Annotated in this window: 56 protein-coding genes (1 of these 56 only partly in view); 38 read left to right on the top strand and 18 right to left on the bottom strand. The window is 65.4% G+C overall.

Translation table 11 applies throughout. The features are described 5' to 3' along the window. Positions 1–107: 107 nt before the first annotated feature. Positions 108–353, bottom strand: a complete 246-nt coding sequence (locus tag H3H36_RS10710) for an accessory factor UbiK family protein (protein ID WP_182217184.1) — start codon at positions 351–353, stop codon at positions 108–110. 266 nt (positions 354–619) lie between these two features. Here H3H36_RS10710 and H3H36_RS10705 point away from each other — a divergent pair, with 266 nt between their 5' ends. From H3H36_RS10705 to H3H36_RS10645, 13 genes are all read left to right on the top strand, one after another. Continuing rightward, positions 620–1378 carry a TorF family putative porin gene (locus H3H36_RS10705; protein ID WP_182217182.1) on the top strand — a complete coding sequence of 253 codons (759 nt, stop codon included), beginning with the start codon at positions 620–622 and terminating at the stop codon, positions 1376–1378. A gap of 11 nt (positions 1379–1389) precedes the next feature. Continuing rightward, the gene (locus H3H36_RS10700) at positions 1390–1728 is read left to right on the top strand and encodes a P-II family nitrogen regulator (RefSeq protein ID WP_182217180.1); all 339 of its coding nucleotides are present in this window, start codon (positions 1390–1392) and stop codon (positions 1726–1728) included. Positions 1729–1739: 11 nt separating this feature from the next. Then, positions 1740–3290 carry an ammonium transporter gene (locus H3H36_RS10695; protein ID WP_182217178.1) on the top strand — a complete coding sequence of 517 codons (1551 nt, stop codon included), beginning with the start codon at positions 1740–1742 and terminating at the stop codon, positions 3288–3290. A 185-nt stretch (positions 3291–3475) separates the two neighbouring features. After that, a complete protein-coding gene (gshA, locus tag H3H36_RS10690) occupies positions 3476–4777 on the top strand; it encodes a glutamate--cysteine ligase (protein WP_182217175.1) in 1302 nt (433 codons plus the stop codon). Positions 4778–4856: 79 nt separating this feature from the next. After that, on the top strand, positions 4857–5804 hold the full coding sequence (gene gshB / locus H3H36_RS10685; protein ID WP_182217173.1) for a glutathione synthase: 948 nt from the start codon (positions 4857–4859) through the stop codon (positions 5802–5804). Between the two features lie 69 nt (positions 5805–5873). Further along, positions 5874–6281, top strand: a complete 408-nt coding sequence (locus tag H3H36_RS10680; RefSeq protein WP_182217171.1) for a PTS sugar transporter subunit IIA — start codon at positions 5874–5876, stop codon at positions 6279–6281. Positions 6282–6365: 84 nt separating this feature from the next. After that, a complete protein-coding gene (locus tag H3H36_RS10675) occupies positions 6366–6635 on the top strand; it encodes an HPr family phosphocarrier protein (protein WP_182217168.1) in 270 nt (89 codons plus the stop codon). A gap of 44 nt (positions 6636–6679) precedes the next feature. Further along, positions 6680–8419, top strand: a complete 1740-nt coding sequence (ptsP, locus tag H3H36_RS10670; RefSeq protein WP_182217165.1) for a phosphoenolpyruvate--protein phosphotransferase — start codon at positions 6680–6682, stop codon at positions 8417–8419. Between the two features lie 110 nt (positions 8420–8529). Next, positions 8530–9720, top strand: coding sequence for a homoserine O-succinyltransferase MetX (gene metX / locus H3H36_RS10665; protein ID WP_182217163.1), 1191 nt, complete (start codon positions 8530–8532; stop codon positions 9718–9720). Next, positions 9717–10328, top strand: coding sequence for a methionine biosynthesis protein MetW (gene metW, locus H3H36_RS10660; RefSeq protein ID WP_182217161.1), 612 nt, complete (start codon positions 9717–9719; stop codon positions 10326–10328). The genes metX and metW overlap by 4 nt, the downstream gene beginning before the upstream one ends. Then, complete coding sequence (locus H3H36_RS10655) at positions 10328–11614, top strand: AmpG family muropeptide MFS transporter (RefSeq protein ID WP_182217158.1); 1287 nt, start codon at positions 10328–10330, stop codon at positions 11612–11614. The genes metW and H3H36_RS10655 overlap by 1 nt, the downstream gene beginning before the upstream one ends. Beyond that, the gene (locus tag H3H36_RS10650) at positions 11595–12482 is read left to right on the top strand and encodes a M48 family metallopeptidase (protein ID WP_182217155.1); all 888 of its coding nucleotides are present in this window, start codon (positions 11595–11597) and stop codon (positions 12480–12482) included. The genes H3H36_RS10655 and H3H36_RS10650 overlap by 20 nt, the downstream gene beginning before the upstream one ends. Before the next feature lies 1 nt (position 12483). Further along, on the top strand, positions 12484–13392 hold the full coding sequence (locus H3H36_RS10645) for a pseudouridine synthase (RefSeq protein WP_229219851.1): 909 nt from the start codon (positions 12484–12486) through the stop codon (positions 13390–13392). 57 nt (positions 13393–13449) lie between these two features. Here the strand turns inward: H3H36_RS10645 and H3H36_RS10640 are convergent, their stop codons facing one another. Then, entirely contained in the window at positions 13450–14220 is a 771-nt protein-coding gene (locus H3H36_RS10640) for an exodeoxyribonuclease III (protein ID WP_182217153.1), read from the bottom strand. Positions 14221–14480: 260 nt separating this feature from the next. Between H3H36_RS10640 and pyrE the strand changes: the two genes are divergently transcribed. The 6 genes from pyrE to H3H36_RS10610 all read left to right on the top strand — a co-directional run bounded on the left by pyrE (position 14481) and on the right by H3H36_RS10610 (position 19837). Beyond that, positions 14481–15167 (top strand): orotate phosphoribosyltransferase, encoded by a 687-nt coding sequence (gene pyrE / locus H3H36_RS10635; protein ID WP_182217151.1) that lies wholly within the window; start codon positions 14481–14483, stop codon positions 15165–15167. A gap of 107 nt (positions 15168–15274) precedes the next feature. After that, a complete protein-coding gene (locus H3H36_RS10630; protein WP_229219850.1) occupies positions 15275–15655 on the top strand; it encodes a DUF4279 domain-containing protein in 381 nt (126 codons plus the stop codon). A gap of 75 nt (positions 15656–15730) precedes the next feature. Continuing rightward, positions 15731–16591, top strand: a complete 861-nt coding sequence (locus tag H3H36_RS10625; protein ID WP_182217148.1) for an alpha/beta fold hydrolase — start codon at positions 15731–15733, stop codon at positions 16589–16591. Positions 16592–16728: 137 nt separating this feature from the next. After that, positions 16729–18750: an NADPH-dependent 2,4-dienoyl-CoA reductase gene (locus H3H36_RS10620; protein WP_182217146.1), complete on the top strand. Its 2022-nt coding sequence runs from the start codon at positions 16729–16731 to the stop codon at positions 18748–18750. Positions 18751–18791: 41 nt separating this feature from the next. Further along, the gene (locus H3H36_RS10615) at positions 18792–19226 is read left to right on the top strand and encodes a nuclear transport factor 2 family protein (RefSeq protein ID WP_182217144.1); all 435 of its coding nucleotides are present in this window, start codon (positions 18792–18794) and stop codon (positions 19224–19226) included. 71 nt (positions 19227–19297) lie between these two features. Next, positions 19298–19837 carry a PadR family transcriptional regulator gene (locus H3H36_RS10610; RefSeq protein WP_182217141.1) on the top strand — a complete coding sequence of 180 codons (540 nt, stop codon included), beginning with the start codon at positions 19298–19300 and terminating at the stop codon, positions 19835–19837. 21 nt (positions 19838–19858) lie between these two features. Here the strand turns inward: H3H36_RS10610 and H3H36_RS10605 are convergent, their stop codons facing one another. The 4 genes from H3H36_RS10605 to gatC form a co-directional block, all read right to left on the bottom strand. Further along, a complete protein-coding gene (locus tag H3H36_RS10605) occupies positions 19859–20212 on the bottom strand; it encodes a hypothetical protein (protein ID WP_182217139.1) in 354 nt (117 codons plus the stop codon). Positions 20213–20808: 596 nt separating this feature from the next. Beyond that, positions 20809–22287, bottom strand: coding sequence for an Asp-tRNA(Asn)/Glu-tRNA(Gln) amidotransferase subunit GatB (gatB, locus tag H3H36_RS10600; RefSeq protein ID WP_311196622.1), 1479 nt, complete (start codon positions 22285–22287; stop codon positions 20809–20811). Positions 22288–22305: 18 nt separating this feature from the next. Then, positions 22306–23790 (bottom strand): Asp-tRNA(Asn)/Glu-tRNA(Gln) amidotransferase subunit GatA, encoded by a 1485-nt coding sequence (gene gatA, locus H3H36_RS10595; protein ID WP_182217133.1) that lies wholly within the window; start codon positions 23788–23790, stop codon positions 22306–22308. A 107-nt stretch (positions 23791–23897) separates the two neighbouring features. After that, positions 23898–24200, bottom strand: a complete 303-nt coding sequence (gene gatC, locus H3H36_RS10590; protein ID WP_182217130.1) for an Asp-tRNA(Asn)/Glu-tRNA(Gln) amidotransferase subunit GatC — start codon at positions 24198–24200, stop codon at positions 23898–23900. Between the two features lie 303 nt (positions 24201–24503). On the opposite strand from gatC, the gene H3H36_RS10585 reads away from it, so the two are divergent. From H3H36_RS10585 to H3H36_RS10560, 6 genes are all read left to right on the top strand, one after another. Beyond that, a complete protein-coding gene (locus H3H36_RS10585; protein ID WP_008445008.1) occupies positions 24504–25547 on the top strand; it encodes a rod shape-determining protein in 1044 nt (347 codons plus the stop codon). A gap of 92 nt (positions 25548–25639) precedes the next feature. Next, positions 25640–26731, top strand: a complete 1092-nt coding sequence (gene mreC / locus H3H36_RS10580) for a rod shape-determining protein MreC (RefSeq protein ID WP_182217128.1) — start codon at positions 25640–25642, stop codon at positions 26729–26731. Beyond that, positions 26728–27240 (top strand): rod shape-determining protein MreD, encoded by a 513-nt coding sequence (gene mreD, locus H3H36_RS10575; RefSeq protein ID WP_182154413.1) that lies wholly within the window; start codon positions 26728–26730, stop codon positions 27238–27240. The genes mreC and mreD overlap by 4 nt, the downstream gene beginning before the upstream one ends. Before the next feature lie 29 nt (positions 27241–27269). After that, positions 27270–29252, top strand: a complete 1983-nt coding sequence (gene mrdA, locus H3H36_RS10570) for a penicillin-binding protein 2 (RefSeq protein WP_182217125.1) — start codon at positions 27270–27272, stop codon at positions 29250–29252. Between the two features lie 10 nt (positions 29253–29262). After that, positions 29263–30375, top strand: coding sequence for a rod shape-determining protein RodA (rodA, locus tag H3H36_RS10565; RefSeq protein ID WP_182160353.1), 1113 nt, complete (start codon positions 29263–29265; stop codon positions 30373–30375). Positions 30376–30526: 151 nt separating this feature from the next. Further along, on the top strand, positions 30527–31588 hold the full coding sequence (locus tag H3H36_RS10560) for a septal ring lytic transglycosylase RlpA family protein (RefSeq protein WP_229219849.1): 1062 nt from the start codon (positions 30527–30529) through the stop codon (positions 31586–31588). A gap of 62 nt (positions 31589–31650) precedes the next feature. Here H3H36_RS10560 and H3H36_RS10555 read toward each other — a convergent pair whose 3' ends face one another. From H3H36_RS10555 to argS, 7 genes are read right to left on the bottom strand one after another with little or no spacing between them, the layout of a single operon-like run. Next, on the bottom strand, positions 31651–32346 hold the full coding sequence (locus H3H36_RS10555; protein WP_182217123.1) for an SPOR domain-containing protein: 696 nt from the start codon (positions 32344–32346) through the stop codon (positions 31651–31653). Further along, the gene (locus H3H36_RS10550) at positions 32340–33110 is read right to left on the bottom strand and encodes a type III pantothenate kinase (protein ID WP_182217121.1); all 771 of its coding nucleotides are present in this window, start codon (positions 33108–33110) and stop codon (positions 32340–32342) included. Before H3H36_RS10550 ends, H3H36_RS10555 begins: the two co-directional genes overlap by 7 nt. Beyond that, a complete protein-coding gene (locus H3H36_RS10545) occupies positions 33107–33907 on the bottom strand; it encodes a biotin--[acetyl-CoA-carboxylase] ligase (protein ID WP_182217118.1) in 801 nt (266 codons plus the stop codon). Before H3H36_RS10545 ends, H3H36_RS10550 begins: the two co-directional genes overlap by 4 nt. A gap of 4 nt (positions 33908–33911) precedes the next feature. Then, positions 33912–34697 (bottom strand): SDR family oxidoreductase, encoded by a 786-nt coding sequence (locus H3H36_RS10540; RefSeq protein ID WP_182217226.1) that lies wholly within the window; start codon positions 34695–34697, stop codon positions 33912–33914. Positions 34698–34737: 40 nt separating this feature from the next. After that, positions 34738–35412: a thiol:disulfide interchange protein DsbA/DsbL gene (locus H3H36_RS10535; RefSeq protein ID WP_182217115.1), complete on the bottom strand. Its 675-nt coding sequence runs from the start codon at positions 35410–35412 to the stop codon at positions 34738–34740. A 15-nt stretch (positions 35413–35427) separates the two neighbouring features. Beyond that, positions 35428–36126: an SPOR domain-containing protein gene (locus H3H36_RS10530; protein ID WP_182217112.1), complete on the bottom strand. Its 699-nt coding sequence runs from the start codon at positions 36124–36126 to the stop codon at positions 35428–35430. Positions 36127–36147: 21 nt separating this feature from the next. Beyond that, entirely contained in the window at positions 36148–37857 is a 1710-nt protein-coding gene (argS, locus tag H3H36_RS10525; protein ID WP_182217110.1) for an arginine--tRNA ligase, read from the bottom strand. Between the two features lie 302 nt (positions 37858–38159). On the opposite strand from argS, the gene rsmB reads away from it, so the two are divergent. The 8 genes from rsmB to H3H36_RS10485 all read left to right on the top strand — a co-directional run bounded on the left by rsmB (position 38160) and on the right by H3H36_RS10485 (position 46357). Continuing rightward, entirely contained in the window at positions 38160–39560 is a 1401-nt protein-coding gene (rsmB, locus tag H3H36_RS10520; protein WP_182217108.1) for a 16S rRNA (cytosine(967)-C(5))-methyltransferase RsmB, read from the top strand. Continuing rightward, the gene (locus H3H36_RS10515; RefSeq protein ID WP_182217105.1) at positions 39553–40182 is read left to right on the top strand and encodes a DUF4390 domain-containing protein; all 630 of its coding nucleotides are present in this window, start codon (positions 39553–39555) and stop codon (positions 40180–40182) included. Before rsmB ends, H3H36_RS10515 begins: the two co-directional genes overlap by 8 nt. Before the next feature lie 4 nt (positions 40183–40186). Further along, on the top strand, positions 40187–42484 hold the full coding sequence (locus H3H36_RS10510; protein WP_182217104.1) for a sensor histidine kinase: 2298 nt from the start codon (positions 40187–40189) through the stop codon (positions 42482–42484). 64 nt (positions 42485–42548) lie between these two features. After that, the gene (locus H3H36_RS10505) at positions 42549–43259 is read left to right on the top strand and encodes a response regulator (protein WP_182217102.1); all 711 of its coding nucleotides are present in this window, start codon (positions 42549–42551) and stop codon (positions 43257–43259) included. Then, positions 43256–43669, top strand: coding sequence for a GTPase (locus H3H36_RS10500; protein ID WP_182217100.1), 414 nt, complete (start codon positions 43256–43258; stop codon positions 43667–43669). Before H3H36_RS10505 ends, H3H36_RS10500 begins: the two co-directional genes overlap by 4 nt. A gap of 111 nt (positions 43670–43780) precedes the next feature. Beyond that, positions 43781–44038: a BTH_I0359 family protein gene (locus tag H3H36_RS10495; protein WP_182217098.1), complete on the top strand. Its 258-nt coding sequence runs from the start codon at positions 43781–43783 to the stop codon at positions 44036–44038. A 103-nt stretch (positions 44039–44141) separates the two neighbouring features. Further along, positions 44142–44930 carry a class II glutamine amidotransferase gene (locus H3H36_RS10490; protein WP_182217096.1) on the top strand — a complete coding sequence of 263 codons (789 nt, stop codon included), beginning with the start codon at positions 44142–44144 and terminating at the stop codon, positions 44928–44930. 146 nt (positions 44931–45076) lie between these two features. Next, positions 45077–46357 carry an EAL and HDOD domain-containing protein gene (locus H3H36_RS10485; protein ID WP_182217093.1) on the top strand — a complete coding sequence of 427 codons (1281 nt, stop codon included), beginning with the start codon at positions 45077–45079 and terminating at the stop codon, positions 46355–46357. 92 nt (positions 46358–46449) lie between these two features. Here H3H36_RS10485 and H3H36_RS10480 read toward each other — a convergent pair whose 3' ends face one another. Next, positions 46450–46842: an SPW repeat protein gene (locus H3H36_RS10480; protein ID WP_182160370.1), complete on the bottom strand. Its 393-nt coding sequence runs from the start codon at positions 46840–46842 to the stop codon at positions 46450–46452. A 243-nt stretch (positions 46843–47085) separates the two neighbouring features. Between H3H36_RS10480 and H3H36_RS10475 the strand changes: the two genes are divergently transcribed. Further along, the gene (locus H3H36_RS10475; protein ID WP_182217091.1) at positions 47086–47742 is read left to right on the top strand and encodes a hypothetical protein; all 657 of its coding nucleotides are present in this window, start codon (positions 47086–47088) and stop codon (positions 47740–47742) included. On the opposite strand, the gene metH is transcribed toward H3H36_RS10475, so the two are convergent. Then, on the bottom strand, positions 47696–51481 hold the full coding sequence (gene metH, locus H3H36_RS10470) for a methionine synthase (protein WP_229219848.1): 3786 nt from the start codon (positions 51479–51481) through the stop codon (positions 47696–47698). The two genes, H3H36_RS10475 and metH, sit on opposite strands and share 47 nt — an antisense overlap. Positions 51482–51710: 229 nt before the next feature. Here metH and H3H36_RS10465 point away from each other — a divergent pair, with 229 nt between their 5' ends. The 3 genes from H3H36_RS10465 to H3H36_RS10455 are packed head-to-tail and all read left to right on the top strand — an operon-like array spanning position 51711 to position 52938. Further along, positions 51711–52331 carry a cysteine hydrolase family protein gene (locus H3H36_RS10465; RefSeq protein WP_182217089.1) on the top strand — a complete coding sequence of 207 codons (621 nt, stop codon included), beginning with the start codon at positions 51711–51713 and terminating at the stop codon, positions 52329–52331. A gap of 36 nt (positions 52332–52367) precedes the next feature. Continuing rightward, positions 52368–52700 (top strand): BrnT family toxin, encoded by a 333-nt coding sequence (locus tag H3H36_RS10460; protein ID WP_229219847.1) that lies wholly within the window; start codon positions 52368–52370, stop codon positions 52698–52700. Further along, positions 52684–52938 carry a BrnA antitoxin family protein gene (locus H3H36_RS10455; RefSeq protein ID WP_182217086.1) on the top strand — a complete coding sequence of 85 codons (255 nt, stop codon included), beginning with the start codon at positions 52684–52686 and terminating at the stop codon, positions 52936–52938. Before H3H36_RS10460 ends, H3H36_RS10455 begins: the two co-directional genes overlap by 17 nt. On the opposite strand, the gene H3H36_RS10450 is transcribed toward H3H36_RS10455, so the two are convergent. The 3 genes from H3H36_RS10450 to def are packed head-to-tail and all read right to left on the bottom strand — an operon-like array spanning position 52935 to position 55419. Beyond that, a complete protein-coding gene (locus H3H36_RS10450) occupies positions 52935–53837 on the bottom strand; it encodes a LysR family transcriptional regulator (protein ID WP_182217084.1) in 903 nt (300 codons plus the stop codon). The genes H3H36_RS10455 and H3H36_RS10450 overlap by 4 nt on opposite strands. 34 nt (positions 53838–53871) lie before the next feature. After that, the gene (gene fmt / locus H3H36_RS10445) at positions 53872–54828 is read right to left on the bottom strand and encodes a methionyl-tRNA formyltransferase (protein WP_182217081.1); all 957 of its coding nucleotides are present in this window, start codon (positions 54826–54828) and stop codon (positions 53872–53874) included. A 48-nt stretch (positions 54829–54876) separates the two neighbouring features. Then, complete coding sequence (def, locus tag H3H36_RS10440; RefSeq protein ID WP_182217079.1) at positions 54877–55419, bottom strand: peptide deformylase; 543 nt, start codon at positions 55417–55419, stop codon at positions 54877–54879. A 307-nt stretch (positions 55420–55726) separates the two neighbouring features. Here def and H3H36_RS10435 point away from each other — a divergent pair, with 307 nt between their 5' ends. Beyond that, positions 55727–55841, top strand: the start of a protein-coding gene (locus H3H36_RS10435; protein ID WP_182217077.1) for a LysM peptidoglycan-binding domain-containing protein. 983 nt of this gene lie beyond the right edge of the window; the window shows 115 of its 1098 coding nt (coding positions 1–115); it begins with the start codon at positions 55727–55729; the stop codon falls past the right edge of the window.

Genomic DNA, 55841 nt, shown 5'->3' with positions numbered 1-55841 from the left:
CGTGTGATGGGGGCGCGGAAGCCGTTGGGGCCAGGCGGCCGGATGTGCCGATGGCGGGGGGCCGGTGCCCGATGGGGGCCGGCGTGAACAGCCGGCCGGTGGGGGAATTATTTTTCGGCCGTCAAGCGCGCTTCCAGTTCGGCAATGCGCGCCTCCAGTGCTTCGAGCTTGGCGCGCGTCTTGGCCAGTACCTGGGCCTGGATGTCGAATTCCTCGCGCGTCACCAGGTCCAGCCGGGCGAAACCCTGGGTCATCATCGATTTGACGTTCTTTTCGATATCTTTGGCCGGCGAATTCTCGATCGCCTGATTGATCTTGCTTTGCAAGTCATTAAAAAAAGTATTCATGTCCATGATAGTCCTTGATGTTGCCGGCGATGCATCGCACCATTGCAGTGCACCCCGGCTTTAAGATGGTGCGAATTCTGTGAGAGTTTCCCTGGCCCGCGCGCGGATTCCGTCCGCCGCCCCGGCAAGCGGCACACACTTGCCTCTTTCATAGCGTACTTTGATCCAACGCAAGCTGGCACGCATTCTGCTAAAGACAGGGAGAACGTTTGTTTTTCAGCCTGAATTGTAAACCGCAACCGCTATCCAAGTTCAACCTAAAGGAAATCGTTATGAAATGCCTTACCAAGAAGCTCACTCTTGCCGCTGCGTTGACTGTAGCATTCGCCTCCCTGGGCGCCGGCGTGGCGCGCGCGGAAGATGCGAAACCTGAGGCCAAGCCGGACAACGAAATCAGCTACAACGTCGGCCTGGCCAGCGATTACCGTTACCGCGGCATTTCGCAGTCGCGCCTGAATCCTGCGCTGCAGGGCGGTGCGGATTATACCCACAACCCGACCGGATTCTACGCCGGCACCTGGTTGTCGACGATCAAATGGACCAAGGACGCCGGCGGCAGCGGCGATGTCGAGTGGGACATCTACGGCGGCAAGCGCGGCGAAGTGACCAAGGATATTTCCTACGATGTCGGTGGCCTGTATTACTTCTATCCATCGAACGGCCTGCACCCGAACGCCAACACCTTCGAACTGTATGGCCAGCTCAGTGCCGGCCCGTTCTCGCTCAAGTATTCGCACTCGACCACCAACCTGTTCGGCTTCACCGACAGCAAGAACAGCGGCTACCTGGACGCGGCCTTCAACTATGAGGTGTATGACGGCTACAACCTGAACCTGCACGTGGGCCACCAGAACGTGAAGAACAATGGCGCCTCCAGCTACAGCGACTACAAGATTGGCGTGACCAAGGACTTCGGTTTCGCCTCCGTCTCGCTAGCCGCCATCTACGCCGACACGGAAGCGTATATCGCTCCCAACGGCAAGAACCTGGCCAAGACCGGCGCGGTCCTGACCATCACGAAAACCTTCTAAGCGAGGCTGTCATGAAACTGATTACCGCCATCATCAAGCCGTTCAAGCTGGACGAGGTCCGCGAGGCCTTGTCGGCGATTAACGTGCAAGGCATCACCGTCACGGAAGTGAAAGGCTTCGGCCGCCAGAAAGGCCACACGGAACTCTACCGTGGCGCCGAATACGTGGTCGATTTCCTGCCCAAGACCAAGATCGAAGCGGCCGTCGATGACGCTGTCGTCGACCAGGCGATCGAGGCCATCGAAGGCGCCGCCCGCACCGGCAAGATCGGTGACGGCAAGATTTTTGTGTACAACCTGGAACAGGTGATCCGTATCCGTACCGGCGAAACCGGTAACGACGCTCTCTAAGGGGAAGATGAATGAAAAAAACGATAACAACGTGGCTGGCCGGGTTGACCGTGCTGTTCGCCCTGGGCGCCGCACTGCCGGCCGTGGCCGCTGACGAGACGCAAGCATCGGCCGCGGCCTCGGCGCCTGCCGCCAGCGCCCCGGCCGCTTCCGCGCCCGCCGCCAGCGCCCCGGCCGCCGCCCCGGCGCCGGAGGCCGCAGCCGCCCCCGCTGCCGCGGCAGCGCCAGCACCCACTCCCAACAAGGGCGACACGGCCTGGATGATGACGTCCACTTTGCTGGTGATCATGATGAGCATCCCCGGCCTGGCCCTGTTCTACGGCGGCCTGGTGCGCACCAAGAACATGCTGTCCATCCTGCTGCAAGTGTTCACGATCTTCTCGCTGATCATTGTGCTGTGGTGCGTGTTCGGCTACTCGCTGGCCTTCACGGAAGGCAACGCCTTCTACGGCAAGTTCGACCGTCTGTTCCTGAATGGTATCTGGGACCCCGTCAAAGCCACGTTCTCGACGGCCGCCACCTTCAGCAAGGGTGTGGTTCTGAATGAATTCGTGTATGTCGCCTTCCAGGGCACCTTCGCCGCCATCACCTGCGGCCTGATCATTGGCGCCTTCGCCGAGCGCGCCAAGTTCAAGGCTGTGCTGGCCTTCGTCGTGCTGTGGTTCGTGTTCGCCTACCTGCCGGTGGCCCACATGGTCTGGTTCTGGACCGGTCCGGACGCGATCAAGGATGCCGCCACCCTGGCCACCGAAACGGCCAAGGCTGGCTGGCTGTGGCAGAAGGGCGCGCTGGACTTCGCCGGCGGCACCGTGGTGCACATCAACGCCGCCGTCGCTGGCCTGGTTGGTGCCATCATGATCGGCAAGCGCGTCGGCTACGGCCGCGAATCGATGGCGCCGCACTCGCTGACCATGACCATGATCGGCGCTTCGCTGCTGTGGGTGGGCTGGTTCGGTTTCAATGCCGGTTCCGCGCTGGAATCGGGCGATGTGGCCGCGCTGGCCTTCATCAACACCCTGCTGGCCACCGCCGCCGCCGCCATGTCCTGGCTGTTCGGTGAATGGATCCACAAGGGTAAGCCTTCCATGCTGGGCGCCGCCTCCGGCGCCGTGGCCGGCCTGGTGGCCATCACCCCGGCCTGCGGTTACGTCGGTCCGATGGGCGCGCTGATCATGGGCCTGCTGGCCGGTGTGGTCTGCCTGTGGGGCGTGAACGGCCTCAAGCGCCTGATCGGCGCCGACGACTCGCTGGACGTGTTTGGCGTGCACGGCGTGGGCGGCATCATGGGCGCCCTGCTGACCGGCGTGTTCGCTGCACCTTCGCTGGGCGGCCAGGGCATCTTCGACTATGTCACCAACAAGATGTCGACCGATGCTTACTCCATCGTCGGTCAGGTGACCACCCAGGCCACGGCCGTCGGCACCACCGTCATCTGGTCGGCCGTGGTGTCCGTCATCGCCTACAAGCTGGTCGATATCGTCATCGGTCTGCGTGTGCCGGAAGAAGAGGAACGCGAAGGCCTGGACATCACCAGCCACGGCGAATCGGCTTACCACAGCTGATCCGCAGCATCGCATCCGGCCCGCCGCTGGCGGGCCACAACAAGGCGCCTTCGCAAGAGGCGCCTTTTTTTGTTATTGGGGGTTTAAAAAGGCAATATTGCCCCGATTTGGTATAGTTGCACGGTAATATAGGCGGTTCAGCATGTCTGGAGGGTCGTCCTCCCGCATCAATTAAGGAAGTGATCATGGTTCCCCATCTTGTTACGGCCCTGACCGGACCGCTGCTCGATCTCGAAGAAAAAATCCTGGCCGCCACGCCCGCCATCGAGCGCTGGTTCCGTCTCGAATGGCAGGAGCATACGCCGCCGTTCTATTGCTCGGTGGACTTGCGCAACGCCGGCTACAAGCTGGCCCCCGTCGACACCAACCTGTTCCCCGGCGGCTTCAACAACCTGGCCACCGAGATGCTGCCCCTGTCCGTGCAGGCCGCCATGGCCGCCATCGACAAATACTGCCCGGATGCCCGCAACCTGCTGTTGATCCCGGAAGTGAAGGCGCGCAGCCCCCACTATTGGCAGAACGTGGCGCGCCTGATGCAGATCTTCCGCCAGACCGGCCTGCATGTGCGGCTCGGTTCCTTGTCGCCGGACGTGACCCAGCCCACGCCGCTGGCTCTGCCTGACGGCAATATGCTGGTGGTCGAGCCGCTGGTGCGCTCGCCCAACGGCCGCCGCCTGGGCCTGAAGGATTTCGACCCGTGCACCATCCTGCTCAATAACGACCTGTCGGCCGGCATCCCCGACATTTTGCAGAACATCCACGAGCAAAGCCTGTTGCCGCCGCTGCACGCGGGCTGGGCCCTGCGCCGCAAGAGCAACCACTTCGACGCCTACGACGAAGTGGCCAAGAAATTCGGCAAGCTGATCGGCGTCGATCCCTGGATGCTCAATCCCTTCCACGCCAAGTGCGGCCAGGTGAACTTCCAGACGGGCGAGGGCGAAGATTGCCTGATCGCCAACATCGACACGCTGCTGGCCAAGATCAAGAAGAAGTACAAGGAATACGGCATGAAGGAGCAGAAGCCGTTCGTGATCGTCAAGCCCGACGCGGGCACTTACGGCACCGGCATCCTGACCATCAAGGACTCGGCCGAGATCAAGCAGCTCACGCCCCAGCAGCGCGAACGGCTGTCCGTCGTCAAGGACGGCAAGGCCGTCACCGACGTCATCATCCAGGAGGGCGTGCCCACCTTCGAGAGCATCAAGGATGCCGTGGCCGAGCCGGTGGTCTACATGATAGACCGCTACGTGGTGGGCGGCTTCTACCGTGTGCACGCCGAAAAGGGCGTGGACCAGAACCTGAACGCGCCCGGCTCGGAATATGTGCCGCTGGCGTTCGCCCAGCAGCATGCCGTGCCCGACCTGAAGGCCAAGCCCGGCACGGCCGCGCCCAACCGCTTCTACGTGTACGGCGTGGTGGCGCGGCTGGCGCTGCTGGCCGCCTCGCTGGAAATGGAGCGTACCGATCCGAACCCGGAAGTGTATTGACCGGACCGAGCGGGGCCGGCTCGCACGGCCGGGCCCGCTTGTCGGCTAAAATCAGGCATTACCCAGAATGGAAACGTCCATGAAAATCGCATTCCTCGCCGATCCCCTGGCCAGCTTCAAGACCTACAAGGATTCGACCTACGCCATGATGGTGGAAGCGGCCGCGCGCGGCCACGCCGTCTACGCGTTCGAGCAGAAGGACATGGCGCTCGACGGCGGCATCGTGTACGCCAACGCGGCCCGCGTCATCCTCACCGGCGACGCCCACGACTGGTACCGGCTCGAGCCGCACCACGAGGCGGCCCTGACCGAGTTCGACGCCGTCATCCAGCGCAAGGATCCGCCGTTCGACATGGAGTACATCTACGGCACCTACCTGCTGGAATTGGCCGAGCGCCAGGGCGCGCGCGTATTCAACCGGCCCGACGCGATCCGCAACCACAATGAAAAGCTGGCCATCGCCCAGTTCAGCCAGTTCACGGCGCCAACCCTGGTCACGTCCAGCGAGGCGCGCCTGCGCGCGTTCCAGGCCCACCACGGCGACGTGATCCTCAAGCCGCTCGACGGCATGGGCGGCGCCGGCGTGTTCCGGGTCCAGGCCGACGGCATGAACCTGGGCTCCATCATCGAGACGCTGACCGACAACGGCCGCCGCACCATCATGGCGCAGCGCTACATTCCCGAGATCGTCAACGGCGACAAGCGCATCCTCGTCATCAACGGCAAGCCCGTGCCCTACGCGCTGGCGCGCATCCCGCAGGCCGGCGAAGTGCGCGGCAACCTGGCCGCCGGCGGCACCGGCGTGGCCCGTCCGCTGAGCGAGCGCGACCGCGAGATCGCCGAGACCCTGGGCCCCGTATTGGCCAGCCGTGGCCTGTTGCTGGTAGGATTGGATGTGATTGGCGACTACCTGACCGAAGTGAACGTCACCAGCCCCACCTGCTTCCAGGAGATCACCCAGCAGACCGGCTTTAACGTGGCGGCCATGTTCATCGACGCGGTGGAGCAGGGCGCGGCCCAGGCATGAAGTCCCGAATTGAAAAAAAATACACGGCAGCCGTTGTAAAGCGGCGCCGTTCACTGGCGGTTTAATCTTATGGTAGGCATACTGCTTATGACACACGCGCCGCTCGGGCAGGCGTTCATCGCTGCCTGCGCCCACGTTTTTCGCGGCCCGACGGAACGGCTGGAAGCGATCGACGTGGTGGCGGACCAGGACCTGGCCGAAGTGCAGGCCCTGGCGGCGGCGGCCATCGCCCGGCTCGACGACGGCGACGGCGTGCTGGTGATTACCGACATCAAGGGCGGCACCCCGGCCAACTGCTGCAACAAGCTGGCCGACGCCGGCCGGGTGGAGGTGATCGCGGGTATCAGCCTGCCGATGCTGCTGCGGGCCATCACCTACCGCCGCGATACGCTGGACGTGGTGGTGGAAATGGCCCTGGCCGGCGCGCAAAGCGGCGCCGTGCGGGTCGACAACCGGATCCGGCTGGGCCCCAACTAACGGGTCCGGTTCTTAGTGTGGCCGCCGCTGTGGCTGGTGGCGGCCTTGTTTGCAGTGCGCATTCCTGATTGAGAATAGAAAAATATGATTCAACAAGAACTTGAGATTATCAACAAGCTTGGTTTACATGCGCGTGCTTCCGCCAAATTTACCCAACTGGCAGCAAAATATCAAAGCGACGTCTGGCTGACCCGCAATGCCCGCCGCATCAACGCCAAGTCCATCATGGGCGTGATGATGCTGGCCGCCGGCAAGGGCGCCAAAGTTACGCTGGAGGCCGACGGCCCCGATGAACAGGAATGCATCACGGCGCTGACCGCGCTGGTCAACGACAAGTTCGGCGAAGGCGAGTAATGCCCGCGGAACCCGGCCGTCAACGTATCCCGACAGGTTCACCCATGGCATCTTTCACGCTACATGGCATTCCCGTATCGCGCGGTATCGCGATCGGCCGGGCCCACCTGCTGGCGGCGGCCGCGCTCGACGTCAAGCATTACCTGGTGGCCGAGGAGCACCTGGAGGCCGAGGTGCAGCGATTGCAGCAGGCGCTGGTGGCCGTGCACAAGGAACTGCAAACCCTGTGGCTGGACCTGCCCAAGGACGCGCCCACGGAACTGGGCGCCTTCATCGACGTGCACGCGCTGATCCTGTCGGACCCGATGATCTCGGAAGCGCCGCTCGACATCATCCGCACCCGCCACTACAACGCCGAGTGGGCGCTGTTGACCCAGATCGACGAGTTGTCGGCCCAGTTCGACGAGATCGAGGACCCCTACCTGCGCGAGCGCAAGGCCGACATCCAGCAAGTGGCCGAGCGCGTGCTCAAGGTGCTGATGGGCAGTGCCCAGCCGCTGGCCGCCGTCGGCGACGGCGAATACCAGGCCCAGATGATCGTCGTCGCGCACGATATCTCGCCGGCCGACATGCTGCAGTTTCGCGACCGCTCCTTCATCGGTTTCGTCACCGACGTGGGCGGCCAGAACTCGCACACGGCCATCGTCGCGCGCAGCCTCGACATTCCGGCCGCCGTCGGCATGTCGCAGGCCTCCACCCTGGTGGCCCAGGACGACTGGATCATCATCGACGGCGACGCCGGGGTGGTCATCGTCAACCCCAGCGCGCTGGTGCTGGAGCAGTACCGCGAGCGCCAGAACGCGCTGCAGCGGGCCCGCAAGAAGCTCAACAAGCTCAAGAAAACCCCGGCCGTCACCAAGGATGGCACGCCCATCACGCTGCTGGCCAACATCGAGCTGCCCGACGATTGCGCGGCCGCCATGGAGGCCGGCGCCAACGGCGTGGGCCTGTTCCGCTCCGAATTCCTGTTCATGGGCCGCAACAGCCGCATCCCGTCCGAAGACGAGCAGTTCGAGCAGTACAAGCGGGCCGTGGTGGCCATGAAGGGCCGTCCCGTCACCATCCGCACGCTCGACATCGGCGCCGACAAGCCGCTCGACCAGACCGAGCACACGGCCCTCAACCCGGCGCTGGGCCTGCGCGCGATCCGCTACTGCCTGGCCGAGCCGCAGCTGTTCCTGGCGCAGCTGCGCGCCATCCTGCGCGCCTCTGCGTTCGGCAAGGTGCGCATTTTGATCCCCATGCTGGCGCACGCGTTCGAGATCGACCAGTCGCTGGCCATGATCGCCCAGGCCAAGGCCGAACTGCGCGAAGAGGGCGTCAAGTTCGACGAGACGGTGCAGGTGGGGGCCATGATCGAGATCCCGGCCGCCGCACTGGCGCTGCCCATGTTCGTCAAGCGCATGGACTTCCTCTCGATCGGCACCAATGACCTGATCCAGTACACGCTGGCCATCGACCGGGTTGATTATGAGGTGGCACACCTTTACAATCCCCTGCATCCGGCGGTGCTGCAGCTGATCGCCATGACCATCGCGGCCGGCCACAAGGCTGGCATCGACGTGGCCGTGTGCGGCGAGATGGCGGGCGACGTCAAGCTCACCCGCCTGCTGCTGGGCATGGGCCTGCGCGAATTCTCCATGCACCCGGCGCAGCTGTTGTCGGTCAAGCAGGAGATCCTGAACAGCGACCTGGCGCGGCTGGCGCCCCAGACGCGCAAGATCATGCGGTCGATGGAGCCGGATGCCATCGCCGACGCGGTCCAGCAATTGCAGCTGATGTAACCATCATCGCGGTACAATCTGCATTGCTGGCAAGCCTGCGGAACCCACCCTCGCGGTTCCGCATTGATTATCTGGCCCGTGGGGCCGCCCCCTAGACAACCAAAAAACACATGCCATCCATTGGATACGTGTCGCCGCAAACCATGCATTTTTCGCAGCCGCTGGCGCTGCAAAGCGGCGCCACGCTGCAAGACTACACGCTGATGTACGAAACCTACGGCACCCTGAACGACGACAAGTCGAACGCGGTGCTGGTCTGCCACGCCCTGAACGCCTCGCACCACGTGGCCGGCGAATACGAGGGCAAGCCGAAAAGCACCGGCTGGTGGGACAACATGGTGGGACCGGGCAAGCCGCTCGACACCGACAAGTTCTTCGTCATCGGCATCAACAATCTCGGCTCCTGCTTCGGCTCCACGGGCCCCATGCACACCAACCCGGCCACCGGCAAGCCGTATGGCGCGGCCTTCCCCGTGGTGACGGTGGAGGACTGGGTAGCGTCGCAGGCGCTGCTGGCCGACCGGCTGGGCATTCAGCAGTTCGCCGCCGTCATGGGCGGCTCGCTGGGCGGCATGCAGGCGCTGGCCTGGAGCATCATGTACCCGGACCGGCTGCGCCATTGCGTGGTGATCGCCTCCACGCCCAAGCTGTCGGCCCAGAACATCGCGTTCAATGACGTGGCGCGCCAGGCCATCCTGTCCGACCCGGACTACCACGGCGGCGACTTCTACGAGCACGGCGTGGTGCCGCGTAACGGCCTGCGCGTGGCGCGCATGGTCGGCCACATCACCTACCTGTCGGACGACGACATGGCCGAGAAGTTCGGCCGCAAGCTGCGCGACGTATCCCAGAACGGCGACGGCAACTACAAGTTCGGCTTCGGCGTCGATTTCGAGATCGAATCCTACCTGCGCTACCAGGGCGACAAGTTCAGCGAATACTTTGATGCCAACACCTACCTGCTGATCACCAAGGCGCTCGATTATTTCGACCCGGCGCGCGCCCACGGCGGCGACCTGGCCAAGACCCTGGCCGGCACCAAGGCCAAGTTCCTGCTGGCGTCCTTCACCACCGACTGGCGTTTCTCCCCCGCGCGCAGCCAGGAGATCGTGCAGGCGCTGGTGCGCAACCGCCGTCCCGTCACCTACGCCGAAATCGACGCACCGCACGGCCATGACGCCTTCCTGCTGGAAGACCCGCGCTACATGAACCTGGTGCGGGCTTACTACGAGCAGGTGTGGAAAGAGCTGGGCGCGCCCGCGCAGGCGGCGCCCGCGAGCAGCAACAAGGAGTACGCATGAATTTTGAACAGTTAAGCAGCGCCCGTCCCGACCTCGCCTTCATCGCCCACTGGGTACCGAAGCAGTCGCACGTGCTGGACGTGGGCTGCGGCGACGGCGTCATGCTCGACTACCTGCAGAGCGACCGCCAGTGCAGCGGCTACGGCATCGAGATCGCCGACGACAAGGTGCTCGACAGCACCCGGCGCGGCGTGTGCGTGATCCAGCAGGATATGGAAAAAGGCCTGGGCCTGTTCGCCGACAATTCGTTCGACACGGTGCTGTGCCTGTCCTCGCTGCAGATGATGAAGCACGTGGAGCCGCTGCTGCGCGACATCGTGCGGGTGGGGCGCGAAGCCATCGTCTCCTTCCCCAACTTCGCCTACTGGCCGCACCGGGTGGCGCTGCTCAAGGGCCGCATGCCGGTCTCCAAGTCGCTGCCCTACCAGTGGTATGACACGCCCAACGTGCGCTGCGCCACCATCAACGATTTCCGCGAACTGGCCGAGGAATGCGGGCTGGAAGTACTCGAATGCGTGGCGCTGGCGGCCGGCGAGCAGGTGTCCGTGCTGCCCAACCTGCGCGGCGACCTGGCCGTGTTCCGGCTGCGTAAAAAGGCCCTGGCCTGATGGCGGCGCCGGAGCCCGTGGCACCCCAGCCGGCCGCACCCGCGACCAGCTGGCGCACCTACCTGAATGGCCGCACCGTGGCCATTTTGTTTCTGGGCTTTAGCTCCGGGCTGCCGCTGTACACGCTGATCTACCTGATGCAGGCCTGGCTGGCCACGTCGGGCCTGGACGTCAAGGCGCTGGGCCTGTTCGCGCTGGTCACCTCGCCCTACACCTTCAAGTTCCTGTGGGCGCCGTTCATGGACCGCTACAGCCTGGGCCCGCTGGGCCGGCGCCGCGGCTGGATGGCGCTCACCCAGCTGCTGCTGTTCGTGACCATGGGCGCGATGGGTATGCTGGACCCGAAAACCCAGCTGGGCCTGATCGCCGTGTTCGTGGCGGGCGTGGCCTTCCTGTCGGCCAGCCAGGACGTGGTGATCGACGCGTTCCGGCGCGAATCGCTGAGCGATGCCGAGCAGGGGCTGGGCGCGGCCGTCATCGTCAACGCCTACAAGGCCGCCAGCCTGGTGCCCAGCGCGCTGGGGCTGGTGCTGGCCGACAGCATGCCGTGGCAGACCGTATTCTGGATCGTGGCCGCCTTCATGCTGCCAGGGTTGGCCTGCACGCTGCTGGTCAAGGAGCCGGCCGTGTATGGCGAGCCGCCGCGCAATATGCAGCAAGCCATTGTGCTGCCGTTCCGCGAATTCGTGCGGCGCGACGGCTGGAACAAGGCCTTCATGATCATCGCCTTCGTGCTGCTATACAAACTTGGCGACAGCATGGCCACGGCCTTGTCGACCAAGTTCTTCCTCGATATCGGCTTCAGCACCAGGCAGATCGGCCTGGCGGCCAACGCCACCGGCTGGTGGGCCAGCCTGGCCGGCGGCGTGGTGGGCGGCGTGTGGATGGTCAAGCTGGGCATCAACCGCGCGTTGTGGGTGTTCGGCGTGCTGCAGGCGCTGGCGATTCTGGGCTTCGCGTGGCTGGCGCAGGTGGGCGCCAATCCGGTGCTGCTGAGCGCCGTGTATGGCTTCGAAGCGTTCGCCAGCACGGGGCTGGGCGCGGCCGCACTGGTGGCGTTTATCTCGCGTTCCACCGATCCGCGTTACACTGCTACCCAATACGCGCTGTTTTCCAGCCTTGCCGCTGTGCCGCGCACCTTTATTAATTCCTCGGTCGGCTTCATCGTGGCCGAAACGGGCTGGTTCACGTTCTTTATCGTGTGCTTTGTGCTTGCGTTTCCTGCCATGATGATGCTGCCGAAAATCGCACCATGGAACGCACCTCATGAACACCCTCAAACGTAGCGCACTGGCGCTGGCGCTGGTGGCCGGACTGGCCGCCGCGCCGATGGCATCGACGCAAAATTATTCGGACGGCATCCCCGTCAAGCCGATGTCGAAATTCCGCAATTTCGAAGACCAGCAGCAGGTGGACCAGCAGTCGCGCCAGCAGTACGCGCAGTTGCTGGGGCAGGCGCAGCAAAAGCAGGCGCTGATGCCGGACAACCACCCGCAAGTGATCCGCCTGCGCGCCATCGCGCGCCGCCTGATCCCGTTCACCACGCGCTGGAACCCGGACGCGGCCAACTGGAAGTGGGAAGTGAACCTGCTCAATTCGGCCACCGTGAACGCGTTCTGCATGCCGGGCGGGCGTATCGCCTTCTACAGCGGCATCCTCACCAAGCTCAATCTGACGGACGACGAAGTGGCCATCGTGATGGGCCACGAGATCGGCCACGCGCTGCGCGAGCATGGCCGCGAGCAGGCCGGCAAGGCCACCACGGCCAACCTGTTCGGCCGCGTGGCCAGCATCGGCCTGTCGGCCTGGCTGGGCGTGGACCAGCGCCTGACGGACGCCGGCGCCAACGCCGTCACGCAACTGGCGGTGCTCAAGTTCTCGCGCGAGGACGAGAGCGAGGCCGACCAGGTGGGCCTGGACCTGGCCGCGCGCGCCGGCTACGACCCGCGCGCGGGCGTGGCCTTGTGGACCAAGATGAGCCAGTTGAACCAGGGCCAGCCGCTGGAATTCCTGTCCACCCACCCCAGCGGCAGTTCGCGCATCGATGACATGAACCGCAACATGCCGCTGGTGCTGCCCGTGTTCGCACGCGCGCGCGGGTTGGACCCGGACGCGCTGCCGCCGTATCACTCGATGGCCATCAGCCGGCGCTGACATGGCGGCCAACGCACACAAGCACGGCAAGCCGCCGCTGCCCATGCGCGACGGCGTCATGCCCAGCTACTTGTGGCTGCAGGGCGGCGACTGGCCGGACATGCTGACCTTCATGGCCGAGCGTTTTCCGGCCGTGACAAAAGAGGACTGGCGCACGCGCATGGAGAAGGGCGGGGTGGTGGACGCCAGCGGCACGCCGCTGCTGCCGCACAGCCCTTACCGGCGCGGCATCCGTATCTTCTACTACCGCGAGCTCGAAACGGAGACGCCGATCCCGTTCCACGAGGAGATCCTGTTCCAGGACGACGATTTGCTGGTGGTGGACAAGCCGCACTTCGTACCGATGATCCCGACCGGGCGGTTTTTGCATGAATCGCTGCTGGTGCGGTTGAAGAAGAAGCTGAGAATGGAAGAGCTCACGCCCATCCACCGGCTCGACCGCGAGACGGCCGGCGTGGTGATCTTCTCGTGCCGCCAGGTCACGCGCGGCGCCTACCAGTCGCTGTTCCAGAAGCGCGCCATCGCCAAGGAATACGAGGCGCTGGCAGCGCCACTGGCCGGCTACGACTTCCCGTTCACCTACCGCAGCCGCATGGTCGATGGCGAGAAATTCTTCGTGATGAAGGAGGAGGCGGGCGAACCCAATTCGGAAACCGTGATCGACGTGATCGAGCACCGGGCCGACGCCACGCTGTACCGCCTGCGTCCGCACACGGGCCGCAAGCACCAGCTGCGGGTGCACATGGCGGCGCTGGGTGTCCCCATCGTCAACGACGCGTTCTATCCGGTGGCGCTGCCCTGCAAGCAGGACGATGTGTCACAGCCCTTGAAACTGCTGGCGCGCGCGATCGCGTTCGACGATCCGTTCACGGGCGAGCGGCGCCAGTTCTTCAGCCGGCGCACGCTGTAGGCGCGCGCGCCGCGGATGCCGCAGCCGGCGCGCTGCTGGCGCTGGCGGGGCGGCCGCTCAGGCCGCGTACTCGATGGTCAGCGGGGCGTGGTCGGAGAAGCGCTCATCCTTGTAGATGGCCACGGTATGCGCCTGGGCCGCGATGCCGGGCGTGGCCACGTGGTAGTCGATACGCCACCCCACGTTCTTGGCCCAGGCCTGGCCACGGTTACTCCACCACGTGTACTGTTCCTCGCGCTTGTCGAGGCCACGGTGCACGTCCACGTAGCCCACCTCGTCGAAGATGCGGGTCATCCAGGCCCGTTCCTCGGGCAGGAAGCCGGAGTTCTTCTTGTTGCCCTTCCAGTTCTTCAAGTCGATCTCGTGGTGGGCGATGTTCCAGTCGCCGCAGATCACCACTTCGCGCCCTTCGGCGCGCAGCGCCGCCAGGTGCGGCAGGAACAGGTCCATGAAACGGAACTTCGCCTCCTGGCGCTCGGGGCCGGACGAGCCGGACGGGCAGTAGACGGAAATGATGGTCAGCTGGCCGAAGTCGCAGCGCACGTAGCGGCCTTCGGCGTCGAATTCCGGGCTGCCAAAGCCGATCAGCACGCGGTCCGGCTCGACCTTGCTGTAGACGCCGGTGCCGGAATAGCCTTTCTTCTCGGCGTAGTGGAAATGGCCATGGTAGCCGCCCGGATTGAGGAATTCAGGCGTCATGTCGGCTTGCTGCGCCTTGAGTTCCTGGACGCAGACGAAATCGGCGTCCTGCGCGGCCATCCAGGTGAAAAAGCCCTTGGAGGCGGCGGAACGGATGCCGTTCAAATTGGCGGAGATAATTTTTGGCATGGGAATACGTGGCGTGGCGGGCTATGCCCAAGAGGAAAAGCCGCCAGTGTAGCGTGTTTTGGGCGGCCTTGTTCGCGTGGCCGCCCGCGCCGGCGGACGGCGGGCGGCGCCCGTATTGCCATCACTTCGCTATCATTTTGCCATCGTTTGGCCGGCCCGCCGCGTGCCTTGCCGCCACAGTCTGGCCGGCGCGGCCGGCTTTGATTGTCCAGCCGGTGCGCGCAGATTAAAATACAGGCACTTTTACGACACGAGGCAATATGAGCAACACTACCAGCAACCTCCGGCAAGAATTTATCGCCTTTTCCGTCGCCACCGGCGTGCTGCGCTTTGGTGAGTTCACCACCAAGGCAGGACGCCAGTCGCCGTACTTCTTCAACGCCGGCCTGTTCCACGACGGCGCCACGCTGGCCCAGCTGGCCCAGTTCTACGCCCAGACCCTGCTCGACTCGGGCGTGGAGTTCGACATGCTGTTCGGCCCCGCCTACAAGGGCATCACGCTGGCCTCGGCCACGGCCGTGGCGCTGGCTGGCAAGGGCCGCAACACCTCGTTCGCGTTCAACCGCAAGGAAGCCAAGGACCACGGCGAAGGCGGCACCATCGTCGGCGCCAAGCTGCACGGCAAGGTGGTCATCATCGATGACGTGATCTCGGCCGGCACCTCGGTGCGCGAATCGGTGGACATGATCCGCGCTGCCGGCGCCGAACCGTGCGCCGTGCTGATCGCGCTGGACCGCATGGAACGCTCGGGCAAGGATGGCGCGCTGTCGGCCCATTCGGCCGTGCAGGAAGTGAGCCAGACGTACAACATCCCCGTCATCTCGATCGGCAACCTCGATGACCTGTTCAGCTACCTGAACGGCGCGGGCGCCGATCCCCAGCTGCAGCAGTACAAGGACGCCGTGGCCGCCTACCGGGCACGCTACGGGGTAGCGGCCGGCGCTTGATGCCGCGCAGCGTCGCTGCGTAGACTTTGAAATTGCTTTGGCGTAACATTCAATCGTAGTCCGCAGGCGTATCGCTTATCGGCCCTGGCCGAGGAAATAAAGGCTGAATGATGAACATCGCGACTTTAAAAGTGCATGGCGACGCTGAGGGTCTGGCGGACATCCGCGACGGCCTGCCCACTGAGCCCGACCATACCTGGAGCAAGGGCGATCCCCGCCCCGATGGCCGGGCGCGCATCGATTCCGGCTTTTACCTGGGCGTGGCCACCCACCAGGACCCCGACGTGCTGCTGCGCCAGATCCGTTCCTACCTGGCCGAATGCTCGGCGCGCGGCATCCACTTCGAACGGTCCGACGTGGCGGCCGAGCTGCGCATCGCCATCAGCCACACGGACGGCGAAACGGTCGTGCCCAGCCTCGATTTCGAGCTGTCGGACTTGCGGCTGTTGGTTGACATGGGTATTTCACTCAGTATCGCCACGCAGTGACGGGCGGGCGCTCGCCGCGCCCCGGAAATTGCGTTAAGCTAACGGTTTTGCCAAAAGCATAACTGGAGTGTAGTAATGCGATTTTCCGAAGACAGACTGGCCCGCCTGCCAGTTGGCGGCCAGACTGAGCGCCAGATCCACATCTGGGAACCGGCCGCGCCGCGTGCCGTCATCATGGCGCTGCACGGCGGCATGGCCCATGCGGGCGATTATGTGACCCCGGCCCTGTACTTCCGCGCCCACGGCATCGCCACCGTCAGCTACGACATGGTGGGCCACGAGATGGCGCGCCGGGTCGACATTCCCGGCTTCCACGTCTTCCTCGATGAGAGCGAACTGCTGCTGGCCTGGGTCAAGCAACAGTATCCGGGCCTGCCCATCTTCATCATGGGCCACTCGATGGGCGGCCTGATCGCCACCCACCTGGCGCTGCACCGGATTCCGGCCGACCCGGCGGTGAAAGGCTTCATCCTGTCCTCGCCGTACTACGTCAACGCCATCAAGGTGGCGCCCGTGCTGCTGGCGCTGTCGGGCGTACTGGCCGCGCTGCTGCCGCGCATGAAGGTGCCGCTCGACTCGCTGACCGACGTGCTGACCCACGACGCCACCATCACGGCCCGCCACCACGCCGACGAGCGCGACCACGTGCGCGCGACGGAAGTGACGGTGCGCTTCGGCCATGCGCTGAACCAGGCGCAGGCGGGCCTGGCCGCGCACATGCCGTCCTGGCGCTACCCGCTGTTCGCCGCCATCGCCGGCGACGACCGGCTGGCCGACGCCGACGCGGGCGAAGCCATGCTGCGCTCGATCAAGCCGGAACTGGTGGAACTGCACCGCTATCCGGAGAACTACCACGAGAACTTCAACGAACTCAACCGCGAGCAGATCTTCGCCGCCATCCTGCGCTGGATGGGCGCGCACGGCTTGCCGGCCTGACCGGCGGCTGCCCGACCAGCCGCGCGGGGCTGGTCGGTGCGTGTTTAGAGGATTCATGCAACCATTTGTGCAACTGGTTGCGCAAATAAATAAACGGCCCTACAATCGTGCAACTGATTGCATAAACGGAGACCCGCATGACCGCCTACCCACACCTGTTGACCCCACTGGACCTGGGCTTCACCACGCTGCGCAACCGCGTGCTGATGGGCTCCATGCACGTGGGCCTGGAAGAAGCGCCCAACGGTTTCGCCCGCATGGCCGCGTTCTACGCCGAACGCGCGCGCGGCGGCGTGGGCCTGATGGTCACGGGCGGCATCTCGCCCAACGAAGCGGGCCGCCCCGTGCGCGGCGGCTCCATGATGACCACGGAAGCGGACGCTGAACACCACCGCCAGGTCACCACGGCCGTGCACGCGGCCGGCGGCAAGATCGCCATGCAGATCCTGCACTTCGGCCGTTACTCCTACCAGCCCGGCCTGGTGGCGCCCAGCGCGCTGCAGGCGCCGATCAACGCCTTCGAACCGCACGAGCTGACCAGCGAGGAAGTGGAGCAGACCATCGCCGACTTCGTGCGCTGCGCCGGCCTGGCCCAGTCGGCCGGCTACGACGGCGTCGAGATCATGGGCTCGGAAGGTTACCTGATCAACGAATTCGTCGCCGCCCGCACCAATATGCGCGACGACGAGTGGGGCGGCAGCTACGAGAAGCGCATGCGCTTCCCGGTCGAGATCGTGCGCCGCACGCGCGAAAAAGTGGGCCCCAATTTCATCATCATCTACCGCCTGTCGATGCTGGACCTGGTGGAAGACGGCTCCACGCTGGACGAAGTGATTGCGTTGGCCAAGGCCGTGGAAGCGGCCGGCGCCACCATCATCAACACCGGCATCGGCTGGCACGAGGCGCGCATTCCCACCATCGCCACCAAGGTGCCGCGCGCGGCCTTCGCCTGGGTCACCAAGCAGTTGCGCGGCCACGTGAAGGTGCCGCTGATCGCCACCAACCGCATCAACACGCCGGAAGTGGCCGAGCAGGTGCTGGCCGACGGCTACAGCGACATGGTGTCGATGGCCCGCCCGCTGCTGGCCGATCCGGAATTCGTCGTCAAGGCCGAGCAGGGCCGCGCCGACGAGATCAACACCTGCATCGGCTGCAACCAGGCCTGCCTGGACCACACCTTCAGCGGCAAGATCACGTCCTGCCTGGTCAACCCGCGCGCCTGCCACGAGACGGAACTGGTATTCGCGCCGCTGGCCAAGCGCAAGCGCGTGGCCGTGGTGGGCGCCGGTCCCGCCGGCCTGAGCTTCGCCGTGGCGGCCGCCGAACGTGGCCACGCGGTGGAACTGTACGAAGCGGCTGGCGAGATCGGCGGCCAGCTGAACGTGGCCAAGCAGGTGCCGGGCAAGGAGGAGTTCCACGAGATGCTGCGCTACTTCGGCAAGCAGATCGAACTGCGCGGCGTGCAGGTCAGGCTGAACACGCGCGCCACGGCGCAGCAACTCAAAGAGGGCGGCTACGACGAGATCGTGGTGGCCACCGGCGTCACGCCGCGCCTGCCGGACATCGAAGGCGTGCACCATCCCAAGGTGATGGGCTACCTGGACGTGCTGCGTGAACGTAAGCCGGTGGGCAAGTCGGTGGCCATCATCGGCGCCGGCGGCATCGGCTTCGACGTGGCCGAGTTCCTGACCCACAGCGGCGAAAGCGCCACCCTGCATCCGGAGAAGTTCTACGCCGAGTGGGGCATCGACACGGCCTACCGCGAGGCCGGCGGCCTGCGCGCGGCCGAAGTGGAGGCGTCGCCGCGCCGCGTCTACCTGTTGCAGCGCAAGGAGAGCAAGGTGGGCGCCAATCTGGGCAAGACCACGGGCTGGATCCACCGCACCGGTTTGAAGGCGCGCCGCGTGGCCATGGCCTCCGGCGTCAGCTACCGCAAGATCGATGACGACGGCCTGCACGTGACGGTCGATGGCGAAGACCAGGTGCTGCCGGTCGATAACGTGATCCTGTGCGCCGGCCAGAACCCGCTGCGCGAACTGTACGACGAACTGCAGGCGGCCGGCTGCGCCGCCCACCTGATCGGCGGCGCGGACGTGGCGGCGGAACTGGATGCCAAGCGCGCCATCGACCAAGGCGTGCGCCTGGCAGCGACAATCTAACCCTGGCCAAGCGGCCCAACCCTGAACTGGTGGAGAACGGCATGACAGAGCAACCCGCATCCTTGCTTCCTTCCGTGGCCGCGTCGCTGGCCAGCTGGCACGACATGTTGCGCCGGCGCGACCTGGCGGCGCTGCCGTCCATCGTCCACCCGGACGCCGTGTTCCGCTCGCCGCTGGCGTTCACACCCTACCAGTCGGCGCAGGCCGTGGTGCTGGTGCTGGGCACGGTGATCAATGTGTTCGAGGACTTTGTCTACCACCGCCAGTTCGCCACCGGCGACGGCTTGAGCGTGGTGCTGGAGTTCAGTGCGCGCGTAGGCGACAAGCAGCTCAAGGGCGCCGATTTCATCCGTTTCGACGAGGACGGCAAGATCGTCGAATTCGAGGTGATGGTGCGTCCGTTGAGCGGCCTGCAAGCCTTGGGCGCGGAGATGGGCAAGCGTATCGGCCACCTGATTCCGGCGTTCAAAGGTTAGGTTCGCTGCAACGGTGAGGGCGGCATGGGATAATGCCGCCTTTGCCACATCGGGCCACGCCTGCGTACACCATGTCCTTACCCCATGCCTTGCTCACGGCCTTGCTGGAGCGTCCCTGCTCCGGCGTGGAATTGGCGCGCCGTTTCGACAAATCCATCGGTTTTTTCTGGCACGCCACGCACCAGCAGATCTACCGTGAACTGGGGCGCCTGGAGCAGGCCGGCTGGGTGGAATCGCTGGAGCCGGAATCGGGGCGGGGGCGCAAGCGCGCGTATCGCGTGCTGCCGTCCGGGCGCGAGGAACTGCGGCGCTGGACGGCCGAAAGCCAGGACCCCAAGCCGATGCGCAATGAACTGATGCTGCGCCTGCGCGCGGAAGCCGTGATCGGCCCCACCGGGCTGGATCAGGACATCGCCCGCCGGCTGGACATGCACCGCCAGCAGCTGGCGCTGTACCGGCAGATCGAGGCGCGCGACTTTCCTCCCAATGGCCAGACCCGCGAACAGCAATTGCAGCATCTCGTGCTGATCGCCGGCATCAAGATGGAAACCTTCTGGATCGAATGGTCCGAACAGGCGCTGGCCGTGCTGGCGCAAAAGCCGGCGGCGTAACTTTCCTTTGTTTTTGTCTTCTCAATGGGGACAATGCACGACCTTGTCGCGCACGCCGTCGCGTATCGTGTCGCGCCCACTGCCCAAGCTCGCGTCGCGCGTGATGCAATAGCTGCCCGCCGGTCCGCTGACTTTTGTGATGGGACTGCCGTCGGCTGCCCGCAATTCCTCGAAAGTGGTGGTACGTGGCTTGTAGGCGGCGGCGATGCCCTGCGCCAGCCGGTCCTGACGCGAGAGGGCGGGCATGACTTGGGCGCGCGGCTCCATCTCGTGGGCGATCTCGCGTGCTTGCGACAACACACGATCGCGCAGGCCGGGGACGCTGTCCCGGAGCTGGGCCGGTTCCAGTACAGTCTCAACTTCGGAATGGGGCATTGAAGCTGGTCGCCCTCTTTGGAAATTCGTAAGCAGTTCCTGCGGTGGTACGGCCGTTGTTGTCCCGATGCGCGACGCTTCGTGGATGCGCGAGCGTTGCGCTGGCTGTGGCGCTGGTGCACTTCGCGGGATCAGTGTGCTTGGGGTGCGCAAGAAAATGAGCGACATCGTTTGGCTGGTCGGCGCGTGGCCGGTTGTGGGGGCGAACCGGCCCAGCTCCCACAGCGCGCCAATGTGTACTCCTGTAATCAGCACAACAAGCGCGGCTGATCGAACGGATACTTGCATACTCAAATATTAATATTTTCTATTTGACTATTTTATCCATTTCTCGTTTGCTTAGGCGGATCCTGCGCCGCGTTCAGGACCCATGTGGATAAGGTTCTATTTCCGCTTCTCTTTTCTTCTGCTTTCTTCGATGTAGGCCTGTTCCCCGTTTGCCGAAGAAAATAGAAGAATGCCGAAGAATCCAGGCCCGGAAATAGAACGAAATCCACACGGAGCCCGCCGCTCCATGGCATTGCTTATTCCTGCAACGCGAGACGAAAAAAATGGCCGGGGATCGCTCCCCGGCCATGTCGTGACGCCTTGTGGGTTTAGCCTGCCAGCTTGGCCTTGAGCAGCTCGGTCAGCTGGGCCGGGTTGGCCTTGCCGCGCGAGGCCTTCATGGCCTGGCCGATCAGCGCGTTGATGGCCGCTTCCTTGCCGGCGCGGTACTGCTCGACCGACTTGGCGTTCGCCGCGATCACGTCGTTGACGATCGCTTCCAGCGCGCCCGTGTCGGAAATCTGCTTCAGGCCCTTGGCTTCGATGATGGTGTCCACCAGGTTCTCGTCGGCCGACTTGGCTTCCCACATGGCAGCGAACACTTCCTTGGCGATCTTGTTGGAGATGGTGCCGTCAGCGATGCGCTTGAGCATACCGGCCAGCTGCGCCGGCGTGACGGGCGCGTCGGCGATGTCCACGTTCTCGCGGTTCAGCGTGGACGACACGTCGCCCATCAGCCAGTTGGCGGCCGCCTTGGCGTTCTCCTTGCCGGCCTTGTCCACCACGGCCACGAAGTAGGTGGCCATGGCTTTCGACTGGGTCAGCACCAGCGCGTCGTATTCCGGCAGCGCGTACTCGCTCACGAAGCGCGCGCGCATGGCGCCCGGCAGTTCGGGCATGGTGGCCTTCACTTCGTCGATCCACTGCTGCGAAATCATCAGCGGCGGCAGGTCGGGGTCGGGGAAGTAGCGGTAATCCTGCGCGTCTTCCTTGCTGCGCATTTCGCGCGTTTCCTTGCGGTCCGGGTCGTACAGGCGGGTGGCTTGCACCACCTTGCCGCCGTCTTCGATCAGCTCGATCTGGCGGCGTACTTCCACGTGCACGGCTTCCTCGATGAAGCGGAACGAGTTCAGGTTCTTGATCTCGCAGCGGGTGCCGAATTCCTTCTGGCCCTTGGGGCGCACGGACACGTTCACGTCGCAGCGGAACGAGCCTTCCTGCATGTTGCCGTCGCATACGCCCAGCCACATCACCAGCGAGTGCAGGGCCTTGGCGTAGGCCACGGCTTCGGCGGCGCTGCGGATTTCCGGCTCGGAGACGATCTCCAGCAGCGGCGTGCCGGCGCGGTTCAGGTCGATGCCGCTCATGCCGTGGTAGTCCTCGTGCAGCGACTTGCCGGCGTCCTCCTCCAGGTGGGCGCGCGTCAGGTTCACCGTCTTGGTGACGAATTCGCCGTCCTTCTCGTAGCCGAAGGTGAGCGAGCCGCCTTGCACCACGGGGTCTTCGAACTGGCTGATCTGGTAGCCCTTGGGCAGGTCGGGGTAGAAGTAGTTCTTGCGGGCGAACACGGACTGCGGCGCCACCTTGGCACCCACGGCCAGGCCGAAGCGGATCGCGCGGTCCACGGCCTGCTTGTTCATCACCGGCAGCACGCCCGGCAGCGCCAGGTCGACGGCGCTGGCCTGGGTGTTCGGCTCGGCGCCGAACTTGATCGGCGAACCGCTGAAAATTTTAGATTCGGTCGTGAGCTGCACGTGGTTCTCAAGACCGATGACGACTTCCCATTCCATATTGGTGTTCTCGCTGATGTATTCGTTGTTGGGAGCTTAGATGCCGGCCGGCGCGCGCAGGTGCCAGTCGGTGGCTTGCTGGAACTGGTGCGCCACGTTCAGCAGCCTGGCTTCGCCAAAGTAATTGCCGATGATCTGCAGGCCCACGGGGCGCTTGCCGTTCTTTTCGCCCTGGCCGAAACCGCAGGGGATGGACATGCCGGGCAGGCCGGCCAGGCTGGTCGACAGGGTGTAGATGTCGGCCAGGTAGGCGGCCACCGGATCGTCCGATTTGTCGCCCAGGTCCCAGGCCACGGTGGGGGCCACCGGGCCCATGATCACGTCGCACACGGCGTTGGGGCCATTGAGTACGGCTTCGAAATCCTGCGCGATCAGGCGGCGGATCTTTTGCGCCTTCAGGTAGTAGGCGTCGTAGTAGCCGTGGCACAGCACGTAGGTGCCGACCATGATGCGGCGCTTCACTTCCGCGCCAAAGCCTTCGGCGCGGGTTTTCTTGTACATGTCCTGCAGGTCCTTGTACTCGGCCGCGCGGTGGCCGTAGCGCACACCGTCAAAGCGCGACAGGTTGGACGATGCTTCGGCCGGCGCGATCATGTAGTAGGCCGGAATCGACAGGGCCGTGTTGGGCAGCGAGATGTCGACCAGCGTGGCGCCCAGCTTCACGAACTGTTCCAGCGCGGCGCGCACGGCCTGCTCGACGTCGGCCGCCAGGCCTGCACCGAAGTATTCCTTGGGCACGCCGATGCGCAGACCCGTCAGCGGCTGGTTCAGCGCGCGCGTGAAGTCTTCCGCCACGCCGCCCTGTTCCGGCGTCAGGCTGGTCGAGTCGCGCTCGTCGAAGCCGGCCATGGCCGACAGCAGCAGGGCGCAGTCTTCGGCCGTCTGGGCCATCGGGCCGCCCTGGTCGAGCGAGGAGGCGAACGCGATCATGCCAAAGCGCGACACGCGGCCGTAGGTGGGCTTGATGCCGGTGATGCCGCAGAACGAGGCCGGCTGGCGGATCGAACCGCCCGTGTCGGTGCCCGTCACGCCCGGCGCCAGGCGCGCGGCCACGGCGGCGGCCGAACCGCCCGAGGAGCCGCCCGGCACGGCCGTCTTGTCCCACGGGTTCTTGACGGCGCCGAAGGCCGAGTTTTCGTTGGCCGAGCCCATGGCGAATTCGTCGCAATTGAGCTTGCCCAGCGTGACCATGCCGGCCGCGTTGAGTTTTTCCACCACGGTGGCGTTGAACGGGCTGACGTAGTTGGCCAGCATTTTCGAGCCGGCCGTCGAGCGCCAGCCCTGGGTGACGAAGATATCCTTGTGGGCGATGGGCACGCCCGTCAGCGGCGTGGCCGTGCCGGCGGCGAGGCGGGCGTCCGCTTCGGCCGCTTGCGCCAGCGTCAGCGCGCGGTCCACGTGCAGGAAGGCGTTCAGGTCGCTCGCTTCGATGCGGTCGAGGAAGTGCTTGGCCAGGTCAGTGGCGGAAATCGCTTTGCTTTGCAGCAGGGCGGACAGCTCTTTAATGGTTTTGGTGTGCATGGCGTTTCAAATGGGGGCGGTTCGGCGGACGGCTGCCGCGTGGCCCTGGCAAAGGCGCGGCAAGGCGCGGCAAGGGGGCGCGGCAAAACAAGCGCGGCGGCGCTCTTTTATTCGATCACTTTCGGCACCAGATACAGGCCGTCCTCGGTCTTGGGCGCGACGGCCTGGTAGGCGTCGCGGCGATTCGGTTCGGTGGCCACGTCTTCACGCAGGCGCAGCGCGATATTGTTCATGTGGGCCGCCAGCGGATGGCTGAGCGGGGCGACGCCGTCGGTGTCGACCGCCTGCATCTGTTCGGCCAGCGCGAAGATGCCGTTCAATTGGCCCAGCGCCGTGGCGGACTGCTGTTCGCTCATCTCGAGCTGGGCCAGGTGGGCGATGCGTTTTACGTCGGATAGGGTCAGGGACATGGCGAGTGGCGCGGCCGGGCCGCGCAGTTTAATTGTAATATTAATAAAATTCTGGAATGTACGGCAATCAGCCGCCAAAAGTTCATGAAAGCCGCTTAATTCGTGGCCTGAAGGGATACACTTTTGACTGGATATTCGGCAAATCGCATTCAAATTATAAGGTAGAATGGCGGGTTGATGCGTTGCCGGCGCCGAATGAAGCTGCCGCCGCGTCGGAATAGATAGCGCGGCGCCCCGAGGACGGGCGCGCGGACACTCCCTAATAACGGCTTACGCGCACTTTAGAGGCGCCACAGGATACTCATGTTTGGTTTTTTACGCAGGTATATTTCCACCGATCTGGCCATTGACTTGGGCACGGCCAACACCCTGATTTATGTACGCGGCCAGGGCATCGTCCTGGACGAGCCATCCGTCGTCGCGATCCGCCAGGAAGGTGGCCCGAACGGCAAGAAAACCATCCAGGCCGTCGGTAAGGAAGCCAAGCAGATGCTGGGCAAGGTACCGGGCAACATCGAGGCGATCCGCCCGATGAAGGATGGCGTGATCGCCGACTTCACCGTCACCGAGCAGATGCTCAAGCAGTTCATCCGCATGGTGCACGACTCCAAGTTCTTCCGCCCCTCGCCGCGCATCATCATCTGCGTGCCGTGCGGTTCGACCCAGGTGGAACGCCGCGCGATCCGCGAATCGGCGCTGGGCGCCGGCGCTTCGCAGGTGTACCTGATCGAGGAACCGATGGCAGCCGCCATCGGCGCCGGCCTGCCCGTATCCGACGCCACCGGCTCGATGGTGGTCGACATCGGCGGCGGCACCACGGAAGTGGGCATCATTTCGCTGGGCGGCATGGTGTACAAGGGTTCCGTGCGCGTGGGCGGCGACAAGTTCGATGAAGCCATCGTCAACTACATCCGCCGCAACTACGGCATGCTGATCGGCGAACAGACGGCCGAAGCGATCAAGAAGGCCATCGGTTCGGCCTTCCCCGGTTCGGAAGTGAAGGAGATGGAAGTCAAGGGCCGCAACCTGTCCGAAGGCATCCCACGCTCGTTCACCATCTCGTCCAACGAGATCCTGGAAGCGCTGACGGACCCGCTCAACAACATCGTCTCGGCCGTCAAGAACGCGCTGGAACAGACGCCGCCGGAACTGGGCGCCGACATCGCCGAAAAAGGCATGATGCTGACCGGCGGCGGCGCACTGCTGCGCGACCTGGACCGCCTGCTGATGGAAGAGACGGGCCTGCCCGTGCTGGTGGCCGAAGACCCGCTCACCTGCGTGGTGCGCGGCTCGGGCATGGCGCTCGAGCGGATGGACCAACTGGGCTCGATCTTCTCCTACGAATGATGTCCAGGCCCGGCGCCGCCGGTGGCGCCGGGCCAATGAAAGAGCATAGGCCGTTAGTTGGTTGGCGCGCGAGCGCCGGATAATTGGAAGTCATGGAATACAGTCCTCCGCCACTATTCAAACAAGGCGCCCCGGCCCGCGTCAAGATGACGGTGTTCGCGTGCATTTCGATCGCGCTGTTGCTGGTCGATGCGCGCATGCATACCCTGGCCATGGTGCGCCAGGTGGCCGGTACCGTGCTGTATCCGCTGCAAATGGCGGCCTTGCTGCCGCGCGACGCCATCTACGGCGTCGGTGATTATTTCTCCACCTTGTCGTCGCTGGAAAAACAGGTGCGCGAGCTCAAACGCCAGCAGATCGCCAGCGCCCAGGCCTTGCAGCAAGCCCAGCTCCAGGCGGCCGAAAACAGCCAGTTGCGCAAGCTGATGGACGCGCGCCAGCGCCTGCCCGTCAAGTCCATGCTGGCCGAAGTGCTGTACGACGCGCGCGACCCCAACAGCCGCAAGATCGTGCTGGACCGGGGCACCCAGCAGGGCGTGTCGCTCGGCCTGCCCGTGATCGACAACCTGGGAGTGGTGGGCCAGGTCACGCGCGTGTTCCCGTTCACCTCGGAGGTCACGCTGCTGACCGATAAGGAACAAGCCATTCCCGTCGAACTGCTGCGCACCGGCTTGCGCAGCGTGGCCTATGGACGCGGCAAGTCCGGCATGCTGGAGCTGCGCTTCACGGCGCCCAACGCCGACATCCAGGTCAACGACGTGGTGGTCACCTCCGGCCTCGATGGCGTGTACCCGGCCGGCCTGGCCGTGGCCCGCGTGACCCAGGTGGAAAACAGCGCCGGCGGCTCGTTCGGCGGCGTCGTATGCCAGCCGCTGGCCGGCATTGCCAACCATACCCAGTTGCTGATCCTGATGACGCCACCGGACATGCCGCCCCGGCCACCGGAAGAGGAAGTGCATCCGCCGAAAAAGCACGTGGGCAAGATGGGCCCCGTCAAGGAGACAGGCGCGATCGTGGGGGCCACGCCGGGTGCCACCGCGGGCGCCACCGCCGCCATCCCTGGTGCCGCCGTACCCGCGCCGACGAAGGCAGGGCCGGCAGTCGCGCCCGGCGCCTCGCCGGCCGCGCCCAAGGCCGCCACGCCGGCCCCGGTCCAGTCCAAACCGAAGGAAGCCGCGCAGTGAACCGTCCCCACTACATCCTGCTGCCCGTCAGCCCGCTGTTCATCGCGTTCAGCCTGTTCTGCGCCTTCCTGCTCAACCTCCTGCCATGGGGGAATTTCATCGGCACGCCCGACTTCGTGGCGCTGGTGCTGGTGTTCTGGGGCGTGCACCAGCCGCGCAAGGTGGGCATCGGCACGGCCTTCTTCCTCGGCCTGCTGATGGACGTGCATGATTCCACGCTGCTGGGCGAGAACGCGCTGGCCTACACGCTGCTGTCCTATTTCGCCATCATGCTGCACCGGCGCGTGCTGTGGTTCCCGCTGATGACGCAGGCCATGCACGTGTTCCCGCTGCTGCTGATGGCGCAGTCGGTGCAGCTGGGCATACGCTTCATGGTGTCGGGTAAATTCCCCGGCTGGTTCTATTTCCTGGAAAGCGCCGTGGCCGTGGCCTTGTGGCCGCTGGCCACCTGGCTGCTGCTGGCGCCCCAGCGGCGCGCCGTCGACCGCGATCACACGCGGCCGATCTGATCCCCATTTGACGCACCTGATTTACCCGCATGACTGAACTGAAGAACACGGAACGCGAACTACACCTGTTCCGCCTGCGCCTGACGGCGCTGGGCTTGATGGTGTTCGTCTGCTTTGGCCTGCTGCTGGCGCGCTTCATCTGGCTGCAGGTGGTCAAGCACAGCGACTACGCGGCCCAGGCCGAGGAGAACCGCATCGCCGTGGTGCCGATCGAGCCGAACCGGGGCCTGATCCTGGACCGCAACGGCGTGGTCCTGGCCCGCAACTACTCGGCCTACACGCTGGAGGTGACGCCGTCCAAGCTGCGCATGACGCTCGATGAAACCATCGACGAACTGGCCAAGCTGGTGCAGATCGAAGCCAAGGACCGCAAGCGCTTCAAGAAGCTGCTGGAGGAGTCGAAGAACTTCGAGAGCGTGCCGCTGCGCTCGCGCCTGACGGACGAGGAAGTGGCGCGCTTTTCGGCGCAGCGCTTCCGCTTCCCCGGCGTGGAGATCCAGGCCCGTTTGTTCCGCCAGTATCCGCTCGGCGAGCTGGCCTCGCACGTGATCGGCTACATCGGCCGCATCAACCAGGCCGAGGCCAAGGCCATCGAGGACACGGACGACGCGGCCAACTACAACGGCACCGACCATATCGGCAAGGAAGGGCTGGAAAAAAGCTACGAGCGCCAGCTGCACGGCACCACCGGCTACGAGGAAGTGGAAGTGTCGGCCGGCGGGCGCGCCATCCGCACCTTGTCGCGTACCCCGGCCGCGCCCGGCAACAACCTGATCCTGTCGATCGATATCGAACTGCAGAAGGTGATCGAGGAAGCGTTTGGCGAATGGCGCGGCGCGCTGGTGGCGATCGAGCCGGCCACGGGCGACATCCTGGCCTATGTGTCGCGCCCCGGCTACGACCCCAACCTGTTCGTGGACGGCATCGATTCGCAAAGCTGGTCCGACCTCAACACCTCGCTCGACAAGCCGATGGTGAACCGCCCGCTGTCGGGCACCTATCCGCCCGGTTCCACCTTCAAGCCTTTCATGGCGCTGGCGGCGCTGGAGCTGGGCAAGCGCACGCCGGGGCAGACCATCTTCGATCCCGGTTCATTCACGCTGGGCGGCCACAAGTTCCGCGACGATAAACCGGGCGGCCATGGCACGGTGGACATGTACAAGTCCATCGTCGAATCGTGCGACACCTACTACTACATGCTCGGCAACGACATGGGCATCGACGCCATCCACGACTTCATGAAGCCGTTCGGCTTCGGCGAGCTGACCGGCATCGACCTGGAACACGAGAAGGCCGGCATCCTGCCATCGAAGGAATGGAAACGGGCCCGCTTCAAGAAGAACCCGGCCGCGCAGAAGTGGGTGGGCGGCGACACCATCTCGGTCTCCATCGGCAACGGCTTTAACAGCTACACGCCGCTGCAGATGGCCCACGCGATCGCCAACCTGGCCAACAACGGCGTGGTGATGAAGCCGCACCTGGTCAAGATCATCGAGGATGGCGTCACGCGCGCGCGCAAGCTGACCGTGCCCAAGGAAAGCTACCGCATCCCGCTCAAGCAGGAGAACATCGACATCATCAAGAACGCCATGGTGGGCGTGACGCTGGGCGGCACGGCGGCCAAGGCCTTCGCCGGCGCCGGCTACACGTCGGGCGGCAAGACCGGCACGGCGCAGCTGATCGCCATCAAGAAGAACGAGAAGTACAACGCCAACCTGATCGCCGAACGCCTGCGCGACAACGCGCTGTACACGGCCTTCGCCCCGGCCGACAAGCCGCGCATCGCCATCGCCGTGGTGGTGGAGAACGGCGGCTTTGGCGCCGGCGTGGCCGCGCCCATCGTGCGCAAGGCGCTCGACTTCTACCTGCTGGGCAAGCGCCCGCAGGAGAAGGAGACCACCAAGGTGCCGAAAGAGGACGCCGAGCTGCGTTCCGTGGAAGACATCAAGGCCGAGCAGGGCGTGAGCGGCGAACCCAAGCCCGGCGCCGAAACGCCCGGCAATACCGAGTAAGGAAGCCATCATGCCGATCAACGAAAGGCGCTCGCTGTGGCGCCGCATGCGTCCCTATTTCACCGTGTTCGACGGCCCGCTGGCCATCATCATCCTGATGCTGCTGTGTACTGGCCTGGTGACGCTGTACTCGGCCAGCATCGGTATCCCCGGCAAGGTGGAGGACCAGCTGCGCAACATCTTCATGGCCTTCCTCGTGATGTGGATGGTGGCCAATATCACGCCGCAGATGATGATGCGCATCGCCGTTCCCGCCTACGTGGTGGCGGTGGCGCTGCTGCTGGCGGTGGCGCTGTTCGGCACCGTCAAGCTCGGCGCGCGGCGCTGGCTGCACGTGGGCGTCGATATCCAGCCGTCCGAATTCATGAAGATCGCCATGCCGCTGATGCTGGCCTGGTTCTTCCAGCAACGCGCCGGCCAGCTGCGCTGGCATTCCTATCTGATCGCGGCGATTTTGCTGGCCATTCCCGTGGGCCTGATCGCCAAGCAGCCCGACCTGGGCACGGCGCTCTTGGTGGTGGCGGCCGGCTTCTGCGTGATCTTCCTGGCCGGCCTGTCGTGGAAGGCCCTGGTGGCGCTGTTCGTGATGGGCGCGGCCAGCCTGCCCGTGATCTGGTCCGTGATGCACGACTACCAGCGCGAGCGCGTGATGACGCTGATCGACCCCACCTCCGACCCGCTGGGCAAGGGCTTCCACATCATCCAGTCCACCATCGCGGTTGGCTCCGGCGGCCTGACGGGCAAGGGCTGGACCCATGGCACCCAGGCCCACCTGGAATTCATCCCGGAGCGCACCACGGACTTCATCTTCGCCGTGTTCTCGGAGGAGTTTGGCCTGACGGGTAACCTGATCCTGATGGTGCTGTACCTGCTCTTGATCGGGCGCGGCCTGATGATCGCGGCCAACGCACCCAACTTCTTCACCCGCCTGCTGGCTGGCGCCATCACCATGATTTACTTCACCTACGCCTTCGTCAACATGGGCATGGTGAGCGGCATCCTGCCGGTGGTGGGTGTGCCCTTGCCGTTCATGAGCTACGGCGGCACGGCGCTGCTCACGCTGGGCCTGGGCGGCGGCATCCTGATGAGCATCCAGCGCCACCGCAAGCTGGTGCAGACCTGATTCCTTCCTTCGCGGCGCAGCTTCGACTGCGCCGCTAAAACCAGTGTGGCGCGGCCTTCCGGCCGTTTGAGCGATAATGCACGGTTGGCGGCGCATGCGCCGCCGGCCGGCGGCGTCATGCTGCCCGGGTAAAAATAACAAGGATGGCAAGATGGTTATGTACAAAAACGGTTACTTGAAAGCGGCGGGCCTGGCGGCGATGCTGGCGCTGGCTGCCTGCGGCACGGTGCCGCAGCAAGGCGCGCCGTCCGCCACCGTGCCCAAGCCGGGTGGTGTGGCCAAGGCGCCCGCCCGCGCCGAACCGGGCGTGCCGGTGCTGCCGGCAGCCGGTTCCGGCCGTGGCGGCTATTACCAGGACGATGGACCGGGCGACAACCCGCCGCCCAACCTGGCCGAGGTGCCGGATGCGGAAGTGCGCAACGATCCGCTGCTGCCGCGCGCGAACCGGCCCTACGTCGTCTTCGGCAAGACCTACACGCCGCTCACGGACGACCAGCCCTACGTCCAGCGCGGCATCGGCAGCTGGTACGGCAAGAAGTTCCACGGCCAGCGCACCTCGTCGGGCGAGCTGTATGACATGTACAAGATGACGGCCGCCCATCCCACGCTGCCAATTCCGTCCTATGCGCGGCTGACCAACCTGGCCACGGGCACGCAGGTGATCGTGCGCATCAACGACCGGGGACCGTTCCATTCGAACCGGGCGATCGATGTGTCATACACGGCCGCGCTGAAACTGGGCCTGCTGGGCAAGGGCAGCCATGAACTGCAGATCGAACGCATCCTGCCGGCCGAGATCGACCGCATGCTGGCCGCGCGCGCGGCCGGGCAGCCGGCCAGCACGCCGCTGGTGCTGGCGCCCAAGCCCGTGACGACGGCGAGCACGGGCGCGTCGGCGGCGGCCGGATCGCCGGAATTTGCAGCACTGGTGCAGGGCGCGGGGCAGGGCGGTTCCTCGTCCGCTAGCGCGAACGGCACCGACAAAGGCGGCTTCTATCTGCAACTGGGCGCCTTCGCCCGAGCCGAGAATGCGGAAGCCGTGCGCACCCGGCTGGCGCGCCTGATCGGCAACCTGGGCTCGCTGGAAGTGGTGCAGGGCGGCACCGTACACCGCCTGTTCAGCGGCCCGTTCGCCACCCGCCAGGCGGCGTTGCAGGCGGCGCAAGCCCTGCCGGTGGCGCTGGCCCTGAAGCCCATCGTCATTCAGCGCTGAAAAATCGGGGACGGACTCCGGTTTTCCCGCACGGGAAAACCGGAGTCCGTCCCCGATTTTTCTTATTTGCAGGCGCGCGTTTCCGTGTTCGGGAAGCCGTCCCGCAGTTGGTCCAGGCGGGCCTTGATGTCGGTGTCGATGTCGCGGAACTGGAAGGCCAGCAGTTTGCCGCCGCTCATGCGCGGTTCGATGCGGGCGCTGTGCACGCCCTGCTTGACCAGCGCCGCCAGCTGGTTCTGGGCCGCCCCTTCCGTCTTGAACACGCCCAGGGAAATGGCCCAGCGCATGGTCTGCGAATCGGCCATCACGAAGTAATTGGTCACGCCCAGCGCGCGCAGTTCGGCCGCTTTCTTGTTGGCGCCTTCCTTGCTGCCCTGGGGCGGAATGAACACGATGTAGCTCGACGCTTCCGTGCCGGGCAGGTTGTGGCGCGACTGGCGGTCGCCCAGGTCCAGCGGTTCCAGCAGTTTTTCGAAGCGGCGCGCTTCGGCGAGCACGAAATTGCCCACCTCGACGCAGGCCACCGCTTGTGGCCCGGCCTGGGTGGACGCTGCCGCCGATGCGGCCGCGCTGGCGGCGGCCGATGCGGCGGCCGTCGCTTTCCCGGCCGGGATGACGGTCAACTTGTCGGCGTTGAGCTGGTTCTTGAGCCGTGCCGGTTCGCGCTCATTGCCGCTGAAGTGGCCCAGGTAGCCCTGCCCATACGCGAACAGCGCGCCATTGACTGCCAACAGGGACCAGAAGATAAATTTCAGCACGGGCTATCCAGGGTGGTTACGGGTTCGGCGCCGCACGCCGCGTGCAGGCCGGTCAGCACGATGTTGTCGACCACGCGGTACGGCACTTTCAGCGTGGGCGCCACGAACGGCGCGGCGCCGCCCGAGATCAGGCACAGGCTGGCGCCATGCAGCGTGCAGGCGTGTTCGATGGCGCCGCTCTGGGCCGCCAGGCAGCCGCTGAGGATGGCGTCGTCCGTGTTGTCGGCAAATCCAGCGGGCAGCTTACCGTCTTGCGCGATCTGCGGCAACTGCGCCGTGTTGCGCGCCAGCGCGCTGGCCATCAGGCCCAGGCCGGGCAGGATCATCCCGCCCAGGAAGGCGCCGTCGGCCGTGACGGCGTCGATGGTGGTGGCCGTGCCGCAGGTGGCCACGATCACGTCACGGCCCGGCGCCAGCGCGTGCGCGCCGATGGCGGCGGCGAAGCGGTCGCAGCCCAGTTGGGCCGGATTGCGGTAGCCGTTGCGTACGCCGGCCAGTTCCGGCAGTGACGCGAACCACGCCACGTCGGCCAGCCCGGCCGGCAGGAGACGCTCCAGCCGTTCGCGCAGCGCGGCGCCGGCCACGTTGGCCAGCAGCGCGCGGCTGACGGTGCGGTTGGCCAGCGCCCGCTGCCAGGCGGCCGGCAGTTGTTCCAGTTCCGCGTGCGCCACGGCGCCCGTGGCCAGCCACGCGCCCAGCGGCGCGTCGGCCGCCACCAGCGCCCATTTGACGCGGGTATTGCCGGCGTCGATCAGCAGGATCATGGCTGCACCAGCCGCAGCGACACGTCGCCCGACAGCACGTCGGTCCGGCCCAGGGCCGTGTCGAGCAGCAGCCGGCCGCTGTGGTCCACGCCGGCCGCGCGGCCCTGTTGCAGCACCTGGCCGCCATCGACGATGGTCACGTCCTGGCCCTGCCATGCGTGCAGTGTGTTCCAGCGTTCGCAGAACGGAGCGAAGCCGGTGTCGTCGAACTCGGCCAGCACGGCGGCCAGGCGGCTGAGCAGGGTGGCCATCAGTTCGTTGCGCTCCATCTGGGCCAGCCACGGGGCGCCAGCCACGTCGCGACCGATCTGCGCTTCCAGTTCGTCCGGCATGATCAGGTTCAGGCCCACGCCGATCACGGCCCAGTAGCCGCCGCTGGTATCTTGTTGGGCTTCGACCAGGATGCCGGCCAGTTTTTTCCCGTCACGCAGCACGTCGTTGGGCCACTTGAGGCGCACTGGCACGCCCAGTGAACCCAACGTTTCAGCCAGCGCCACGCCCACGGCCAGCGGCAGGCCCGCCATCGTGTGCAGGCCGCCCTTGAAGTGCCAGGCCAGCGAGAACGTCAGCGTGGCGCCGGGCGCGGACAGCCACGGGCGGCCGGCCCGGCCCCGTCCCGCCGTCTGGCGCTCGGCGATGCGCAGCACGGGGCCGCGCAACTGGCCCAGGCGCGCCATCAGGTCAGCGTTGGTGGAGCCCGTTTCGGCCACCACTTCGATGGCGACATGGCTGGCGCTGGACGCGCAGCGCTGCGTGATGGCGCTGGCCGATAGCAGGGACGATGCGGTGTTGTTCATGGCGTTACAGGATGTTGGCCGGTCGGCGTGGCTTGTGCGGCGCGTTGCCGAAGGCCAGATCGTACAGCGCATTCGGCAGCAGGCGCAGGAGTTTGGCGACGATGCCCATCTGCCATGGGATCACGGCGTAGCTATTGCCGGCCGCGATGGTGCGCACGGCGGCGGCCGCGAAGCGTTCCACCGGCATCAGGAACGGCATCGGGTAGGGATTGTGGCGCGTCATCGGCGTATCGATGTAGCCGGGGCAGATGGTCACCACCCGGATGCCGTACGGTTTCAGTTCCAGCCGCAGCGATTCGCAATAGCTGATCACGGCCGCTTTCGAGGCACTGTACGCTTCCGCGCCCGGCAGGCCGCGGATGCCGGCCACGCTGCCTATCCCCACCAGCCGGGTGGGCGTGGATTGCGCGCGCATGGTGGCGATGAAGGGGGCGAAGGTGGCGGCCGTGGCCACCACGTTGGTGGCGATGATGGCCTCGAAGGCGGCCAGGTCTTCCGCGTGTTCCGTCAGCGTGCCGGCCGAGATGCCGGCGTTGGCGATCACCACGTCGCAACCGCCCGCGTGCGCGATGAACGCTTGCGCGGCGGCGCCGATGGCCGCGTGGTCGCGCACGTCGGCCGCGTAGGCGCGGTGGCGTTCGGGATGGGGCAAGGTGGCGATCAGCTGGTCCAGTGCATCCTTGCGGCGCGCCAGCAGGCCAAGGGTGGCGCCGTCGGCGGCGTAGCGCGCGGCCAGTGCCGCGCCGATGCCGCTCGAGGCGCCGGTGATGAAGACGCGCTGCGGCGTCATGCTGAGCAAGTGAGCGCGTTCGCGCCGGTCGCCGCCATCGTTATTTCTTTTCCGCCTTGGCCTTGGCCACCAGCGCGTCCATCACCTGCAGCGCTTCGGCGTGCAGCTGGGCTTCCGAATTGGCGGACTTGCTGCCCGCGTCGGCCAGCGACGGGGAAGTGACGAAGCGGCCGTCGATGGCCACCATCGGCCACGAGTCCACATGGTAGGCTTCCATCAGCGCATTGACATGGCGGATGCGGCCGCCGATGCCGAACGAACGATAGGTGTCGGTGAACTTCTGGCGGTCGATGCCTTGCTTGGCCACGAAGTCGAATACCAGGTCGTCGCGGTTCAAGCGGTTGTGCGCCACGTGCATCTCGTTGAAGATCTTGTTGTGGATCTGGTCGTTCATCAGGCCCATCGCGTCCAGCGTCAGGTACAGCTTCTGCTGGGGCGACACGCTGTCGCCGCCCGACACGTGCACGCGCTTGAAGACGATGTTGTCGCCCTGCTTCTTGATCCACGCCTCGAGCGAAGGTTCGAAGGCGTAGCAATGGGGGCAGTAGTAGGCGAAGAACTCCAGCACTTCCACTTTCTTGCCCGTGTCCGTCGGCTGCGGCGTGGACAGCACCTGGTATTCCACGCCCGCCTTGGGATCGGCGGGCGAGGCGGCGGCGGTGACGGCGATGGCGCTCAAAGTCAGCGCGCCCAGAATCAGCTTCAGAAATCGCATTGCTACTCCTGTGGTTTATTTTTGATTGCGTACGACGGCCACGTCGACGCCGTTTTCGGACAATTTGCTGCGTACCCGGTTCATCGCCTCGACCTGGGTGTAGGGGCCCAGGCGCACGCGGTGCAGCACACCCGTGTCCGTGCTGCGGTCGGACACGTTGGCCTCGAAGCCCAGCAGGGCCAGCTTGGCGCGCGCGCTTTCGGCGTCGGCCAGTTCGCGGAAGGCGCCCGCCTGCAGATAGTAGATGTACTTGTCCTCGCCGGTGGCGGCAGCAGCGGGTGCCGCAGCGGCGGCTGGCGCGGTTGCCGCGGCGGGCAGGGCGGGTTTGCTCTTGTCGGCTACGGCAGGTGCGGCCGGCGCCGGTGCAGGCGCCTTGGGCGCGGGCGCGGCATTGCTATCGGCCTGGATCTTGTCGACGGCCTGCTGCAGCGGATCGGCGGCCGGCGGTTTAGGCTCGCGCGCGAAATCCTTGGCCGCCTCGCGGGCCGCGTCCTTGTTGCCGTACATCGGCTTGTTCGGGTCAGCCACCTGGCCGGCCGTCGGTTCGGCCGCCTTGCCGGTCTTGCCCTTGTCGGTGAACGGCGTGGCGCCCTTGGTGATCATCAGGGCGACCACCACGGCGATCGCCAGGCCGACCACCAGGCCGCTGATAAAGCCGATCAGGAAATTGCCTTGCTGGCGCTGACGCGGGATAAAACCGGAGCGGTGATTCATTGTGCGCGATATCCTTCGCAATTACATTTTGTCGGGAGCCGAGACGCCGATCAGCGCCAGGCCGTTGCGCAGCACCTGGCGGGTAGCCACCATCAGTGCCAGGCGCGCCAGCTTGAGCGCCTCGTCGTCCACCAGCACGCGTTCGGCGAAGTAGAAGCTGTGCAGGTTGGCGGCCAGGTCGCGCAGGTAGAACGCGATCTGGTGCGGGCCCAGTTCGGCCTGGGCGCGCGCCAGCACCTCGGGGTAGGCCGCCAGCGTGGCCAGCAGGGCCGCTTCCGATGGCGCCGTCAGCGGCGAGAGGTCGACGCCGGCCAGCGTGGCTTCGTCGCCGGTCCACTGTTCCAGCATGCGGCAGATGCGCGCGTGGGCGTACTGCACGTAATACACGGGATTCTCGTCCGAGGTCTTGAGCGCCACGTCCACGTCGAACACGAATTCCGTGTCGGCCTTGCGCGAGATGAGGAAGAAGCGCACGGCGTCGCGGCCCTTGCCGATGTCGCCGCCGCCGGACCATTCGATCAGGTCGCGCACGGTCACGTAGGAGCCGGCGCGCTTGGAGATCTTCACTTCCTCGCCGCCCTTCATCACGGTGACCATCTTGTGCAGCACGTAGTCGGGGTAGCCCTGCGGGATGCCCATGCCGACGGCCTGCAGGCCGGCGCGCACGCGCGCGATGGTGCCGTGGTGGTCCGAACCCTGGACGTTGATGGCCTGGGTGAAGCCGCGCTGGAACTTGACGATGTGGTAGGCCACGTCGGGCACGAAGTAGGTGTAGGTGCCGTCGGACTTGCGCATCACGCGGTCCTTGTCGTCGCCGTACTCGGTGGTGCGCAGCCACAGGGCGCCTTCCTGCTCGTAGGTCTTGCCGGACTTGACCAGCGCTTCCACGGCGGCGTTGACCTTGCCATCCTTGTAGAGCGACGATTCGAGGTAGTAGTTGTCGAACTTGACGCCGAAGGCCTGCAGGTCGATATCCTGCTCGTTGCGCAGGTAAGTCACGGCGAAGGCGCGGATCGATTCGATGTCGTTCACGTCGCCCGAGCCGGTGACGGGCGCGCCGTCCGAGGCCGACACGGTCTTTTTGGCCAGGAAGTCGTTGGCGATATCCTGGATGTAGTCGCCGTTGTAGGCCGATTCGGGCCATTCCGCGTCACCGGGCTTGAAGCCGCGCGCGCGCGCCTGCACCGAGGTGGCCAGGGTCTGGATCTGCACGCCGGCGTCGTTGTAATAGAACTCGCGCGTGACCTGGTAGCCTTGCGAAATGAACAGCGACGACAGCGCGTCGCCCAGCGCCGCCTGGCGGCCGTGGCCCACGTGCAGCGGGCCGGTCGGGTTGGCGGACACGAATTCGATGATCACATGCTTGCCGGTGCCGGCCGTGCTCATGCCGTAGCTGGCGCCTTGCGCGATCACGGTCTTGACCACGGCCTGCTTGGACGCGGCCGTCACGCGCAGGTTGATGAAGCCGGGGCCGGCGATGTCGGCCGATTCCACCAGGCCCTTGCCGGCCGGGTTCTCCAGCAGCGCGGCGACCACCTTGGTGGCCAGTTCGCGCGGGTTCATCTTGAGCTGCTTGGCCAGCTGCATGGCGACGTTGCAGGCGACGTCACCGTGCGACGGGTCGCGCGGGCGCTCCAGCACCACGTTGGCGGCGATGCCGGTGCCGTCGAGCAGGGGAGCGAGGGCGGCCTGGAACAGGGCGGTGATATCTTGTTTTTGTTGGGCGAGCATGTGCGAAATGGCGGCTTGGCCGCGCTAAAGAAACGTCCGTAAGCGAAAACGGCCGGCGCACGGGCACCGGCCAAACAGCGGTAATTATACTGGTTTGCCGCTGCCGGGTCACCGCGCGGACCGGGCGCGCGCCTGCGGAGCGGGCGACCCGGCCGCGGGCTGCTACTATCGGTAAAAACATCGGTGCCAACCCGCTACCGGGGCCGCGCGCATGGCCCATCTTGCGGGCACTGCTGTATACTGCGCGATCGCGGCTGCCGGCCCGCCCTGGATCGCGCGCGGAACCCACCTGGAATTAGCATATGAACAAGCGTCCGACGCTCACCTTGAAGTCTTCCGCCCCGGCGGCGCCCAAGCTGCGCGCCAGCCACGCGCGCGCCCTGAAACCGGCCTTGCAGACCGGTTTCCAGACGGCGCTCAAGCCCGATGCGCTGGCCTACAGCCTGCTGGGCGCGGCGCACGCCGTGGCCCAGGTGCGCACCGGCACGGCCTTGCCGCAGGCGCTGGCCACCGTGTTCACCAAGCAGGACGCGCCGCCCCAGGCGCGCGGCGCCATGCAGGACATCGCCTACCGCTGCATGCGCCAGCTGGGCCAGAGCGAAGCCCTGATCGGCCTGATGGCGCCCAAGGCGCCCGAGCCGCTGGTGGCGGCCTTGCTGGCCTGCGCGCTGGCCCTGCTGACGGCGCCCGACGCCGTGGCGCCGTACGAACCGTTCACCGTGGTCGACCAGACCGTGACGGCGGCCGACGCCCATCCCGATACGGCGCGCGCCAAAGGCATGGTCAACGCCGTGTTGCGCCGCTTCCTGCGCGAGCGTCAGGCCTTGCTCGACACGGCCCGGCTGCAGCCGCTGGCGCAGTGGAATTACCCGCAGTGGTGGCTGGACGCCGTCAAGACGGCCTGGCCCCAGCAATGGCAAGCCATCCTGGCGGCCGGCGACACGGCCCCGCCGCTGACCTTGCGCGTGAACACCCGCAAGGCCACGGTGGCCCAGTATCTGGCCACGCTGGAGGCGGCCGGCATGGCCGCCACCCAGATCGGCCCCTGCGCCGTGCGGCTGGCCAAGCCGGTGGCCGTGGCCCAGATTCCCGGCTTCGCCGATGGCGTGGTGTCGGTACAGGACGCGGGCGCCCAGCTGGCTGCGCCGCTGCTGGACGTGGCGAACGGCATGCGCGTGCTGGATGCCTGCGCCGCGCCCGGCGGCAAGACTTGCCACATCCTGGAGCTGGCCGATGCTGATCTGACGGCGCTGGACGCCGATCCCAAGCGCCTGGCGCGCGTGGGCGAGAACCTGGAGCGGCTGGGATTGCGGGCGACGCTGCAGGCGGCCGAGGCCCAGTCGGCCAGCTGGTGGGATGGCCGCCCGTTCGACCGCATCCTGGCCGACGTGCCCTGCACGGCTTCCGGCATCGTGCGCCGCCACCCCGATATCCGCTGGCTGCGGCGCAAGGGCGACACCCTCCAACTTGCAACACTTTCGGCCAAAATCCTCGACAACCTTTGGCAGATGCTTGCACCGGGTGGTAAATTGCTGTTCGTGACATGCTCCTTGTGGCCGCAGGAATCCGAGGCGCAAGCCGCCGCATTCGCCGTCCGTCACGGGGCGACGCGGCTGGACGCGCCTGGTCAGCTGCTGCCGGTGGGTGGCCAGGAGCAGGATCACGATGGATTGTTTTACGCGCTGTTCCAGAAAAATGCGTGACCGTTTTGCCCGCCATTTTCCGACGGATCTACTGAGCACCGGCCCACTCGTGACACGACGCATCCTCCGACTCATCGCCTGGCAATTGCTGCTGATGGTGGCCTGCGCACTGGCCCCCGCGGCGCGGGCGGCCGAGGGAGTGGAGATCAAGCGCGCCTACATCGAGGCGGCCGACGAAGGCTACCGGCTGGCCGCCAATTATGCTTTTGATCTCAACCACGGTCTGGAAGACGCCATCCAGCACGGCGTGCAGCTGTATTTCACCACCGAGATCGAATTCACCCGGCCGCGCTGGTACTGGTTCGACGAGAAGGCCATCGTGGCCCACCAGACGGCCCGCATCTCCTACAACGTGCTCACGCGCCAGTACCACGTGTCCGTGATCGGCAGCGTGCAGCAAAGCTTTTCGTCGCTGGAGGACGCGCTGTTCCTGATCCGCCGGCCCAGCCGCTGGCTGGTGGCGCCGCGCGGCGCGCTCAAGGTGGGCGAGACCTACAACGTGACGCTGCGCATGGGTATGGACCGTGACTACCTGCCCAAGCCGATCCAGGTCAACGCCTTCAACAACAGCGAATGGCGCCTGGCGTCAGACAAGAAGACCTTCCAGTACAGGGCGGAGTAAGTCAGTGACCAAGGCCCTGCGGTATCTGTTCGTCGTTGGCGGCGCCATCGTCAGCATCCTGTTGTTCCTGCTCGCTTCGGCCTCCGATAATTCCGGCTTCTTCGACCGCTACTATTCCTGGCTGCTGGGCCTGAACGCGGCCATGGCCGTGGCCCTGCTGGTGCTGGTGGCCGTGTCGCTGTTCCGGCTGTATGCGCGCTTCAAGAGCGGCAAGTTCGGCTCGCGCCTGATGACGCGGCTGGTGCTGCTGTTCGCCGCCATTGGCGTGCTGCCGGGGCTGGTGATCTTCCTCGTCTCGGTGCAGTTCGTGTCCCATTCGATCGAATCGTGGTTCAACGTGCACGTGGAAGAGGCGCTGGAATCGGGTATCAACCTGGGCCGGGCCGGGCTGGACACGGTGCTGGCCGAACTCGATAGCACGGCGCGCAAGACGGTGCAGCAACTGGCCGACAACCCCTACGGCAGCGAACCGGCCATGCTGGCGCGCCTGGTCAAGCTGCAGCCGGGCATGCAGAACGCCATCATCGTCGACGCCGAGGGCGGCCTGATCGTCAGCGCGCGCGCCAACAACAGCGGCAACCTGAGCGCCGACCTGCCCACCACGGAGATGATGAACAAGGCCAAGACGGACGCCTCGTATGGCGCGGCCGAGGGCGGCAGCGAGCTGCGCAGCGACATGACGACGGCGGCACCGCGTGAACTGCCCGAAGCCAGCAGCAAGCTGCGCCTGCGCGTGCTGATGGCCATTCCCGACCACGTGCAACCGAACGGCACCCACCTGGCGCCGCGCTTTTTGCAGCTGATCCAGCTGGCGCCGGCCCAGCTGGCCAGCAACGGCGAAACCATCCGCAGCGCTTACAGTGAATACAAGGAGCGCTTCGTGGCCCGCGTGGGCCTACGCAAGATGTACATCGAAACGCTGACGCTGACGCTGCTGCTGGCCGTGTTCGGCGCCATCGCCAGCGCCTTCCTGATCGCCAGCGACCTGGCGCAGCCGCTGCTGCTGCTGGCCGAGGGCACGCGCGCCGTGGCCGAGGGCGACCTGTCGCCCCGTCCCATCGTGGCCACCTCCGATGAACTGGGCACGCTGACCCAGTCGTTCAACACCATGACGCGCCAGTTGTCGGAGGCGCGCAGCGCCGTCGAGCGCAACCGGGCCGCGCTGCAGAACGCCAAGGCCCACCTGGAGTCCGTGCTGGCCAATATGTCGGCCGGGGTGGTGGTGCTGGACGGCGAATTCCACCTGGTCAGCTGCAACGACTCGGCCGAGCGCATCCTGCAGCAGCCGGGGCCGGCCCTGATCGGGCGCCGGCTGACGGACGTGGACGGCCTGCAGGAATTTGGCGCCGCCATCGTCAACGCCTTCGCGGCCCAGAGCGCGCAGACGGCCGCCGGCCGCAACGCCGGCCGCCTGCACTGGCAGCGCCAGATCGAAGTGCCGCGCCGCCCTGGCGGCGGCGAGGACAGCGAACTGACCCTGCTCACGCGCGGCTCGCGCCTGCCGGTGGAAAGCGGCAGCGGCTACATCATCGTGTTCGACGATATTTCGGACGTGATCTCGGCCCAGCGTTCCGTGGCCTGGGGCGAGGTGGCGCGCCGCCTGGCGCACGAGATCAAGAACCCGCTGACGCCGATCCAGCTGTCGGCCGAGCGCTTGCAGATGAAACTGGAAGACAAGCTGGCCCCGCCCGAGGCGGAATTGCTGAACCGGGGCACCACCACCATCGTCAACCAGGTGGCGGCCATGAAGCGCATGGTGGACGACTTCCGCGACTACGCGAAAACCCCGCCGGCCGTGCTCGAACCGCTGGACCTGAACGCATTGGTGGACGAGATCTTGCACCTGTACGTGAGCGGCGAAGGGGACGATATCATCCATCCGCAACTGGCCGCCGGCCTGCCGCTGGTGATGGGCGACGCCACCCAGCTGCGCCAGGTGATCCACAACCTGCTGCAGAACGCCCAGGACGCCATGGCCGAGCAGCCCGAGGGCGCCATGACGCCGCGGATTGACGTCGTCACGGAAGCCATTCATTATCAGGGCGCGGACGGCAGCACGCGCACGGCCGTGCGGCTGGCCATCACCGACAATGGCCCCGGTTTCGCGCCCAAGATCCTGGCCAGGGCGTTCGAACCGTACGTCACGTCCAAGGCGCGCGGCACCGGCCTGGGCCTGGCGATGGTGAAAAAAATTATCGACGAACATGGCGGCCGGATCGATATCCAGAACCATGTCGATAGAAGTGGTGCGTCCGTGCTGATTTTGCTGTTAAAGTTAGCGCCGGCGACGCAAAATACCTAACGTTGCAATGACCACAAAAAATCATTGCCGAATAATGCGGCGAAATGAGGAAGGGCAGGGATAGATGGCAAACATACTGGTAGTAGATGATGAAATGGGGATCCGTGAGTTGCTCTCGGAAATCCTCAGCGACGAAGGACATGCAATTCAGCTGGCCGAGAACGCGCAGCAGGCGCGCGAGGCGCGCGCTGGCGGGGCGCCGGACCTGGTGCTGCTCGATATCTGGATGCCGGACACGGATGGCGTCACCCTGCTCAAGGAATGGCAGCGCGACGGCTTGCTGACCATGCCCGTGATCATGATGTCGGGCCACGCCACCATCGACACGGCCGTGGAAGCGACCCGCATCGGCGCCCTGAACTTCCTGGAAAAGCCGATCGCGCTGCAAAAGCTGCTCAAGGCCGTGCAGCAGGGCTTGACCCGGGCCCAGGAAACCGTGCGCGCGCCGGTCGTGGCGGCCCGTCCCGCCCAGCAGGCGCAGCCTGAGGAAAGCGCCGGCAGCGGCTTTGGCGCCCAGGCGCCCCAGGCGGCTGCGGCCCGTCCCGGCGCGGCCATCGGCGGCAGCGACAACCACCTGTTCAACCTGTCGTTCGACCTGCCCCTGCGCGAAGCGCGCGACGCGTTCGAGCGCATGTATTTCGAGCACCACCTGGGCCGCGAAGGCGGCAGCATGACGCGCGTGGCCGAGAAGACGGGGCTGGAGCGCACCCACCTGTACCGCAAGCTCAAGCAGCTGGGCGTGGAACCGGGCAAGCTGGCCAAGAAAGGCGCATGACGGCAGCGGGCCCGGCCGGCGGCCCTGCGCCGCGGGCCGCCGTTCCCACCTGGCTGGTTACGGGCGCGCAGGCTGGCGCGCGCGAGGCCGCCATCGCCGCCCACCTGCAACCTGGCCTGGCCACCACCGTCATCCTGGAAGGGGTGACTGATGGCAACTCCGCCCTGGCCGACCTGGCCGACGCGGCGGACCCGCCGCGCTCCCTGCAGGTGTTGCGTATTGCGCCTGGCTGCCTCCATTGCAGCGGCAATCTCGTTTTGCGCGTAACATTACATCGTGTGCTGCGCCTAGCTCCCGCGCGGCTCTACATCAGCCTGGCAACGGCCAGCCACCTCGACCAGCTGCGCAGCTGGCTCTCCGGGGCGCCCTACGGTTCCTTGCTGGCATTGCAAGCCGACATCGCGGCCTGAAGCCGCTTGCCCATCGGGGGCCACCGCCCCTTGAAATCGCCCGCCGCCAGCCCCAAGTTGGTGCTGAAGGCGGATCGCCAGCGTTCTGCCCCTTAGCGAGAAGGAAGCAAAATGAACCTCATCTACAACAGCGAGCAATACAGCGTTGTCGAATTCGGCGCCGACCGGGAGCTTGAGGCCCTGCGGTTTGGCGGCTATGAAATCGTCGACAAGGGCGGCAAGCGCGAGATTTTCATCGCGGGCGTGCTGGCCCAATCGTTCCGGCGCGACGTCAACCAGCTGATCGCCGGCGAACCCACCATGGCCGAGATCGATGAATTCCTCGGCAATTACGACTCGCTGATGAGTCAGCCCGTCCTGCTGCACTGAGCGGTTCCCGGACGGAGGACGGGGGCGCGCGCCGGATTCCGGCGACGCCGTCCCCGGCTCATGGTATGGTTGGGATTTGCAGCAACTCCCCCGCAACTGAACCATGTGCCAACTTCTCGCAATGAACTGCAATGTCCCCACGGACATCGTGTTCAGCTTCACCGGCTTCGCCATGCGCGGCGGCCAGACCGATACCCACCACGACGGCTGGGGTATCGCCTTTTTCGAGGGCGCCGGCGTGCGCCATTTCGTCGATCACCAGGCGGCCGTCGCCTCGCCCGTGGCCGAACTGATCAAACGCTACCCCATCAAGTCCAAGAACGTCATCGCCCACATCCGCAAGGCCACCCAGGGCCAGGTGGCGCTGGAAAATTGCCATCCGTTCGTGCGCGAGCTGTGGGGGCGCTACTGGGTGTTCGCCCACAACGGCGACCTCAAGCAATTCGCCCCCGTGCTCGACGGCGCCTACCGTCCCGTGGGCGACACGGACAGCGAACGGGCCTTCTGCTACCTGTTGCAGCAACTGCGCGCCCGCTTTGGCGACACCCGTCCGCCGCTGGACCAATTGCGCGCCGCCCTGGGTGAATTGGTGCGCGAGATCGCCACCCATGGCACGTTCAACATGCTGTTGTCGAGTGGGACGGAACTGTTCGCCCACTGTTCCACGGCCCTGTACTACCTGGTGCGGCAATACCCGTTCGACACGGCCAAGCTGTCCGACGAGGATGTGAGCGTGGACTTTTCTCAGGTGACGACGCCCGATGACCGGGTCGCCATCATCGTCACCCAGCCGCTGACAACCAATGAGCAATGGACCCCATTTGCGCCCGGCGAACTGAAACTATTTGTAGATGGCATGCCGCAAGCAGGGGATAGCATTGAAATAGTATAAGAATCGGGCCTAAACGGAGGGCAAAATATTAGAAATAGGGAATAAATGCAGTAAAGTAGAGATATTCTCCGTTTTCAACCGCGCGTAGTGGTGATAGGCGTCGCCTGTGCGCCGCCGCCGCCGCTGCCGCCCGACCAGAGCTCGCAATGATCGATTTATCCCGCAACGATACGTCCCCGCAAAGCTTGCGCGTGCGCGAGTTTTACCTGGGCCGCCAACCGATACTGGACCGCCACCAGGCCCTGTTCGGCTACGAGCTGTTGTTCCGCAACGCTCCCGTGGGCCCGGCTCATGTCACCGACGATCTTGCGGCCACCGCCTCCGTCATCGCCCACGCCGCCCAGTTGGGCATGGAGCGCGTGGTGGGCGATGCGCTCGGTTTCGTGCATGCCGACGCCGACGTCATCATGAGCGACATCTTTTCCTTCCTGCCGCGCGAGAAAGTGGTGCTGGAAGTGACCGATGCCGTGACCCTCACGCCGCCCGTGCTGCAACGCATGACGGAACTGGTGGGCCAGGGCTTCAGCTTCGCGCTCGATGACGTGACGACCGACACGGGCCACATCCAGGCCCTGTTGCCGCTGGTGGAATATGTCAAGATGGACATGCGCAACATGCCCCTGGCCGAGCTGATGAAGCTGGCCCCGCGCTTCCGCCAGGACAACAAAAAGCTGGTGGCGGAAAAAGTGGAGACCCGCGACGAGTTCAAGAATTGCCTGGACCTGGGCTTCGATTACTTCCAGGGCTATTACTTCGCCAAGCCCGTCATCATGAGCGGCAAGAAGTTGTCGCCGTCGCAGCTGGCCGTGATGGAGCTGATGACCCTGGTGACGTCGGACGCGGACAACCTGGAAATCGAGCGCGCCATCAAGCGCGACGTGTCGCTGGCCCTGAACCTGCTGCGCCTGGTCAACACGCCGGCCGTCGGCGCGCGCCAGCGCATCGACTCGCTGAGCCAGGCCGTCACCATCCTGGGCCGGCGCCAGTTGCAGCGCTGGCTGCAAATCATGCTGTACGCCGAGCCCAGCAAGCGGGGCCACAGCATGACCCCGCTGCTGATGCTGGCCACCACGCGGGGACGCCTGCTGGAACTGCTGGCCAGCAAGCTGCGCCCCAGCCACCGCCATGCGGCCGATATCGCCTTCACGGTGGGCATCATGTCGCTGATGGACACCCTGTTCGGCATCCCCATGGCCGACATCCTGCAGCAGATCCCCGTCAATGATGAAGTGGCGGAGGCCCTGATGTTCCGCGGTGGCTTCTTTGGCGACTTGCTCAAGTTGGCCGAATGCATCGAACGCATCGAGGAAATGGACGGTCACATCATTCCCACCCTGCGCGACCTGGCCATGTCCACCGATGAACTGGTGGAGCTGGAAATGGCCGCCTTCGAGTGGAGCGACAACGTGGTGCGCTACGCGCTGTAACGACGCTGCACCCCGGCCCGCTTTTCTCCGACCGCCGCGCCCTGCGCGGCGTTTTTTTGCCCGGACGCCTGTTCACGTGGCCTCAGGCGGCCTCAGGTCGCATGTCCGGCGCCCGGCCAGTGCTTGTGCAGTTCGGGGTCGGTCTGCATTTCCCACAGCGCCAGCACGACCACGGCCAGCCCCACGATCACTTCGTTCCACATCAGCGGGCGCTGGTCCGCCACCTTCAGCACCCATGGCGAAATGGCGACCCAGATGCCGACGAACAGGTTGACCAGCACGGCCCAGAAATACGTCCGGTACAGCTCGAACGCGGCCAGGATTGCGATCACGGCGCCCGAGATGAAGGCGTTCCAGGCCGGTGCCGAAGGAATCGCATACGAAAACACCCATGGGGTGATGAACAGCCACAGCCCCAGCAGCAGGATCAGCTGGTCCTGCCATCGCTTGGCCGAAACGGGATTGGTATCTGGATTGGTTGCCATAGTGCCTCCTTGGGAAGTGGGCCGGCGCCTTGCGGCCCTGTGCTTATTAGGCCGGCGTTGGCGCCCAAAGTTCCCGGCCAGTGCACCGCAGCGGGCCGGCCGGGGGCGTAGGAAGGTCCATGGTAGCCAGTTCCCGCCACCCCATGGCGCACGCTTGCCGCCAGTAATTGAGTTGCCACAGGGTACAGTTTCTCTGAAACATGCCGTTACATAAGGATACCTGCACCACACGAAAGCAGTCCCATGCCCCGCACCATCCAATCGCTGATCGCCCACTGCGTGAACCAGACCATCCGCAGCTACTACCCGCAGCAATATTGTTCGCTTTGTCACGTGTATGCGGTGGTCGGCGCCAATTTGATCAGCATCGTGCTGGACCGCGTGTACCGGCCCGTGGCGGGCCTGGCGGCCGTCGATTGCGGCGGCGGGCAACTGATGCGCATGGTCGATAACGGCGCGTTCGCCAATCCGGCCGGCGGCGCCTACCATTGCTGGATCGAATCGGCCGATGGGTTGGGCGACCCGGACGTGGTGGACCTGACGTTCCGCCACAACCACACTTACGCGGAAAAGAATGGCTACCCGTGGCGCAAGGAGGCGCCGCCCGAGTACCTGTGGGGGCCGCGCAGCAAGATCGTGCTGCGGGCCGGGCTGGATACGCTGCCGTCCTCGTTCCCGGACGGCACCGTATGGCTGCATGAAACGGAGGAAGGCTGGCAGTGGATGACGCGCCAGCTGGCCGAGCACCAGAACGCCTTCGTGGCGCTGACGGCCGAGGCGCTCAAGCTGCTGCAGGCAAGCCTGCCGCCCGATTCGCGGCTGCTGCCGCAGCCGCGCACCGGACAGCCCGGGATTACGACAGATTCGGCGCCAGCCAGCGTTCCAGATCCTGTTTGCTGACGTGGCGGCGGGCCGCCATGTCCTCCAGCTGGTCCTGGCCGATCTTGCCGACCACGAAGTACTTCGCGTCCGGGTGCGCGAAGTAGAAGCCTGACACGGCCGCGCCCGGATACATGGCGAACGACTCCGTCAGTTCCATGCCGATCTCCTCGGCCTGCAGCACCTTGAACATGTCGGCCTTGACCGTGTGTTCCGGGCAGGCCGGATAGCCGGGCGCCGGGCGGATGCCCTGGTACTTCTCGGCGATCATGTCGTCGTTGCTGAGCGTCTCGGCCGTGGCGTAGCCCCACAAATCCTTGCGCACGCGCTCGTGCATGTATTCGGCGAACGCCTCGGCCAGGCGGTCGGCCAGCGACTTGAGCATGATGGACGAGTAGTCATCGTGCGCGTCCTCGAAACGCTGCTCGTACTTCTCGATGCCCAGGCCAGCCGTCACGGCGAACATGCCGATGTAGTCGTGCACGCCGGACGCCTTCGGTGCGATGAAGTCGGCCAGGCACTGGTTGGGGCGCTGCACGCCGTCCACCACCGGCTTCACGCCCTGCTGGCGCAGGCCGTAGTAGGTGAAGGCCACGGTCTGGCGGCTGTCGTCCGTGTAGACTTCGATGTCGTCGTCGTTGACGCTGTTGGCCGGCAACAGGGCCACCACGCCGTTGGCCGTCAGCCAGCGGCCGTCGATCAGTTTCTTGAGCAGGGCCTGGCCTTCCTCGTAGACCTTGGTGGCCGCCTCGCCCACCACCTCGTCCTTCAGGATGGCGGGGAAGGGGCCGGCCAGGTCCCAGGTCTGGAAGAATGGACCCCAGTCGATGTACTGGGCGATGGTGGCCAGGTCCACGTTCTTGAACACGCGGCGGCCGATGAACTTGGGCTTGACGGGCGCGAACGGCAGCACCGCCTTGTTGGCGCGGGCCTGGGCCAGCGTCACCATCGGCAGCGCCTTCTTGCTGGCGTGCTGTTCGCGGATGCGTTCATAGTCCTGCGCCACTTCGGCGATGTACTGCTCGCGGCTCTCGGGCGTGAGCAGCGACTGCGCCACCGACACCGAACGCGAGGCGTCCGGCACGTAGACCACCGGGCCTTCGTAGTTGTGGGCGATCTTGACGGCCGTGTGGGCGCGGCTGGTGGTGGCGCCGCCGATCAGCAGCGGAATCTTCATCATGCGGAAGTGCTCGTCGCGCTGCAGTTCCTTGGCCACGTGGGCCATCTCTTCCAGCGACGGCGTGATCAGGCCGGACAGGCCGATGATGTCGGCGTTCTCCAGCTTGGCGCGCGCCAGGATCTCGGAGCAGGGCACCATCACGCCCATGTTGACCACTTCGAAGTTATTGCATTGCAGGACCACGGAGACGATGTTCTTGCCGATGTCGTGCACGTCGCCTTTCACCGTGGCCATGACGATCTTGCCCTTCGGTTTGGCCACCACGCCGGTGCGCTTTTCCTCGGCCAGTTTTTCTTCCTCGATGAACGGGATCAGGTGCGCCACGGCCTGCTTCATCACGCGTGCCGACTTGACCACCTGCGGCAGGAACATCTTGCCCTGGCCGAACAGGTCGCCGACGATATTCATGCCATCCATCAGCGGGCCTTCGATCACGTGGATAGGACGGCCGCCGGATGCGGCCACCTGCTGGCGCATCTCCTCGGTGTCTTCCGTGATCCATTGCGTGATGCCATGCACCAGCGCGTGCGCCAGGCGTTTTTCCACCGGCTGGCCGCGCCATTCCAGGTTCTGCGCCTCCTGCTTGCCGCCCGCCTTCAGCGTGCCGGCGAATTCGATCATGCGTTCGGTGGCGTCCTCGCGGCGGTTCAGCACCACGTCCTCCACGCGCTCGCGCAGCTCGGCCGGCAGGTCGTCGTACACGCCCACCATGCCGGCGTTGACGATGCCCATGGTCATGCCGGCCTTGATGGCGTGGTACAGGAACACGGTGTGGATGGCTTCACGGGCCGGGTCGTTGCCGCGGAAGCTGAACGAGACGTTGGACACGCCGCCCGAAATCTTCGCGTGCGGCAGGTTGTCCTTGATCCAGCGCGTGGCGTTGATGAAGTCCACGGCGTAGTTGTTGTGCTCCTCGATGCCGGTGGCGATGGCGAAGATGTTGGGGTCGAAGATGATGTCTTCCGGCGGGAAGCCCACCCGCTCGGTCAGCACCTTGTAGGCGCGGGCGCAGATTTCGATCTTGCGCTCGAAGGTGTCGGCCTGGCCTTTTTCATCGAAGGCCATCACGATCACGGCCGCGCCGTAGCGCAGGCACAGGCGTGCCTGGCGGATGAATTCCTCCTCGCCTTCCTTCATCGAGATTGAGTTGACGATGGACTTGCCCTGCACGCACTTGAGGCCCGCCTCGATCACCGACCACTTGGACGAGTCGATCATGATGGGCACGCGCGAGATGTCCGGTTCGGACGCGATCAGGTTCAAGAAGCGTGTCATGGCGGCCTGCGAATCGAGCATGGCCTCGTCCATGTTGATGTCGATGACCTGGGCGCCGTTCTCCACCTGCTGGCGCGCCACGGACAGCGCCTCGTCGTACTGCTCGTTGAGGATCATGCGCGCGAAGGCCTTGGAGCCGGTCACATTGGTGCGCTCGCCCACGTTGACGAACAGCGAATCGTCGTCGATGGTGAACGGCTCCAGGCCGGACAGGCGCTGCGCCACGGGCACGGTGGGCACGGTGCGCGGCGCCGTGCTGGCCAGCATCTCGGCGATGGCCTGGATGTGGTCGGGCGTGGTGCCGCAGCAGCCGCCGGCCACGTTGATGAAACCGGCGTCGGCGAATTCGCGCAGCAGGGCCGAGGTGTCGGCCGGCAGTTCGTCGAAGCCCGTGTCGCTCATCGGGTTGGGCAGGCCGGCGTTGGGGTAGATGCAGACGAAGGTGTCGGCGATGCGCGACAGCTCCTCGGCGTAAGGGCGCATCAGGGCCGCGCCCAGCGCGCAATTGAGGCCGATCGTGAGCGGCCTGGCGTGGCGCACGGAGTTCCAGAACGCGGGCACGGTCTGGCCCGACAGGATACGGCCCGAGGCGTCCGTCACGGTGCCCGAGATCATCAGCGGCAGGCGCGGCACGTCGGGGTGGTCCGTGAAATACTGGTCGATGGCGAACAGCGCGGCCTTGCAGTTGAGCGTGTCGAAGATGGTTTCCACCAGCAGGATGTCGACCCCGCCTTCGACCAGGCCTTCCACCTGTTCGTGGTAGGCCGCCACCAGCTGGTCGAAGGTGATGTTGCGGGCCGCCGGGTCGTTCACGTCGGGCGAGATGGAGGCCGTCTTCGGCGTGGGGCCGAGCGCGCCGGCCACGAAGCGCGGCTTGTCGGCGCTGCTGTACTTGTCGCAGGCGGCGCGCGCCAGCCTGGCGGCGGCCACGTTCATTTCGCGCGCCAGGTGCGCCATGTGGTAATCGTCCTGGGCGATGGTGGTGGCGCCGAAGGTGTTGGTTTCGATGATATCGGCGCCGGCGGCCAGGTAGCGTTCGTGGATTTCCTGGATCACCTGGGGCTGGGTCAAGGTCAGCAGTTCGTTGTTGCCTTTGACGAACAGCTCGCGCGCGCCGCTGTCGGCGGGCGCGGCGAAGTCGATGAAGCGGCCGGCGGGGCCGCCGCGGTAGGCCGTCTCGTCCAGCTTGTACTGCTGGATGATGGTGCCCATCGCGCCGTCGAGGATCATGATCCGGCGCGACAGGATGTCGCGCAGTTGGGCATCGGTCTTGGACATGGCGGGATGGGACACGGTATTGTTCATTTGATACTTTCTTTGGGCGGGAGGGCGGCCGCTGGAAAAGTTGACGGCGGTCTAAAATTATACGGCATCGCGGGGGAAGCTTCAGGCCGCTGCTGCGTCGCAGCAACAACGGTCTGGCAGCAGCATCATTTGTGCAAAATATGCACAAATAATGTGATGGATAGCGTCTGGTGCACCGTTCAGTGCGCAAATAAGATGGCGGCACTGAGCACTTTTCGAGGAGCACACCATGACCGCCACCCTGCGCAGCATCGCCGGCATCCAGCCCGTCGGGCAGCTTGCCGCCGCCAGCACCGCCGTGCTGCTGATCGATTTCCAGAACGAGTACTACAGCGGCCGCGTGCCGGTTCCGGACGGCCTGCCGGCACTGCGCAACGCCAACCGCCTGGCCGCGCTGGCCGACGCCCACGGCATGCCCGTGTTCCACATCCAGCACGTGAACGGCCCGGCCGCGCCCGTGTTCGCGCAAGGCAGCGTGATGGCCGAGATCCACCCGGAACTGGCCGTGCGGCCGCACCATGTGGTGGTACGCAAGGACCGCGTCAGCAGCTTCGCCGGCACCGACCTGCACGCGCAACTGCAGGCGCGCGGCATCCGCACCTTGATCATCGCCGGTCTGATGACGCATATGTGCGTGTCCACCGCCACGCGCGACGCGCGCCAGTTCGGCGCGCAGAGCTACCAGGTGCTGGTGGCGGCCGACGCCAGCGCCTCGCGCGACATCACCGGCTGGAACGGCGGCGTGACCAGCGCGCATGACTTGCACCACGTGACGCTGACGGCCCTGTCCGACAACTTCGCCCAGGTGCTGACCACCAACGCCATCCTGGAACTGCCCGTTACGGCTTGAACCGCCGGCTGACTTGCCGCAAGCACTGCCGGCGCAATGGCGCGCACGCTGGTCCAGGTGCGCGCCGTTGCGCGTCCTATACTACGGTGTGAGGCGATGCTATTCGCGTGGCACGAACTGAAGAACCTCAGAAATGTTCAAAAGCATGGGATCAGCTTTGAGGATGCGGCCAGGATTTTTGAGCAGCCGACGCTGACTTACTTCGATCGTGGCGGCCCGTATGGAGAGGATCGCTACATCGCGATTGGCTTTGTCGACGGGGCCCTGGCGACTGTGGTCTTTGCTCAACGAGGCGAGCAGTTCACGCGAATCATTTCGGCAAGGAAGGCGACACGCCAGGAGGAACGGCAATATGAACGAGGCTACTAGCAGGAAGCATTGGACCGAGCTCGCCGATGAAGAAATCGACTTGAGCGATATTCCGGAAGTCACGGAAGCGTCTGCCAAACATGGCACGATGCGGGAGGCATTGATACAGAAAAACACGTTGCTGATCGATCTCGATGTCTACGATTGGTTTCGGCGGCAAGGTCCTGATTATGAGTGGCGTATCAATCAATTGTTGCGCGACTATATGGAATCGACGTCGCGCGCGCATCCAGGCTAATCCCAACCGCGCGCCTGGTACAGCGCGCTGGCGAATTCCACGAACACCCGCACCTTGGGCGACAGGTGACGGTTGTGTGGATACAGCACATACAGCTCGCGCGGACGGATCGTGTAGTCGGGCAGCACGCGCACCAGCGCGCCGCGCCGCACATCCTCATGGACGATGAATGAGGCCGTGGTGGCGATGCCCGTGCCGGCCAGCGCCACCGTGCGCAGCGCCACGCCATTGTTGGCCTGCAGGCTGCCCTGGACCGTCACCGCCACCTCCGCGCCATCGGGCGCCGTGAAGCGCCACGCGCGGGGCCGCGCCAGCTGGCTGTAGGTCAGGCAGTTATGCTGCAGCAGGTCGTGCGGCGTGCGCGGCGTGCCATGCCGGCGCAGGTAATCGGGCGAAGCCACCAGCATCACCTGGCTGCTGGCCAGCCGTTTGGCGACCAGGGTCGAGTCGGGCAGGTCGCGCGCGAGCCGCAGGGCCACGTCGAACCCTTCTTCGATCAGGTCGACGACGCGGTCGTTGCACACCAGGTCGACCTGCAGGTCGGGATAGCGTGCCAGGAAGCGGGGCAGCCACTGCGCCAGTTCCTCGGTGCCGAAGGCCATCGGCGCGTTGATGCGCAAGGTGCCGCCGGGATTGGCCTGGTGCTGGCCGACGGCGCGGTCGGCATCGTCGAGTGCGTCGAGGATGTGGCGGCTCGCTTCGTAGTAGGCCTGGCCGGCGGCCGTGAGCGCGAAGCGGCGCGTGGTGCGGTTGAGCAGTTGCGCGCCCAGTTTTGCTTCCAAATGGCTGATCTGGCGCGACACCACCGTGTGGGAGATGCCCAGCGCCTCGGCGGCGGCCGTGAAGCTGCCCAGTTCCACCACCCGGCGCAAGGCGCGCATGGCCGCCAGTTGATCCATGCGGCCGTTCAGGCGAGGGAGGAGGAAAGCGGATTCACGCGAAGCGCTGGTCTTCGAGCGGGAAGGCTTTGATGAACTCGGCGGCTGGCATGCGCTTGCCGCCCGGCTTTTGCAGCTCCGTCAACCGCAGCGCGCCGCGGCCGCAGGCGACGATGATGCCGTGCTCTTGATCGGCTGCGATCACATGGCCAGCCGGCGCGGTGCAATCGTGGTCCAGCACCTTGGCGCCCCACAGCTTGACGGTGACGCCGTTCACATTCGCATGCGCGCCGGGGAAGGGGTTGAAAGCGCGGATCTTGCGGCTGATTTCCTCGGCGCTCAAATTGAAGTCCAGCGCCGCTTCATCCTTGCTGATCTTGGCCGCGTAGCACACGCCCGCTTCCGGCTGCGGCACGGCTTCCAGCTTGCCTTGTTCCAGCTTGCGCAGCGCCTGCACGATCATGCTGCCGCCCAGCGCGGCCAGCTTGTCGTGCACCGTGCCCGTCGTGTCGTCGGCGCCGATCGCCACGTGCTCGACCAGCAGCATGGGGCCGGTGTCCAGTCCTTCTTCCATCTGCATGATGGTGATGCCCGTTTCCGCGTCGCCCGCTTCGATGGCGCGGTGGATGGGGGCGGCGCCGCGCCAGCGCGGCAGCAGCGAACCGTGGATATTCAGGCAGGGTTTGATGTCGAGCGTGCTGCGCGGCAGAATCAGGCCGTAGGCCGCCACCACCATGACGTCATACTCGGTGGCCAGCAGGCGTTCGTGGGCCGCCTTCGCCTCGGCCGCGCGTTGCGGGTCCTTCGCATCCATGCGTAATGAGAGCGGTTGCAGCACTTCCATGCCATGCGCGACGGCGTACTGCTTGACGGCCGACGGTTGCAGATGCATGCCGCGCCCGGCCGGACGGTCGGGCTGGGTCAGCACCAGGGGAATCTCAAAGCCCGCCTCGTGCAGCGCTTGCAGGGCCACGGCGGCGAATTCCGGCGTGCCGGCGAAGATCACTTTCATTTTTATTGTTCCTTGGTGATGCGAGCCGCGCCGGGCGGCCGGGAGAAATCAGTAGCGGCGGCCCTGGGCGCGCAGGTTCGCTTCGCGCGCCATGCCGCGCTCTTCCTTCTGCAGCTTGGCCTTGATGCGGTTGCGCTTGAGCGGCGACAGGTATTCAACGAACACCTTGCCTTTCAGGTGGTCCATCTCATGCTGCAGGCACACGGCCAGCAGGCCGTCCGCTTCCACTTCGAACGGCTGGCCCTTGACGTCCAGCGCGCGCACCTTGACGCGGGCGTGGCGTTCCACGCCGTCGTAAATGCCGGGCACGGACAGGCAGCCTTCGTCGTAGACCTGCATCTCGTCGCTGGCCCAGATGATTTCCGGGTTGATGTAGGCCACCAGCGCATCCTTGGTTTCGGAGATGTCGACCAGGATCAGCTGTTCATGCACGTCCACCTGCGAGGCGGCCAGGCCGATGCCGGGCGCGTCGTACATGGTTTCGGCCATGTCGGCCACCAGCTTTTCGAGCCGGGCGTCGAACTGGGTAACGGGCTGGGCGACCTTGTGCAGGCGCGGGTCGGGGTAACGCAGGATATTGAGTATGGACATGCTGACTTTAACTGACTTTAACTAAGCGATTTAATAACTGTGTGATTGCCTTAACAACGGGCGTGGTGTCGCGTGCGGCAAATGGTGTTCCAGCCCCGTCAAAAATGCAACAGCCGCGCCCGCCGCGTGAACGTGGTTTCGCTTGCTAGTTGAGGGTTTTGTGGGCAGAATTTGATTCAGTATGGCAAGCCCAAGGCCAGCCTTCTCGTTCCCCACTGGTCGAAACGGTCATGTATCGCCGCCATGTTTGCCCTGTGGCGGGCCGGCTCCCGGCCCAGCGCCGAGCTGCACTTAACGGACATTATGAATGAAAAATTTTAGCACAGTCGGCACCCGCTTGTTCGTGGCGGCCCTTTTTTCGGCCGCCGCCGCCCTCCCGGCGCACGCCATGAACTGCCAGTTCCGGCCCGACGCGCCGGACC

Origin of the sequence: Rugamonas fusca, from assembly GCF_014042365.1 — a bacterium.
Lineage (GTDB): Bacteria > Pseudomonadota > Gammaproteobacteria > Burkholderiales > Burkholderiaceae_D > Rugamonas > Rugamonas fusca.
Note: the sequence above shows the minus strand (reverse complement) of the source record. Positions and strands in the feature narration are given on the sequence as shown.

What these genes read in the sequence shown, in the direction of transcription:
- metW (WP_182217161.1), top strand. Translation starts at nt 9,717, where the DNA reads ATGAATTTTGAACAGTTAAGCAGCGCCCGTCCCGACCTCGCCTTCATC.
- H3H36_RS10620 (WP_182217146.1), top strand. Translation starts at nt 16,729, where the DNA reads ATGACCGCCTACCCACACCTGTTGACCCCACTGGACCTGGGCTTCACC.
- H3H36_RS10485 (WP_182217093.1), top strand. Translation starts at nt 45,077, where the DNA reads ATGATCGATTTATCCCGCAACGATACGTCCCCGCAAAGCTTGCGCGTG.
- H3H36_RS10455 (WP_182217086.1), top strand. Translation starts at nt 52,684, where the DNA reads ATGAACGAGGCTACTAGCAGGAAGCATTGGACCGAGCTCGCCGATGAA.
- H3H36_RS10630 (WP_229219850.1), top strand. Translation starts at nt 15,275, where the DNA reads ATGATGAACATCGCGACTTTAAAAGTGCATGGCGACGCTGAGGGTCTG.
- mreC (WP_182217128.1), top strand. Translation starts at nt 25,640, where the DNA reads ATGGAATACAGTCCTCCGCCACTATTCAAACAAGGCGCCCCGGCCCGC.
- mrdA (WP_182217125.1), top strand. Translation starts at nt 27,270, where the DNA reads ATGACTGAACTGAAGAACACGGAACGCGAACTACACCTGTTCCGCCTG.
- H3H36_RS10680 (WP_182217171.1), top strand. Translation starts at nt 5,874, where the DNA reads ATGGTAGGCATACTGCTTATGACACACGCGCCGCTCGGGCAGGCGTTC.
- rsmB (WP_182217108.1), top strand. Translation starts at nt 38,160, where the DNA reads ATGAACAAGCGTCCGACGCTCACCTTGAAGTCTTCCGCCCCGGCGGCG.
- metX (WP_182217163.1), top strand. Translation starts at nt 8,530, where the DNA reads ATGCCATCCATTGGATACGTGTCGCCGCAAACCATGCATTTTTCGCAG.
- H3H36_RS10605 (WP_182217139.1), bottom strand. Translation starts at nt 20,212, where the DNA reads ATGCCCCATTCCGAAGTTGAGACTGTACTGGAACCGGCCCAGCTCCGG.
- H3H36_RS10545 (WP_182217118.1), bottom strand. Translation starts at nt 33,907, where the DNA reads ATGAACAACACCGCATCGTCCCTGCTATCGGCCAGCGCCATCACGCAG.
- H3H36_RS10480 (WP_182160370.1), bottom strand. Translation starts at nt 46,842, where the DNA reads ATGGCAACCAATCCAGATACCAATCCCGTTTCGGCCAAGCGATGGCAG.
- H3H36_RS10675 (WP_182217168.1), top strand. Translation starts at nt 6,366, where the DNA reads ATGATTCAACAAGAACTTGAGATTATCAACAAGCTTGGTTTACATGCG.
- H3H36_RS10550 (WP_182217121.1), bottom strand. Translation starts at nt 33,110, where the DNA reads ATGATCCTGCTGATCGACGCCGGCAATACCCGCGTCAAATGGGCGCTG.
- H3H36_RS10640 (WP_182217153.1), bottom strand. Translation starts at nt 14,220, where the DNA reads ATGCCAAAAATTATCTCCGCCAATTTGAACGGCATCCGTTCCGCCGCC.
- H3H36_RS10505 (WP_182217102.1), top strand. Translation starts at nt 42,549, where the DNA reads ATGGCAAACATACTGGTAGTAGATGATGAAATGGGGATCCGTGAGTTG.
- H3H36_RS10560 (WP_229219849.1), top strand. Translation starts at nt 30,527, where the DNA reads ATGGTTATGTACAAAAACGGTTACTTGAAAGCGGCGGGCCTGGCGGCG.
- H3H36_RS10700 (WP_182217180.1), top strand. Translation starts at nt 1,390, where the DNA reads ATGAAACTGATTACCGCCATCATCAAGCCGTTCAAGCTGGACGAGGTC.
- gshB (WP_182217173.1), top strand. Translation starts at nt 4,857, where the DNA reads ATGAAAATCGCATTCCTCGCCGATCCCCTGGCCAGCTTCAAGACCTAC.
- H3H36_RS10515 (WP_182217105.1), top strand. Translation starts at nt 39,553, where the DNA reads ATGCGTGACCGTTTTGCCCGCCATTTTCCGACGGATCTACTGAGCACC.
- H3H36_RS10650 (WP_182217155.1), top strand. Translation starts at nt 11,595, where the DNA reads ATGAACACCCTCAAACGTAGCGCACTGGCGCTGGCGCTGGTGGCCGGA.
- gatA (WP_182217133.1), bottom strand. Translation starts at nt 23,790, where the DNA reads ATGCACACCAAAACCATTAAAGAGCTGTCCGCCCTGCTGCAAAGCAAA.
- gshA (WP_182217175.1), top strand. Translation starts at nt 3,476, where the DNA reads ATGGTTCCCCATCTTGTTACGGCCCTGACCGGACCGCTGCTCGATCTC.
- H3H36_RS10465 (WP_182217089.1), top strand. Translation starts at nt 51,711, where the DNA reads ATGACCGCCACCCTGCGCAGCATCGCCGGCATCCAGCCCGTCGGGCAG.
- H3H36_RS10645 (WP_229219851.1), top strand. Translation starts at nt 12,484, where the DNA reads ATGGCGGCCAACGCACACAAGCACGGCAAGCCGCCGCTGCCCATGCGC.
- H3H36_RS10585 (WP_008445008.1), top strand. Translation starts at nt 24,504, where the DNA reads ATGTTTGGTTTTTTACGCAGGTATATTTCCACCGATCTGGCCATTGAC.
- H3H36_RS10450 (WP_182217084.1), bottom strand. Translation starts at nt 53,837, where the DNA reads ATGGATCAACTGGCGGCCATGCGCGCCTTGCGCCGGGTGGTGGAACTG.
- H3H36_RS10490 (WP_182217096.1), top strand. Translation starts at nt 44,142, where the DNA reads ATGTGCCAACTTCTCGCAATGAACTGCAATGTCCCCACGGACATCGTG.
- H3H36_RS10625 (WP_182217148.1), top strand. Translation starts at nt 15,731, where the DNA reads ATGCGATTTTCCGAAGACAGACTGGCCCGCCTGCCAGTTGGCGGCCAG.
- H3H36_RS10615 (WP_182217144.1), top strand. Translation starts at nt 18,792, where the DNA reads ATGACAGAGCAACCCGCATCCTTGCTTCCTTCCGTGGCCGCGTCGCTG.
- H3H36_RS10610 (WP_182217141.1), top strand. Translation starts at nt 19,298, where the DNA reads ATGTCCTTACCCCATGCCTTGCTCACGGCCTTGCTGGAGCGTCCCTGC.
- H3H36_RS10540 (WP_182217226.1), bottom strand. Translation starts at nt 34,697, where the DNA reads ATGACGCCGCAGCGCGTCTTCATCACCGGCGCCTCGAGCGGCATCGGC.
- metH (WP_229219848.1), bottom strand. Translation starts at nt 51,481, where the DNA reads ATGAACAATACCGTGTCCCATCCCGCCATGTCCAAGACCGATGCCCAA.
- H3H36_RS10475 (WP_182217091.1), top strand. Translation starts at nt 47,086, where the DNA reads ATGCCCCGCACCATCCAATCGCTGATCGCCCACTGCGTGAACCAGACC.
- def (WP_182217079.1), bottom strand. Translation starts at nt 55,419, where the DNA reads ATGTCCATACTCAATATCCTGCGTTACCCCGACCCGCGCCTGCACAAG.
- H3H36_RS10705 (WP_182217182.1), top strand. Translation starts at nt 620, where the DNA reads ATGAAATGCCTTACCAAGAAGCTCACTCTTGCCGCTGCGTTGACTGTA.
- H3H36_RS10710 (WP_182217184.1), bottom strand. Translation starts at nt 353, where the DNA reads ATGGACATGAATACTTTTTTTAATGACTTGCAAAGCAAGATCAATCAG.
- H3H36_RS10460 (WP_229219847.1), top strand. Translation starts at nt 52,368, where the DNA reads ATGGCGCGCACGCTGGTCCAGGTGCGCGCCGTTGCGCGTCCTATACTA.
- H3H36_RS10500 (WP_182217100.1), top strand. Translation starts at nt 43,256, where the DNA reads ATGACGGCAGCGGGCCCGGCCGGCGGCCCTGCGCCGCGGGCCGCCGTT.
- H3H36_RS10535 (WP_182217115.1), bottom strand. Translation starts at nt 35,412, where the DNA reads ATGCGATTTCTGAAGCTGATTCTGGGCGCGCTGACTTTGAGCGCCATC.
- pyrE (WP_182217151.1), top strand. Translation starts at nt 14,481, where the DNA reads ATGAGCAACACTACCAGCAACCTCCGGCAAGAATTTATCGCCTTTTCC.
- argS (WP_182217110.1), bottom strand. Translation starts at nt 37,857, where the DNA reads ATGCTCGCCCAACAAAAACAAGATATCACCGCCCTGTTCCAGGCCGCC.
- H3H36_RS10530 (WP_182217112.1), bottom strand. Translation starts at nt 36,126, where the DNA reads ATGAATCACCGCTCCGGTTTTATCCCGCGTCAGCGCCAGCAAGGCAAT.
- gatC (WP_182217130.1), bottom strand. Translation starts at nt 24,200, where the DNA reads ATGTCCCTGACCCTATCCGACGTAAAACGCATCGCCCACCTGGCCCAG.
- ptsP (WP_182217165.1), top strand. Translation starts at nt 6,680, where the DNA reads ATGGCATCTTTCACGCTACATGGCATTCCCGTATCGCGCGGTATCGCG.
- H3H36_RS10495 (WP_182217098.1), top strand. Translation starts at nt 43,781, where the DNA reads ATGAACCTCATCTACAACAGCGAGCAATACAGCGTTGTCGAATTCGGC.
- fmt (WP_182217081.1), bottom strand. Translation starts at nt 54,828, where the DNA reads ATGAAAGTGATCTTCGCCGGCACGCCGGAATTCGCCGCCGTGGCCCTG.
- H3H36_RS10655 (WP_182217158.1), top strand. Translation starts at nt 10,328, where the DNA reads ATGGCGGCGCCGGAGCCCGTGGCACCCCAGCCGGCCGCACCCGCGACC.
- H3H36_RS10695 (WP_182217178.1), top strand. Translation starts at nt 1,740, where the DNA reads ATGAAAAAAACGATAACAACGTGGCTGGCCGGGTTGACCGTGCTGTTC.
- rodA (WP_182160353.1), top strand. Translation starts at nt 29,263, where the DNA reads ATGCCGATCAACGAAAGGCGCTCGCTGTGGCGCCGCATGCGTCCCTAT.